Raw genomic sequence first — 56650 nt, 5'->3', positions numbered from 1 at the left:
CGGTCCGTACGGCCGGGGTCGGCCGCGTCGGAGATCCCGCGCAGCAGTTTCGCCGCGGAGGGCGGCACCGGAGCCGGGCCCGCGGCCACGGCCGGGGCGGCGGACGGCAGGTGGGGCCGCAGGGCGGGCGACAGAGCCAGCCGGTCCAGCATCCGCCGGACGAACCGTGCCGGCAGCGTCGGGAAGGACGTGATGGCCAGGTCGATCAGCGGCGCCACCGCGGCCGGGCTGCGCAGGGTCAGCACGGTGAGCGGGGCGAAAGCCGCGAGTTGACAGCAGCCGAGGGCGAACAGATCGGCGTCGCGCGGGTCCGTGAGCGTCGGGTCCATGAATCCCGGGGCCCCGAGCGCCGCCGACCGGACGGAGTCGATCGGTGTCGCCAGCTCGAAGTCCACGAGTGCGACCGCTCCGTCGGGCCGGATCAGGATGTTGCGGTGGTGCAGATCGCCGAAGGCGACGCCGGCCTCGTGCAGGGCGGCCACATGCGCCTCGACCTGTTCGAGCCGCTCGACCGCGAGCGCGGCGAACCGTCCGCGGGCCTCCTCCGACGGCCGGTGCCGGGTGAGCGGGTGCTCCCGCCCCAGCCAGGTGTGGAACGGCTCCCCCTCGATGTACTCCATCGCCAGGTAGTGGTGCTCCCAGGCGGTGAAGGAGCCGTAGTGCCGCGGGACGAACGGGAGATGTCCGAGCCGCGCGAGGACCGACTCCTCGACACGCAGCCGGTCCACGGCATCGGCACCGGTCCCGTCGAGGCCGGCGTGCGGCCGGGCCTCCTTGAGCACGACGTCGCGGCCCTGGTCGTCCTTGGCGAGGTACACGCCCCCGCCGTTGGAGAAGTGGAGTGCTTTGCGGACCCGGTGGCCACCGAGCGTCCCGTCGTCGCCGAGGCCGTCGGACGCCGGCCGCTCGGTCAGGAAGTGCGGTACCTCCACCCAGTCGGGTGTGGCGAACACGGGTCGCCGGTGGTCCGGCACCAGGCGCCCTTGCGGATCGCGCAGGGCCGGTACCCGTGTGCCGTCGGCTAGTTCGCACCACATGAGGACGAAGGCTCCGTAGCGCACGGAGACCGGGCCCCGGTTCCACCGCTGGTCGGACAGCACGTACGGCCCGGGGCGTCCGCCCACGGCCCTGTCGAGTTCTTCGAGGGCGGTACGCAGCTCCGCCTCGTCGCGCGGGTAGACGGTCACGGTCTTGCCGCTGGTGGCCCTGTTGGCGTACTTGGTGTTCGTCGCGGTGACGAGGTGCCTGCTCCGCAGGAACTTCCAGGGCAGCGCGAGCCTCCGGCACACCTCCCAGACGGCCGCGACGGTCCCTTCAGCGCTGTCCGCGGTGGCGCTGACGTGGATCTTCCAGCCCTGTTCGGGCAGTTCGCCGGCGTCCACCGGTTCGAGGAACTCCCAGACCCCCTGCCGATGGCGTCGCCAGCCGGCAGGGACGGCGCCGTCGGCCAGGGAGAGGCGGGACGCCTCGTCCGTGCAGCGGTCCAGTGGTTCGTACCAGACGGGATCGGCGAGGGTGAACGCCTCGTACCTGGGATCCATGCGCCCTCCCCTTTCTGACGGCCCACACCTCGGCCTCGGACCACGACAATGCGACTCGGAACAGCACCCGGAGAATCGAAGGCAATTCTTTTCCTTGCCGCCGACTTCCCCGTCGCCGGGATCAACCTTCGCCTCCTCTCTCGTCGATTGACAACGCAAGAAAGCCAGAACTTAAGCGGACGACCGTTCTCCGGTACACGCTTTCCGTGCTCGATCCGAATTCCTTTACCGGAGCAGGCGCAGAGCGTTTCCCTATCCGGACCTCCCCTTGGCGTGTCCGGGCTCTTATGGTCCGGTCGGCCGACGGCACGTCTTCGAGGTCGACCCGCTCACTGCCCCTCCCCTCGACGGCAAGGTGGTAGGGAACCGAGGAATCCGGCAGCTCCACGCTGACGTCCCCCACCTCGGACACGGCGACGACCCGGCGCGGAGGGGCGGCGAAGGACAGGGAGACGGGAGCCTTCGGCGTCCTGGCCAGTACGTCGGCCGACCGGGCCTCGCGCACACGGATGCGCCCGCTCGCCGAACGAAGGCGGAGGGTGCCGAGGGAGCCCTCCACGGTCACGTCGCCCGCCTCGGTGGTGATCAGGAGCTGACAGCACAGCCCCCGCGCGGTCACCGCGCCCGCGGACGTCACGGACACCCCGACCCCCGAGGGGACCTGGACGACGTAGTCACCACGGCAGTTGAGGGAGATGCCCGTGCACCGGACCCCCAGGCGCAGCGTGCTGCCCGTCAGTTGCCAGGAGGAGTGACCGGCCTTCGCGGCCGAGCCGGCGAGTTCCCTGGACACGGTGAGGGCCGAGCCGCGCGTCTGCTGGAGCCGCACCCGGCTGTCTCCGCTCGCGACGACGGTCAGGCGTGTGCCCTCGAAGGCGAACTGTCGACGGCCGTCCCGTGGCGGCACGTCGAGGTCGTCCAGCGCCCGCACGCCCAGGAGCACCAGCGCGGCACACGTCACCAGCAACGCCGCGACAATGTGTCCCCCCGCCCGCCCAGACATGCCGATCACGCTTCCAGGCGGAAGCTCCCGGCGGTATCAGCCGTTCGGCAGATGTCGCGGACCCGGCGCCCCGTGCCCGCCACGGTCCTCGTCGCGGTGCTCGTCGCGGTGCTCGTCGCGGTCCTCGTCGCGGTGCCCGTCACGGTCCTCGCCGCGGTGCTCGTCGCGGTCCTCGTCGCGGTGCCCGTCGCGGTCCTCGTCGCGGTGCCCGTCGCGGTCCTCGCCGCGGTCCTCGTCGCCGCGTCTGTCCTCGCGCCCGTCGTCGTGCTCGTCGCCGACGGGCAACACCAGCACGACCCGCCAGCCGCCGCCCGGCCCCGGCCCCGCGGTCAGTTCGCCGCCCAGTTCCCCGGCACGTTCGGAGAGGCTGCTGATACCGGTCCCGCCGGCCCCGGACGGCCGCTCCACGGCGAGCCCGGACCGGGGGCGGGCCGCGTCGTCGGCGACCGTGAGACGCAGCAACGACCTGCCGTCGGCGGTCTCCCGGCGCAGTGTGATCAGCACCCGGGAGGCGGTGGCCGCATGGCGGCGTACGTTGGTGAGTGCCTCCACGATCACCCGGTACCCCATCTTGCTGGCATCGTCGGGGATCCGGTCCGTTGCCACCCCGTCGGTCTCCAGCACGGCCCTCGGGGAGCCCGTGCGGTTGAACCGCTCCAGCAGGGACGGGAGTTCGCCCAGGTCCCGGCGTGGCACACCGGGCTGCCGGGCAGGCTCACCGGCTGTCGGTCCCGGTCGCCGTACGGCATCGCGGAAACGGTTCCCCTTCGTGGCCTCGGCGGAGTCGGCGAGCAACTGCACCGTGTGGTCCATCGCCTTGAGGGCCTGCGCGCCGGCGGTACCGATCTCGGACAGCAGCTCCAGCGCGCGCCGGGGGTCCTCCTTGGCCAGCACCTGAGCCGCCTCCACCAGCACCACGACAGCGGTGACGTCGTGAGCCGCGTAGTCGTGCAGGTCCCTCGCCAGTTTCATGCGTTCGGCACGCCGCTCGGCCACGAGGGCGGCGCGGGCGCGGGCGTCGAGCCCGCGCAGATAGCTGCCGACGCCTGTCGCCACGATGGCCAGGATCGCCCAGATCAGACAGAGTTGCAGGGTCTCGTCGCTGCTGGCCGGCGGCACCACGGTCAGCGCGATGCGCAGGGGCGACAGGGTGATCGTCGCCGCGAGGAGCACGGTCAGGGCCACAGCGGTCCATGCCTTCGGCCGCCGGATCCCGACGACCACGAGAATCATCAGCGCCAGTGTCTCGGCGGTCCACCAGTTCGCCGCCGCGGACCGCGCCGGCCCCTGGTACGTGAACGTGACGAGCAGCGACAGCACGGCGGCACCGGGCACGGCGAACAGGGCCTTCGGCCGCCGCGGGCCCCATACGGTCAGCGCCACGGCGGCCATGACCGCGAACGCGCCGGACACGCTGATGAGCGGTCCGACGGAATCGGTGGTGCTCACGGCGATCGCCACGGTCGCGGCCATGAGGATCACACAGAGCGACCTGCGTAACCATGCCCGCTTCCGGCTTTCCGCGTGCCTCTGCGTCGTCACGTGGGAAAAGGCTAGCCGCCAAGGTCACGCCGCACGCCGGAAACATCGCTTCGCGGGTCCCGGACGGCGTGAACCGTGCGGTCGGCCGGGCCGGCCTGGCCAGCCGGGCCGGGCGCCGCCTCAGTGGCACACGACGATGCTGACGGTGCTCAGGGGGGCGTCGACGACGACCTCCTCGTCCAGCTCCTGCAGGGCCAGAACGTTCACCATACGGGTCACCTCCCTCCGTGACTCCTCACGCGCGGCACCCGAACGGCAGCCGAGCGGGAACCCGTTTTCCCTCACTGGACCCGATCTTTCACTCCACACCGTTCGACCGGCAATTCCGGAAAGCCCCGCCTTAATCGGAATACATCGGTCCGGTTGAACTCGGCATCCGGACAGCCGGGCCGATGGGCACACTTACGCCAAAAGGAAGCGTTACATGGCTGAAATTATCCACCCAGGCGACTTCTTTCGGACATGGCATCATGAGTCGTATGACCACGCGCGTATTACTGGCCGACGATCAAGCCAATATCAGAATGGGATTCAGGAGCATTCTCGAAGCGCAGCCCGATCTGCAGATCGTCGGGGAGGCGGACAACGGAGTGGCGGCGCTGGAGGCGACCCGCACCCTGCGGCCGGACGTGCTCCTCGCGGACATCCGCATGCCGGAGATGGACGGGCTGGAGCTGACACGTGAGATCACCCGCTCCATGCCGTCCGTGCGCGTCGTGGTGGTCACGACGTTCGACCTCGACGAGTACGTGCACGCCGCGCTGCGCGAGGGGGCCTGCGGCTTCCTCCTCAAACGATCCCGCTCGGCCGTACTCGTCGAAGCCGTACGTGCCGCCGCCGCCGGCGACTCCATGATCAGCCCGGAGATCACCACCCGGTTGCTCAGCCGGTTCAGGCAGGAACGCCGTGTGGTCCGGCGGACCGGCGAACCCCTGACGTCACGCGAACAGGAGGTGGCCCGGCTCGTCGCGGAAGGGCTGACCAACTCCGAGATCGGCGCCGAACTCTTCATCTCGGCGGGCACGGTCAAGACCCATCTGGCCCGGCTGCAGAAGAAGTTGGGGGTCCAGAACCGCGTGGGCATCGCCGCGTGGGTGTGGGAGTCAGGCTTGATGACACAGACCTGACGGCGCCTCGTCAGGTCACGGGCCGTCCGTCTGCGACTGCTCGACGGGCCGGGGAGGGGCTGTCCTCGGATGGTGCACGGGGCGGTCCGCTGCCGGTCGGGCAGCGGACCGTACGGCGACCGATTCACGGCCTGCCGCAGAGCCCGCACACTCCGATCACTCGACGTCCCGCTCCCGCCGAGATCATTCGACGTCCCGCCCCCGCCCAGGGGACGGCCCACGTCCCGCCCCCGCCCAGGGGACGGCCCACGTCCCGCCCCCGCCCAGGGGACGGCCCACGTCCCGCTCCCGCCCAGGGGATGGCCCACGTCCCGCTCCCGCCGAGGAACACCGGTCTGCCGAACGGCCGATACCCCGGGCGGTCACCCCGCGCCACCATGGGTGTCATGCCGAGGCCATCCGGAAGCAGCGCCGCGTACGGGACGACCGGCGCCCGTCACGCGGGGGCCGGCTGCCTCGCGACGGTTCCCACCGTCGACAGCACCTGGCGCGACGCGAGGCCGTTGCCCTGGAGCAGCAGTCGCCCCAGGTGCGTCACCGTGTGGACGGCGTGGCTGCCACTGCGGTGTGTGGAGATCAGCCCGGCCGCCCTCAGGATCGTGGTGTGCTGGCTCACCGCCGCGGTGGTCACTCCGAGCCGGGCGGCGAGTGCGGCGTTGCCGCATCCCTCACGCACCGCACGCAACACGGCCGCCCGCGTTCTGCCCATGAGCACCGCCAGGTTGTCCGCCTCTTCCCGCCGCCCACCCCGCATGGCATCGGTCTCCGCCAGCAGGCCGGAAAGCTCCTCCGGGCGGGGCCGGTCAGGAACCATCAGGAGCGGCGGTCTTTCCGGGGAGTTCCGCCCGGCCCGCATCACATGGCCGGCGCGCCGCAGGAACAGGGCCGGTACGAGCACGAGTCCCCGCCCTCCGGGTTCCAGTTCGCCCGCGCCCACCCCAGCGATCTCCAGCACCGGCGCCTTCCATCGGATGCCGGGCCCGAGGCTGTCCAGCAACGCCCCCACTCCGCCTCGGCACATGGCGTCCCGCAGCGAGTCCCTGGCCCCGTCCAGATGACCGCGGATGCGCTCCCAGTGGGGGGCCACGGCCAGCTCGGAGAAGTCCCGTACCGTGGAGAGGAGTTGGGCCTCGGAAGGGCTCCCGTCGGTGTGGGGCATCGCATGCGGATGCTCCGGATCGACACAGGTGTCCAGGGCATCCACGACCTTGCTCACTCCACGTGTCAATTGCGCGATGCGCGCCGTCCTCGGTGCCGGGTTCCCCAGGTATCTGCGAATGCGGCGGCGCCATTCATGGAAACCGTCCTCGCCGGTCTCACGCAGGGTTTCCATGGCGAAGAGGGCTTCCATGAACTGAGCGTCCCTGTCCCCGACGGTGATGCGTGTCAGGTCATCGGCGGACAGGATGATGCGAAACATGGAGATGCGACTCCCTATGAAGTGGGCATCGAGCCGTCGACGACCGATGCGGAACCGTGGCCTGGATCCTGCAGTGCGACGCGTGCCGGAAAAGGCGACGCGGACCAGCGACGTCACGGGCACGCCGACACCGTGACGCATCCGCGTCCCGTACGCGTCACACCGGTGGGCGAGGGCGCCCGAACACCCGGTGGAAAGGCCGGACGTGCCTGTCGGGTCCCCGGCCCGCACCGCCCCGTCCGGCCGCGGCCTCGGGCATCGCGTGGGAGGGCGTCGATACCGTCCCTCGCGCCATGCCCGCGGAAACCGACACACCACACATCACCAACAACAGCAAAACCATCGCCCCCGTCGTTCAGACATCCGCATCAAGCTGTCAGGAAAGCGCTTCCACCGCTATCGGCCGTTCGGCAGATTGTGCGGCACGGGCCTGGTCGGACGCCGCGCCAGGAGCAGCGGCGCGAGCGGGCGGGGATCTCGGGCAAGGATCTCGGACAGGGATCTCGGGCAAGGATCTCGGACAGGGATCGCGGGCCGGGGACCCGGACGCCACCGAAGGCACCCCGGTCGACGCCTTCCGGCAGGCACACGACGCGGCAGTTCCCCTGCGGCCGGCGCGGAAGCAGAGTCCGCGGCGGGCTCCGTCCGCCGCCGATGTCCGCGGGACTCGGCACCCAAGTCCTCGTCGCCCGGACCGGTTCCCGGGGCCAAGTGTTCCCGGGGCCAAGTCCCCGGCGGTGGTGGGCGAGTGCGTCCAGCCCCCTTCTTCCGGCCGGGGCATGCCGGGGCAGGCGCAGCCCTCGGCGGCGAGGCGTGGGGCGTCGTGCTCGTCGAGGGTCTCGGCGAAGCCGTAGGAGGTGAGACACCCGTGCCGAGAGTGCCGGCGTGGAGCGCCCCGGTTCACCGTGGATGCCGGTCAACATCTGCCCGGCATCCGCCTGAAGCAGAGATGACCTGAAAATTTCTGCCATCTCAAGGCAACCCTTTGCGGGGCCTGTGACAACAAGGAAGCGGATCCGGCCAGTTCACGCGTCCGGATCCGCCTTCTCTCGTGAACGGCTCGCAAGGAGAACCAGCTCCCCATGAACAACCCCACGAACGGCGGGCGCCGCGGGCGTCACCGTCGTCGCTGGACCGCCACCGGCCTGATGGTCGGCGTGCCCGCCATCGTCGTGCCGTACTTCCTGTTCGTACAGGAGGACTCGCAGGCCGCGACGATCGACGCCAACGCCTACTACCGGCTGGTCTCCGTACACAGCGGCAAGGCGCTGGACGTCAACGGCTACTCCACCGCCGACGGCACCCGTATCCAGCAGTGGACCGACCAGAACACGGCCAACCAGCAGTGGAAGCTGAAGTCAGCCGGGGGCCGCTACTACGAGCTGGTGAACCGCAACAGCGGCAAGGTGCTGGGTATAGCCGGGAATTCGACCGCTCGCGGGGCCGCCGCCGTGCAGCAGACCGACAGTTCGGCCACCTCACAGGAGTGGCGGATCGACGACGTGAGCGGTTCCGGCGCCGTCACCCTCACCTCCCGCAGGAGCGGCCAGGTCCTGGACGTGTCCGGCGGCTCCACCGCACAGGGCGCGGCGGTCATCCAGTATCCCGGCAAGGGCAGCACCAACCAGCAGTGGAAGCTGGTGAAGACGGGCGGGACCGGCGGGTCCGGGAGCGACGACGCCCAGAACACCGCCAAGGCCGGACCGTATGTGTGGAAGAACGCCCAGGTGGTGGGCGGCGGTTACGTCACCGGTCTGGTGTTCAACCCCAAGGAGAAGGGCCTGCTGTACGCGCGTACCGACATGGGTGGCGCCTACCGCTGGGACACCGCGGCCGAGCAGTGGATCCCGCTGACCGACTGGGTGGGCGAGAAGGACTGGAACCTGCTGGGCATCGATGCCGTAGCCACCGACCCCGTCGACCCCAAGAGGCTCTACCTCGGGGCCGGCACCTACACCAACGACTGGGCGGGCAACGGCGCGATCCTGCGCTCCACCGACCGGGGCCGTACCTTCAAGCGCACCGATCTGCCGTTCAAGCTCGGCGCCAACGAGGACGGCCGCGGGGCGGGCGAGCGGCTGGTGGTCGACCCCGCGGACAACGGCACCCTGCTCCTGGGCACCCGCAAGAACGGCCTGTGGCGCAGCACCGACCACGGCGGGACGTGGAAGCAGGTCTCCTCGTTCCCCGTCAAGGACGGGGCGAGCAGCGGCGGGGGCATCTCCTTCGTGACGTACGGCCCGGCGGGAAGCAAGACGATCTACGTCGGCGTCAACGACAAGTCCACGTCCCTCTACCGCTCCACCGACGGCGGCAACACCTGGCAGGCCGTCTCCGGGCAGCCCACCGGCCAGATGCCGCAGCACGGCGTGCTCTCCGGCGACGGCTCGCTGTACCTGTCGTACACCAACGCCCTCGGACCCAACGGTGTGACGGCGGGCACGGTGTGGAAGTACACGCCGGCCGGCGGGACGTGGAAGAACATCTCCCCGTCCCAGGGCAACTACGGGTTCTCCGGCTTGGCCGTCGACCCGCAGAAGCCGTCCACGGTGATGGTCACCACCCTCGGCCGCTGGTGGCCCGAGGACGAGATCTACCGGACCACCGACGGCGGCGCCACCTGGAAGGCACTGGCCGACAAGTCGGTGCGCAACGCCTCCGCCGCTCCTTACGTCGGCACGCACACCGGGCACTGGATGACCGCCCTGGCCATCGATCCCTTCAACTCCGGGCACGTGCTGTACGGCACCGGCAACGGCATCCTGCGCAGCGAGAACGCCAACGCCTCCGACAGCGGCGGCACCAGCCGCTGGAGCATGGGCGCCCGAGGGCTGGAGGAGACCTCGCTGATCGACGCGATCGCCCCTCCGGGCGGCGCCGCCGTCATCACCGCCATGGGCGACCAGGGCGGCTTCCGGCACGACTCCCTGACCAAGGTGCCCTCCGGGCGGCTGAGCAACCCGATGATGACCAACAGCACCGATATCGACTTCGCCCAGTCGAAGCCCTCGATGATGGTCCGCGTCGGCCGTGGCGGCGCGCAGGACGGCGCCTACTCCACCGACGGCGGCAGCAGCTGGAACGGCTTCAAGGCTGAGCCGGTGGCGGGCGCCCAGGACGGCCATGTCGCGCTCGCGGCGGACGGCTCCACCATCGTCTGGACCGAGGCCGGTGAGGCCCCGTACCGCTCGACCGACAACGGGGCGAGCTGGTCGCGGGTCGGCGGCCTGGGCACCGGCGCCGTGGTCGTCGCCGACCGTTCCTCGGCCAAGACCTTCTACTCACTGTCCGGTGGCACGCTCTACGCCAGCACCGACGGCGGCGCCACCTTCACCGCCCGCGCCGGCGACCTGCCCTCCGGCCGCCTCACGGCCGTTCCCGGGATCGCCGGGGACCTGTGGATCTCCGGTCACGGCAAGGGGCTGCTGCACTCCACCGACGGCGGGCGCACGTTCACCACGCTCAAGACGGTGCAGTCCGCGTCCGCCCTCGGCCTCGGCAAGGCCGCCCCCGGCGCCGACTACCAGGCGCTGTACCTGATCGGCACCGTCAAGGACGTCACCGGGGTCTTCCGCTCCACCGACCAGGGCGCCACCTGGCTCCGCGTCAACGACGACGCCCACCAGTGGGGCAGCATCGGCGGCACCGGCGTCGTCACCGGCGACCCGGACACCTTCGGCCGGGTCTACATCGGCACCAACGGACGCGGTCTCCAGTACGGCGACCCGTCCTGACCCGTCATGACCCGACCCGTCCTTACCCGCCCCGTCCTGACTGACCCGTCCTGACCCGCCCCTCCCCCGGGGCCCGAGCGGGGCCGCGGCCACCACGGCCCGCGGCCCCGCTCGTCTCACGCCGGGCTCAGCGGACGGACTTCGCCAGTGTGGTGGCGCGGTTGAGGAGGTGTTCCAGTGGGCCCCGGCGGAAGTAGCGGGACCAGGCCGTCGCGAACAGTACGGCTCCGGCGATGAACGACAGCAGCAGCGTGGTGGAGGCGGACTCCGGTGGAGCGGCCGCTTCGCCGGGGAGGGCGAGGATCACCAGGATGTGGCCCACGTAGAGGGTCAGCGACATGGTCCCGACGGCGATGACCGGGGTCGCCGCCCGGCCCAGCCACGGCAGCCGGTCCAGGGCCACCGTCAGGCACAGGAGCACGGTGATCGCGATGCCCAGGCTGCCGATCAGGTCGAACGTGGAACCACTGTGCGGCTCGGCCGCCAGCAGCCCCCACGCGTCGGAGCCCCACAGTCCCCCGCCGACCGGCATGTCGAAGGACGCCGCCGCCGCTGCGCCGGAGTCCTTCATGGCCTCGAAATCCTCCGGGGAAGGCATCCCGGACATGATCTTCCGGTCGCCCCCGGACACCCGCAGCACCAGCCATGAGAGGCCGTACCCGAACGCGATCAGCGCCGGACCGACCACCGCCAGCCGTCGCCGTACCGCGCCGGAGGCCAGATCCAGCCGGCCCAGCGCCATGCCGGTGACGACGAACGTCATCCAGGTGATCGCCGGGTAGAGACCGGTGAGCAACAGGTCGAGCACGCCGACGCCGGAGAGGCGGGCGATCGGGTCGTAGGAGTCGATGGTGCGCACGAGCGACTCGGTGAGCAGCGCCCGCAGGGCGAACGCCATCTGCGGCGTGACGACCGCGAGCGCGACGGCGATGGTCGCGAGCGTCCCGGCCCGCAGCCGCAGCAGGGGCAGGGCCAGCAGGAAGTACACGGCGTAGAAGTTGAGGATGCCGGCGCCGCCGAAGTTCGTCATCGCCAGCGCGACGCCCAGCGCCAGCAGGACCACGGCCCTGATCACGATCCGGGCCCTCGCCTGCCGGCCGGCCAGGCCGGTCTTCGGTTCCAGGCGGCCCGCGATCAGTGTCAGCGAGAACCCGGCGAGGGTGGCGAACAGCGCGGAGGCGCGGCCGCTCGCCAGGCCCAGGAACCAGTCGCCGACGCCGCCCCCAGGCGTCGGGAAGGGGCCCACGTGCACGGCGAACATCCCGAACACGGCCAGTGCGCGGGCCAGGTCCACGGCGACCAGCCGAGCCGTCGGCGCGGCGCGTTCCGCGACCGTGCCGGACCCGCGCGCGGGCGCGGGTAAGGAGGGCGGAGGCGGCTTCTCGGTGCTTTCGATCTCGGTCACCGGGCCTACGTTGCCGAGGCAGGTGGGGGCCGACCACCCCGCATCCCACGGGAGTCGCCCCGCCGGTCGGCTGTCGCGACCCCGCCGGTCGGCGGGGCGGCGGGGCCGGCCGGTTCACCCCGTCAGGCGCAGTTGTATGTGACCGGGACGGAGACCGTCCGCCGGGACGGGGAGAGGATGCGCAGTTCGGCGCGGGCTTCCTGGCGCCCCTTGCCCTGGAACGTCCACAGCAGGTGCAGGCGCGCCTGTCGCTGGTCCCGGACCAGTACTTCGCGCAGGACGCCCGAGGCGGTGCCGTCGCTGCGGATCCAGCGGTAGGAGAGTGTGCCCGGACGGCCGTTCGTCCCGACAAGGCCGACGATGTCCGCGGTGGCGTCGCACCCCAGGACCTTCGGCTCGACCGTGACCGCCACCGTCCTCACCTGGACGGAGGGGCCGAGGCGCTGCCAGGCGAGGAGGGCGAGGACGCAGAGCAGCACCAGGGCGGGCAGGGCGTGCCGGCGCAGCCGTCTTCGCCGGGGTACGTGGACCGGTGGCACCACGGGCAGCGTCCGGTGGGTGCGGTGCACGACCTCGGCGGTCACTCCCGGGCCGAAGCGCAGCAGGGTGCCTTCGACACGATCGGGTGGTGTCGGCCCCGCTCCCGGCTCTGCCCCCGGCCCCGGCCCCGGCTCCGTGAAGAGCATCGTCGGGGGCTCGGCCGCGGGCCGTGTCGGGGACTCTTCGACCAGCGTGTCACCGGACTCGGGCCGCTGGATCCAGTGGCTGGCCAGCACGGTGGCGCTGTACGCGGCGTCGTCGGAGGCGGGACCGCCACTCGGGGGACGGGCGTCGACGGGTTCGAGAAGGACGGTGGCACCGTGCTCGTCGGCGGGGCCGAGATCGACGGTGACGCCATGTTCATCGGCGGATCCGAGATCGACGGTGACGCCATGTTCGTCGGCGGGGCCGAACCGGACGGTCGTGCCCTGCACCCCGGCCGCACCGAGCCGGACCGTGGCGCCGTGCTCGTCGGCGGGGCCGAGACGCACGGTGCCTTGCTCCCTGGCCGCACCGAGCCGGACGGTGGTGCCGTGCTCGTCGACCGGATCGAGATGGACGGTAGCCGCCTGTTCCCCGGCCGAGTCGAACCGGACCGTGGTCCCCTGCTCCCCGGCCGGTCCCAGCACCTCGGTCGGCTCCGCGTCGTCGGAAGCCGCCGGAGGCCAGTCCTGCGGCCCAAGCGGCCCGTTCGGAGGCGCGGTCACCGGATCTCGCACTGTCTGGTCAGCAGCTGCTGCGACGCGCCGCCGTCGGCGGAGGCGGGGCTGGTCGTGCCCTGGACCGCCCAGTAGCAGCCCCCGCGTCCGAAGCTGTGTTCGACGGTGACCGTGTACCGCGTCGCTCCGGCGCGCTGGAAGGTCTGGGCCGCACCGTCCGCGGCGCCGAGCTGTCCGAAGGTGTCGCCCTTGAAGAACGAGACGGTGACGGAGACCGGCCCGGTGCCGTCCGCGGTGATCTCGACGGTCGACGTGGCGGTCGTGAGACCCGTCTGCCGGAAGGCCGACACCGTGACGTCCTTGACGGCCGTGGCGGCGGGCGCGGAGGGGGCCGACGTCGTCGGCGCCGGCGTGCTCTCCGTGTCGCCGGGCGGCGTCGTCCCCGGGTCCCCGGTCGAGGTGGCGGAGGCCGACGGCTCCCCCGTGTCGGTGGCCGTCGGTGCCGAGGGCGACAGACCGGGTGACGCCGACGCGTCGGCCGACTCGGTCGGGGACGAGGACGAGGACGGGGAGGCCGAGGAGGGCTCGGCGGTGGGCCCCGACGTGTCCGTACCGGGTCCGGCGCTGGTGGTGGCCAGGGCCTGGGCCGCCTCCTGCGGGGCCGCTCCCGGGGCGTACTGGATGCCGTAGGTCAGGAGAACGCCCAGGAGCGCGGCGGCCCCGGAGACGAGCATCCCGGGCCGGCCGGGCCGCCAGGACCGCGCCCAGCCCCGGCCCGACCCCTGGCTCAGCACCGTACGCGCGGTGTCCGTGCTGCTCCGGGGGCCACCGCGGGCCGAGGGCAGCAGCAGGGGCAGCAGCGCCACCAGCGCGGCGAGGCGGCCCCGACCGCGTTCCTCCCAGTCGGGCCCGTAGGCACCGCCGGCGACGGCCTCCAGATCCGTGACGAACGCCCCGACCTCCGCGGGCCGCTCGTCCGGGTCCTTGGCCAGCCCCCGCCGCACCATGTCCCGCAGGGGTTCGGGGACCTCACCCGCGGGGACGGGCGCGTCGATGTGCTGCAGGGCGAGTTCGGCGAGGTTGTCCCCCGCGTACGGCTTGTGGCCCGTCAGACACTCGAAGAACGTGGCCGTGGCCGCGTACACGTCGGCGGCGGGCGAGGCGGGCGCGCCCGTCCACTGCTCCGGGGCCATGTAGGACGGCGTTCCCGCCACACCGGCGCTGGTGCCCGCGTCCACCGCGATCCCGAAGTCCACGAGCTTGGACTCCCCGTCGGGGACGACCAGGACGTTCTCCGGCTTGTAGTCGCGGTGGACGACGCCGACGCGGTGCGCGTCGGCGAGGCCGAGCAGCGATCCCTTGAGGATGACGAGCGCGGCCTCGGGATCGAGCGGGCCCTGCCTGGAGAGCAGAGTCCGCAGGGAGACGCCGTCCACCAGCTCCATCACGATCGCGGCGCCGTGCGGGCTCTCCACGTACTCGTACAGGCCGGTCACGTGCGGGCTGTGCAGTCCGCCGAGCAGCCGCGCCTCGGCCCGGAAGTCGCGCACGAAGCCCGGCCGGGTGCGCAGGGGCTCGCTGAGGTACTTCACCGCGACCGGGACACCGGTCTCCTCGTGCACGGCGAGTACGACCCGCCCGCTCGCCCCGGACCCGAGTTCGAGTGACTCGGTGTATCCGGGCACCGCCCATGTGTTCATTCCACCCCCAAGGCCGCCGTGCGCCGCCGTCCCGCCCGCTCCCGTGGGACCGGGCCGCGTGGAGAGTGAGACACATTTTCGGCCATGGCGGTTGCGGTACGCCAGCCATGTGTTCGAAACGGTCCCTGAGGGTCGTTTTCGGACACTTCCGCCGGGGCACTCGCGAGCTGACCCGCAGGAGGTGCCGCATGGCCGGGAAGCGACAGCCGCGCAAGGGCGACCGAGTGGCGTGGAAGAGTCACGGGTCCGAGGCCACGGGCAAGGTCGAGCAGAAGATCACCGAGCGGACCGAGGCGGGCGGACGCACCGTCGACGCCTCCGCCGAGGACCCTCAGTACCTGGTCCGCAGCGACAAGTCCGGCCGCACGGCCGTACACCGGCCGCAGGCGCTGCGCGGCAGGAAGAAGGGGTGACGCCCGCACCGGGCGGTCAGCGGGAGACCGCTTCCCGGTCGGACGCCGGCCACACGTACGGCAGGTCGTCGGGTACGCCGGGGAAGGATCCCGCGTAGAGGTCCGGGTCCTTGCGCAGCAGCGCGGAGCGGTGGCTGCGGTGGAAGGCGTCGTCGCCGAGCCAGGGCGGCAGCTCCCCGGCGGCCGCCAGCCGCGCCTGGTCCCGGGTCGTGGCGCCCGGCCGGAACGCCGTGAGATCGGTGACCAGGGTGGCCGCGCAGGTGTCCCGGTGGCCCTGCTCGCACCACACCGCGCAGATCTCCAGCCCGTACCGGACCAGCGCCTCCTCGTACCCCGCCCACATACGCACCGCCGGATGCCGCCGCCAGCCGTACCCCGGCCGGACCAGCCCGCGCAGCACCTGCAGCGCCTCGACCCGCTGTTTGCCGAGCCGGCGACGGTCCAGGGCCTGTGCCGAGGCCCGGAAATCGGGATAGGGCAGGAAGGTCTGCATGCCGTCGCCCCTCTCTGCGCGCGCCGACCACCGTGGTCCCGGTGATCCGCGGGATCCGGATGATGCGCGGGATCCGGGTGATCCGGGTGATCCGGGTGATCCGGTCGCCGGACCTAGCGGCGGGTACCCGCCCACGGGCACACGAAGGCCGTATATCAGGACATCACGCATACCGCATACCGGTCCACAGGAACGGCGGCGCGGCGGAGCCCTCACTCACCCTTCGGCGAGCGTGTGGGCGACGAGGGCGTTGGCGTGGCCGTGACCCAGGCCGTGCTCGCTCTTGAGCCAGGCGACGAGTTCCATGTGCCTGGTGAGCGGCGAGGCCCGGATCATGTCCTGCCACTCGGCGATGGGACGGCCGTACTTCTTCTCGATCGAGGGGAAGTAGGCGGCAGGGCCCTTCACGGGTGCGGTCATGTCGGTCGCGTCCTTTCGGTCGGTCCGCCGAGCGCCACGTCTGTCGGCGCGCAGCGGCACGTGGCGGCACGTGTCGTCGGTCATGACCGGCGGGGGCGCCGGAAGTGAGCGGCCTCCCTACGTGATCCGGGTCACTCGGCCCCGGTCTACTTGAGCTCCTCCTCCGTGTAGAGGTCGCTCGCGGCCAGGACGTACTCGTAGTTGGACTTGTCGACGCTGATCGGCTGGAGCAGGTACGCGGGCACGGCCTTGACGCCGTTCTTGTACGCCCTTCTGTTGTTCAGCTCCGGCGTCTCCCCGTTGAGGATGTCGTCGGCCATGTTCGCGGCCCTGCCGGCGAGCTGGCGGAGATCCTTGAAGACGGTCTGCGACTGCTCACCCGCGATGATCGACTTCACCGAGGCCAGTTCGGCGTCCTGCCCGGTGATGACCGGCAGGGGCTTGGCGGCGGTGCCGTAACCGGCCGCCTTCAGCGCGGTGATGATGCCGATCGAGATGCCGTCGTACGGCGACAGCACCGCGTCGACCCGCCGGTTCCCGTACGACTGGGAGAGGACCTGGGTCATGCGCTTCTGCGCGGTGGGCCCGTCCCAGCGCAGCGTGGTGATCTTCTCCATGTCGGTCAGGCCGGACCTGACCACCAGCTGCTTGTTGTCCAGATACGGCTGGAGCAGGTGCATCGCGCCGTCGAAGAAGAACTTGGTGTTGTTGTCGTCGGGCGAGCCGGCGAACAGTTCGATGTTGAACGGGCCCTCGCCGTCCTCCAGGCCGAGCTTCTCGATGATGTGGCGGGCCTGGAGCCGGCCGACCTGCTCGTTGTCGAACGAGACGTAGTAGTCGACGTTCCTGGTGCCGAGGATGAGGCGGTCGTAGGAGATCACGGGGATCTTCGCGGCGGCGGCGCGTTCGAGCGCGCCGTTGAGCGACTTGTTGTCGATGGCCGCGATGATCAGCGCGTCGACGCCCTGCTTGATCAGCTTCTCGATCTGCGCGACCTGGGTCTGCGGGTTGTCCTCACCGTAGAGCAGCTCGGTCTTGTACCCCTTGCCCTGAAGGTCCTCGACGACGCTCTTGCCGTCGGTGAGCCAGCGCTCGGAGGCCCGTGTGGGCATGGCGATGCCGATGGTGCCGCGCTCGGAGCTGCTCTGGCTGGTCTCGCCGCCGCAGGCCGACAGGGTGAGCGCGAGCGAGACCGCTCCGGCGAGGGTGGCAAGCGCGGCTCTTCGGTTGGGCATGGTGATCGTTCCCTGTTCCTTGTCGTCGTCGAGACGGACCGAACGTCAGGTGGAGCGGCGCCGGCCGCGGAGGATCCGCCCTGCGTCCTCGCGATTCCGCCTCGGCACCGGTGGGCGGGGGGACGGGACGCGCCGGGTCATCGCGGATCGCGTCGCCCGGCACCTCGGTCGAGCCGGTGCCCGGACGCGTCGGCGCCCCGGGGCCCGTCGGCAGTCGTGGTCCCGCTGCCCGCGTGCACCTGGACAGGGATGGGGCTGTGCCACGGCATCCCGGCCACGTCCGTCCTGACTCCGGTGCTGCGCAGGGCACTTGCCTTTCCCGTCGTTCGAAATCTCGTCACATGGTCGGAAGATTGGCGAGATTGGCGTGACATTAGGAGCGGATGTGCCGGGTGTCAACGGAACGCACACAAACGCTTTCCCGTGGCTGTCCGCCGAAGAGAACCGGGGTGTGGTTCTCGGCGACGTCCAGCATGGGCCACGGCGCCCGCGCCAGGACGTCGCGATCCGGCCGATCTCGACCATGGCGGCGCGTCGGCCAACTGGCCTCCACAGCCGGGACGTTGCCGTGTCACGGCGGTGCCACGGCAACGCCCTCAAGGGAGGACGGGTACGGCTGCGGCACGGAGAAGGCGTCCGGACTCCGGGAAGGCGAAGGGAGTCGGCGGCTCGTTCCGGAACGGCAAGGTCACATGCCTCGCCCCCGGCACGTACCTCGTGTCCGTACCCGGCGAGGACGACCAGCAGCCACGGCATCGCGACCACCCTCCGCGGCGACCACCGAGCGGGAAGATGGGCGTCATGCGCATCCGCATCGACGCAGTCGACCTTCCCGGCCGTACCCGCCCCGCCTCCGCCGACGGCAGAGTCCCCGCGTACGACAACCTCCATGTCGCGGTGCAGCGCCGCGACCGTCCGGCCGAACTCCTCGACCCGCAGCCCGGCGACGCCCCGTCAGCGAGCTGGACCCTGGAGTGCACCCCGGGTGCGTCAGCGGCCGGCGGCGGGATCAGCGGGCCTCATGTGCAGCACCGCCTGGGACGGCGGTTCGTCTACCTGTCATGGGGCACGGTCGACGAGTCGGGCACCTTCACGATGTTCCGCCGCGCCAAGCTCATGCTCGACGTGATCCCCGCCGATGTCCTCGCCGCCGCCGAGCGCGACGGACTGCTGGTCGGGCGCCTCGGCCTGACCGACCCCCAGGGCGGGCCCCTGTGCGCCCGGGTCGAGCCGCCGCTCATCACCTGGACGGCTGAACGGGCGGACTAGCGAAACGGGTCGGCGACGGAGCCGGTGACGGCGGCCGGGGCGGAAACCGCACGCACGCGGGGCAATATCTGTAGCCGCGAGAACAGATAGAGACGGGGCGCGCGACAAGTATTCCTCGGTTCCCGACCGGAACGGAATTCTGGGTCGTTCAGGGCCCGCCGTGCCGTGCTAACGTCGTTGGCAGTTGCAGGTGTGATTACCAGTAGGTTCATTTCCCGACGGGTAGATCAACACGGCGACGCGGAATTGGCACAGGGCGAATTCCGGACTTCGTCTCCGAAGGAGAAATGACATGGCTACTGGCACCGTGAAGTGGTTCAACGCGGAAAAGGGCTTCGGCTTCATCGAGCAGGACGGCGGCGGCCCCGACGTCTTCGCCCACTACTCGAACATCGCCGCCCAGGGCTTCCGCGAGCTGCAGGAAGGCCAGAAGGTGTCGTTCGACATCGCGCAGGGCCAGAAGGGCCCGACGGCCGAGAACATCGCCACCGCCTGACACCCGCGGCAACACGTTCTCCAGCAGCTGGGGCCCGCACCTTGAGGTGCGGGCCCCAGCTCGTCGCGTTTTCCGATCCTCCCGGCCACACCCCTGACAGGCCGAACAATTCCCTGCCAGGCCCAGCAATTCGCTGCCAGGCCCCGCAATTCCCTGCCGGCCCGGGGCACGTCCCCGTCGGGCCGGGCACTTGCCGCCCGGACGGGCACTCTGCCGCCCCACCGGATCACTGATGTGATCCCGCTCGGCGCGACCCGTACGGCATTCGGACCGTTTTCCCGCGCCGCCGCCGTCCCACGCCCCCGCCCCGCCGCCGCGCCCGCTTTCCGTCGCGGCCCCGGGCAGGTGCCGTCGCTGCCCCGGGCAGGCGATCCGGCCCGCACCCCGCCCCCGTCGGCCACTCGGCGCCGCCGTGACGGACCGCAGGCCATCCATCACCCCTGGTCACAGGCAATCTGTGCCGCCGGACGGCTGAAATCTGTCTTCGCCACTGTAGACATTGGCCTTCGATGCGACTAACCTCTGTCTCGTTGAGACGGTCTGGCGACCTGCCGGACACGGAACGGCAAGGTCGCAGTACACGAGCAAGAACGGAGGAGACGCCATCAGGATCGCCCGGCCCGAGGAACACTCGGCCCGGGTACCGCAAGACCCCGGATGGGAAGGTGGTCTCCGGTCAAGCAGCCGCGATCCCCGCACCCCCCTTCGTCAGGGCTGGTAGCGGAAACAGAAGGTCGGCACAGCACGAGAGCCGACAGATGGTGTTGAATTTCCTTCGGGGCCCTGGTGCCGTACGGCGCCAGGGCCCCTCGACGCGTTGCACTACGAGGTGACATGACAGCAGACAACCCCCTCAGCGATCGCCTGGACGACGACGACTACCCCGCGTACACGATGGGGCGGGCCGCCGCGATGCTCGGCAGCACTCCGGCCTTCCTGCGCGCCCTCGGTGAGGCACGGCTGATCACGCCGCTGCGCTCGGAGGGCGGACACCGCCGCTACTCGCGCTACCAGTTGCGCATCGCCGCGCGAGCGCGCGAACTCGTCGACCGGGGCACCCCGATCGAAGCCGCCTGCCGCATCGTCATCCTTGAGGACCAGTTGGAGGAAGCGCAGCGCCTCAACGCCGAGTACCGCCGCCACGCCGGGCACGAAGCACCCGACGGCTCGGTCTCCGGTGCGGCGCCCGGTTCCGGCTGACGGTCACGGCCGGTAGGCGGCACGGTTGTGGTACGTGACCTTTCCGCTGGGCAGCTTGGCCGGAGCGAAGAGCTGATCGACGGTCACGAAGTGGAAGCCGCGGTCCTCGAGGGCTCTGATGATGCCGGGCACGGCGTCGACCGTCGTCCGGTGGATGTCGTGCATGAGGACGATGTCACCGGGCCTGGTCTGCGCGTCGACGTACTTGATGAGCCGGGCGGAGTCGCGGTACTTCCAGTCGAGGGTGTCGACGCTCCAGTGCACCAGCGGCCGTCCGGCGGCCGAGCGAACCGCCGCGTTGTGAGCGCCGTAGGGGGCACGGAACGTGGTGGGCTTCTTGCCGGTCGCCTGCTTGATCGCCGCGTCCGTACGGGAGAGCTGTGACTTGATCTTGGTGGCGCTGAGCCTGGTCAGATCGGCGTGGTCCCAGCTGTGGTTGCCTATCTGGTGACCGGCGAGCGCGGCGGTGTTCATCGTCGAGGGGTTTCTCTGGACGTTCACGCCGACGGCGTAGAAGGTCGCTTTGACGTCCCGCTCCTTCAGGAGGCGCAGCAGTCGCTGGGTGTCGGCGACCGGCCCGTCGTCGAAGGTGAGGGCGACGCACTTGACCTTGCGGCAGTCGACGGCCCGGGGTGCGGCCGAGGCGGATGTGGCGGTACCGACCAGTGTGGTGCCGCACAGGGCTGTGGTGATGGCCGAGATGACGAGGCGTCGTTGCATCAGGTCCTCCGGTGTCGATGAACTTCCCTTGTGAGCAGGTGACTTGCCTCGTAAGACACACGTGACGCGGCCTTGGATGTACACGGGAAGCGGAAGGGAACAGACCGGAGCGAAGCGGGTCGGAGCGGATCGAAGAGGCCGGCGTCACGGGGGCAGCCGGGCCGGCGCCGGGGACGGCGGCTCCTCCGCTGCCGCCACCGGCGCGGAAGTGGGGCTCGGGGCACCGGAGTCGGTGCCCCGAGCCGCCGGGCGCGGCCAGGCGTGACGTGCCGCGCGCCGACGAACCGCGCGCACCCGGCGGGTGCTCGCCACCTCGCGGCCCCGTCGCCCGGCCTCGGCCCGGTCGGCCCGGTCGGCGCGCGCGGCCGCCCTCGGGCCGGGCTCCCGGCCTCGGGCCGGGAGCCGGACACCCGCCACCTGCGGGACGCATCCCGCGTTCTTCGCCCATCGGGCCGCGCCCCCTGCCCCCACGGCCCACCCGTGCACGCGGGACACGCAGCGCGCCCTCCCGAGGACCCCGGACCGCACTGGACCGCGACCGCGGCTTGACTACGCTGAATGAAAGGCATCCATAGCGGGTTAAGATCGGGCAAATATCCCTAAGGAACCGAACATGGGTCTCGGTATCGGCCGGTCGGCCGTGCAGCGAAGGTCCCTCAGCCGGACGGCGGCGGCGGCCGTGGTCGCCGTCGGCCTCGTCCTGACCGGGGCGTGCGGCGGGGACGAGGGCAGCGGGAGCGGGAGCGGGGGTGACGACCTCACCGTCGGCGTGCTGCTCCCGGGCGGCGGAGCCTCTCGCTTCGGACAGTTCGACAGACCCCTGATCGAGAAGAGGCTGAAGGAGCTGTGCCCGGGCTGCCCGGCGGCCTCCGTCGCCGCCACGGCCGAGCCGGCGGTCCAGCGGCAGCAGCTGGACGCCATGATCACCCGGGGGGTCGACGTGCTGATCGTCGCCGCCGTCGACCCCAAGGCGCTGCGTTCCTCGGTCGAGGCCGCGGACCGGGCCGGCATCCCGGTCGTCGCCTACGACCGGCTCGCCCAGGGGCCCATCTCCGGCTACGTCACCTTCGACGGGGAGACCGTCGGCAGGCTCCAGGGCGAAGCCCTCCTCAAGGCCATGGGCCCCGAGGCGGACGGCGGGCAGATCGTCATGATGAACGGCGCCACCACCGACCCCAACGCCGGCTGGTACAAGCGCGGCGCGCTCTCCGTCCTGGAGGGCAAGGTGAAGATCGGCAAGTCGTACGACACCGTCGGATGGCGACCGGAGAACGCCTACGTCAACATGAGCGGCGCCATCTCCGCCCTGGGCGCGAACAACATCGACGGTGTCCTGGCCGCCAACGACAGCCTCGCCGGCGCCGTGGTCTCCGCCTTCGGCGCCAGCGGGGTCAGCCCGCCACCGCCCGTCACCGGACAGGACGCGGACCTCGCGGCCGCGCGGCGCATCGTCGCGGGCGACCAGTACATGACCGTCTACAAGCCGTTCAAGCCGGCGGCCGACGCCGCCGCCGAGATGGCGGTCGCGCTGGGGCGCGGCGAGAGCGTCGACCCCATCGCCACCGGAACCGTCGACAGCCCCACCGACCAGGACATCCCGGCGGTCCTGCTCCCGTCGGTCCCGGTGACGGCCGGGAACATCGAGGACACTCTGGTCAAGGACGGTATGTACACCATCGCCCAGATCTGCACCCCGAAGCTCCGGCCCGCCTGCGACAAGGCCGGACTCAGCCCGTGAGCCGCACCCAGGAGGTGGCCCGGTGGTTCAGCCCTTGCTGGCCCTGCGTGGCGTGTCCAAGCGCTTCGCCGCCGTCCAGGCGCTGGTGGACGTCGAACTGGAGATCAGGGCCGGGGAGGTGGTCGCCCTGGTGGGCGACAACGCGGCCGGGAAGTCCACCCTGGTCAAGGTGATCTCCGGGGTCGGGCCCGCCGACCGGGGCGTCATCGAGTGGGAGGGCACCGCCGTCCAGATCCGCCGCCCCCAGGACGCCCAGCTCCTCGGCATCGCGGCCGTCTACCAGGACCTCGCGATGTGCGGGAACCTCGACGTCGTCGGCAACCTCTTCCTCGGCCGGGAGATCCACCGGTACGGCGTCCTCGACGAGGTGGAGATGGAGCGCCGGACCCGTGAGCTGCTGCGCACCCTCTCCATCCGCATCCCCGATGTGCGGGTGCCGCTCGCCACGCTGTCCGGCGGACAGCGCCAGGTCGTCGCGATCACCCGCTCGTTCATCAGCGCGCCCCGTCTGCTGCTGCTCGACGAACCCACCGCCTCCCTGGGCCTCGAACAGACCAACCAGCTCCTCGACCTCATCGAGGAGCTGCGCGACCGGGGCACCGGGGTGCTCCTCATCAGCCACAACATGGGGGACATCAAGGCCGTCGCCGACCGGATCGCCGTCCTGCGCCTCGGCCGCAACAACGGTCTGTTCAACGTGAGCACGACCTCCCAGGAGCAGATCATCTCCTCCATCACCGGCGCGGTGGACAACACCGCCGACCATCGGACCACCGACCCGGAGGAGACATGGCCGTGAGGGGGAGCGGCCGGGACGACGACGGGGAGACGGAGAGCCGGCGGGAGAGCGGACGCCGGTGGTACGGCGACCGCCCCCGCGCGTACGCCCGTGCCGTGCGCCGCAGGGTGCACGCGGGCGGGCTGGGCCCGGCGCCGGCCCTGCTCGCTCTCGCCGTGACCTGGACCGTCTTCCAGAGCCTCAACGAGAACTTCCTCTCGCCGCGCAACCTGTCCGTCCTCAGCGTGGAGATCGTCGGCACCGGCATGGTCGCCGTCGGCGTCGTCTTCGTGCTGCTGATCGGCGAACTCGATCTCTCGGTGGGCTCGTTGGCCGGGCTCTCCGGTGCCATGTTCGCGGCACTGAACGTGAACCACGGCATGCCGGAAGGGCTCGCCGTGCTCGTCGCGGTGGGCTGCGGGGCCGCTGCCGGGGCCCTCCACGGGTTCATCTTCACCCGGATCGGTGTGCCCGCGTTCGTGGTCACCCTGGCGGGTCTGCTGGCCTGGAACGGCCTGATGCTCTACCTGCTGGGACCGGAGAGCTCCATCAGCTTCAGCGACGACGGGCTGGTCGCCGAGCTGACCACCCGGTCCTTCGGCTCCCCGGCCGTCACCTACGGCCTGGCGGCGCTCGGCCCGGCCGTGTACCTCCTGCTGTGCCACCGCGACCGGCGGCGCCGCGCCGCCGCCGGGATGCCCTGCCGGGCGAGGGGCGAGATCTGGATGCGTGCGGCGCTGCTCGCGGCGGTCTCGTTCGCCACGGTCTTCGTGCTGGACCGGTTCGAGGGGCTGCCGCTCGCGCTGCTGATCTTCCTCGGGGTCATCGTCGCCTCGGACCTCCTGCTGCGCCGCACGGTGTACGGCCGGCAGGTCCTCGCGCTGGGCAGCGGCGTGGAGGCGGCGCGGCGGTCCGGCGTCGACGTCTCGCGCGTACGGATCTCGGTGTTCCTGGTGTCGGGGACCCTGGCCGCGGTCGGCGGTCTGTTCGTCGCCTCCCGGCTCACCTCGGCGACCCAGGTCCCGGGCTCCGGCATGCTGCTGATCAACGCCATCGCCGCCGCCGTCATCGGCGGCACCAGTCTCTTCGGAGGGCGCGGCTCGACCTGGTCGGCGCTGCTGGGGGTGCTCATCATCCAGTCGATCGCCTCGGGCATGGCCCTGCTGGGGGTCCAGCCGGCGGTGCAGTTCATGATCACCGGCGGGGTGCTGCTCATCGCGGTGGTCTTCGACTCGCTGGCCCGCCGCGCGGCGGAGTCCCGGGGGCGGGCCTGACGGCACCCGGGGCCGCCGGCCGCGACGCGTTCCGGCCGGAGCGGGAGCGGCCTCGCACCGGGACCGGTGATCAGGTGATCACCGCTCACCCGGCGGTGGCCGTCCCGTCCATCCGCAGGACCAGTCGCAGGGTCTCGGTCAGGACGGCGGTGGGTACGGTCGGGTCGGCGACGCGCTGGACGCCGAGGCCGATGCCCAGGCTGAGCAGGGCCGCCGCGGCCCGGTCCGCGGGCATGGCCGGAGTGACGCCCAGCTCCGCGGCGAGCGCGTCGAGCAGCTGGGCGAGCGCCTCGCGGATCACGCCGACGCGCGCGGTGATCTCGCCCCGCAGCTCGGCGTCGTGCCGCGCGCTGGTGAGGAACTCGACCTCCAGCGTCGTCCATGCCTCGTCGCCGATGTGCGCCTCGGCCCACCCGGCGAAGGCCGCCAGGCGCTCGTCGATCCCGGCCTCGCCCAGGACGGCGTCCGTGAGCAGCGCCAGCTGCTCGGCCCGGATGTCGTCGAGGGCGGCGAGGCACAGATGGCCCTTGCCGCGGAAGTTGGAGTAGACGGCGCCCTTGGAGTAGCCGGCCGTCTCCGCGACGTCGCTGAGCGAGGTGGCGGCGTAACCGTGGGAGAGGAACAGCTGCCGCGCCGTGGCGACGAGCCGCTCCCGCGTGCGTTCCTGGCTCTCGACGCGGCTGAGGCGGGCCATGTCTCGCTCCCTCTCCCGTCCTGCGCGGTTCTGAAGAACCCGGCGCGGTCGCGCACTTTCCCAGCCCCCGGATCCTATCTCCGGCACGGACTGTCCACCGCTTTCGGATACCGCTAGTATCCGGATCTCGTCGGTATCCCGAATGGGCGGAGAGACCTCAGTGACCGCGACGAGCACACGAACGACCCCGGCCCGGACGACCCCCTCCCGGGGCCTGGTGCTGGGCTGCGGAGGAACACTCGGCGCGGCCTGGACGACCGCCGCCCTGCACTCGCTCCAGCGGGCCACCGGCTGGGACCCGCGCGACGCCGAGGTCCTGGTGGGGACCTCCGCCGGGGCCGAGGTGGCCGCGCTGCTCGGTGCCGGTGTCGGCGTGGAGGAGCTGCTGGCCGCGCAGCTGGGCCTGGAGGACGCCCGTCCGGAACTCCTCCGGCATGTCGCCGCCCCGCCCCGGGCGCTGCCGCCCCGGCCGGCGGCCTTCCTCGGATCGCCCGGCCTGGCCCGCCACGCGCTGGGGCGCACCGCTCCCGTACTGGCCGGGCTGTCCGGTCTGCTGCCCCAGGGCCGCGGCGACGCCCGCCGGCTGGTGGCCCTCGCCGACGCGCTGGTCCCGCCCGGCCAGTGGGTGCGGCATCCGGCGACCTGGCTGGTGGCCACCGACTTCGACACCGGACGCCGTACCGTCTTCGGCCACCCCGACACCCCGCCGGCCGCCCTGCGGGACGCGCTCCGGGCGTCCTGGGCGGTGCCGGGCTGGTTCCCGCCCGTGCGTGTCGGGGGCCGGCGGTACGCCGACGGCGGCATCCTCTCCACCGCCTCCGCCGACCTGCTGGTCCCGAGCGGGCTCGACGAGGTGTACGTCGTCGCGCCGATGAGCTCGCGCTCCCCCGGACCGCGCCGGGGGCTCGGCCGGGTGGAGGCACTGCTGCGCCGGGTCATGACCCGCACGCTCGACGCGGAGTGCACCGCGCTGCGGGCTGCGGGCACCCGGGTCGTCCGCATCGAACCCACCGCCGCGGACCTGGAGGTGATGGGCGGCAACTTCATGGACCCCCGCCGCCGCCCGGCGGTCCTGGAGACCGCCCTGCGCACCACACGCGCCCTCGTCCGTGCCGCCGTGGGCCATGCCGACGCCACCGACGCCGGCCCCGCCCGGACAGGAGCCTGAGATGACCCGGCCCGAAACCCCCTACAGCCCCGACAGCCCCGAGCGTCCCGCGCCCCCCGAAAATCCCGGCAGTCCGGCCACCACCGCCACCGTCACCCGCGAGACCCACCACGTCGAGGCGCTGATCATCGGCAGTGGTCTCTCCGGCATCGGCGCCGCCGTGAGACTCCGCGAGGCGGGAGTGCGCGATCTGGTCCTCGTCGAGAAGGCGGACGACCTGGGCGGCACCTGGCGCGACAACACCTACCCGGGCTGCGCCTGCGACGTGCCCTCCGCCCTGTACTCGTACTCCTTCGCGCCCAACCCCGAGTGGACGCGGGCCTTCGCCGGCCAGCCCGAGATCCGCGCCTACCTCCGCGACACGGCGGACGCGTACGGCATCACCCCGCTCATCCGCTACGGCACCGAGGTCACCCGGGCGCAGTGGAACCGGGCCGACGCCCGCTGGCACGTCGAGACCAGCCGCGACCGCTACACCGCCCGGTTCCTGATAGCCGCGGCCGGACCCTGGCACGAACCCCGGCTCCCCGACCTGCCCGGCCTCGCCGGCTTCCCCGGCGAGGTCTTCCACTCCTCGCGCTGGCGCCACGACCACGATCTCACCGGCGCCCGGGTGGCCGTCGTCGGCAGCGGCGCCTCCGCCGTGCAGTTCGTGCCCGCGATCCAGCCCCGCGTCGGGCGGCTGCACCTGTTCCAGCGCACCGCCCAGTGGGTACTGCCCAAGCCCGACCACCCGGTGCCGCGCGCCGAACGATGGCTGCTGCGGAACCTCCCCGCGGCCCAACGGGCCCTGCGCCGGGCCGAGTACGCGGCGCTGGAGACCCTCGGCGTCGGCTTCCGCCACCCGGCCCTCCTGCGGGCCGTGCAGAAGGCCGGCACGCTCCACCTCCGGGCCACCGTCAGGGACCCGGCACTGCGTCGGGCGCTGACCCCCGACTACACCCTGGGCTGCAAGCGTCTGCTGTTCTCCAACACCTACTATCCGGCGCTGACCAGGCCCGGCGTCACCGTGCACGCCACGGCGGTGCGGGCCGTCGAGGGCAGCCGGGTCCTCGGCGCCGACGGCAGCAGCGCGGAGGTCGACACGATCATCCTCGGCACCGGCTTCCACATCCTCGACATGCCCATCGCCCACCGCGTGTTCGACGCGGACGGGGCCGACCTCGACGACCACTGGAAAGGCAGCCCGGACGCCTACCTCGGCACCACCGTCACCGGCTTCCCCAACGCGTTCGTCCTCCTCGGCCCGCATCTCGGCACCGGCCACTCCTCCGCGTACGCGGTCCTCGAAGCCCAGCTCGACTATGTGGCGGGCGCGGTGCGCCACTTCCGCTCGGCGGGCCTGACCAGCATGGACGTACGGCCCGAGGTACAGGCCGCCTTCAACGCCGAGGTGCGGCAGGCGCTGCCGTCCACCGTCTACGACGCGGGCGGCTGCTCCAGCTACTACCACGACGACAACGGCGTCAACAGCTTCAGCTGGCCGTGGTCCACGGGCCGGATGCGGCGGCGGCTGGCACGGTTCGACCCCGAGGCCTACGCCGTGACGGGCACCGGCGGCTGAGGCCGCCGCCAGAGGGCCGCGACCAGGAAGGACAGGCCCGTGGTCACGGCGGCGGTCCCCACCGTCACCATCATGACGCCGATGACGAAGAGGCCGCTGGCGTCGTCCGACCAGTCGTAGAAGGAGGCCACGGCCAGACCGGCCGTGGTGCCGACGACGGCGCTCGCGATGTGCCGCCGGGACGCCGCCCAGACCACCGGGACCAGCAGGGTCAGCACCAGGCCGATCACCTGCCACGCCTCGTACGGGCCGGTCGACGAACCGTCGGGGTGCACATCACGCAGCTGGTCCCAGCCCAGCCAGGCGGCCCACGTCGTCAGGGAGGCCACGGTCGTCACCAGGGCCGGCAGCAGGGGGGAGACGGATCTCAGGAGTCGCTGGTTCATGACCCCAGCCTCCCGTCGCGCCCCTCGGCCGGACAGAGCACACGTACTCATCCGCACCCGAGTACCTGAGCGGACGAGGGCCGGAGGCGGGCCGGACGGGTGCCGGGCGGGGCCTGCCCCCTAAGCGGGTGAAGCCTGGGCCCTGGTCCGTGGCGCGGGGCATGGATGAAGCCCCCGGCCGTATCCGGCCGAGTCGGCGGACACGACACGCTGGAGTTGAGCGATGAACGCGATGAGACAGAGCCCGGACCGGAACGGTCCCACCGGTACCGCGACCCACGAGGTCCCGGTCCTGATCGTCGGGGGGTCCCTCGTCGGCCTGTCGGCCTCGGTGTTCCTGGGCAGGCTCGGGGTGCCGCACATGCTGGTGGAGCGGCACGCCGGCACCTCCATCCACCCGCGCGGCCGGGGCAACAACGTCCGCACGATGGAGGTGTTCCGGACCGCCGGCGTCGAGAAGGGCATCCGGCGGGCCGCCGCCACGCTCGCCGGCAACCACGGCATCCTGCAGACGCCCACCCTGGTCGGCGACGCGGGCGAGTGGCTGTTCAAGGAGATCGACGCGGGCGGCGGGCTCGCCCGGTTCAGCCCCAGTTCCTGGTGCCTGTGCAGCCAGAACGACCTGGAGCCGGTGCTGTTCGAGCACGCCGAGCGGCTCGGCGGCGATCTGCGGTACTCCACCGAGATGATGTCGTTCGACAGCGACCGCTCCGGTGTCACCGCGGTCGTCAAGAGCCGGGAGACGGGCGAGCACACCACCGTCCGCGCGCAGTACCTCATCGCCGCCGACGGCCCCCGCAGCCCCGTCCGCGAACAGCTCGGCATCGGCCAGAGCGGCCCCGGCGACCTCTTCCACAACGTCAGCGTCACCTTCCGCTCCCGCGACCTCGCCGAGGTCGTGGGCGAGCGCCGCTTCATCGTCTGCTACCTGACGAACCCCGAGGCCGACGGGGCGCTGCTGCCCGTGGACAACCGGGAGAACTGGGTCTTCCACCTGCCCTGGCACCCCGAACACGGCGAAACCCTGGAGGAGTTCACCGAGGAACGGTGCGTCGAGCACATCCGCCGCGCGGTCGGGGTCGCCGACCTCGACGTCCGGATCACCGGCAAGGCCCCCTGGCACGCGGCCCAGCGCGTCGCCCGCGGCTACCGGTCGGGACGCGTCTTCCTGGCCGGCGACTCCGCCCACGAGATGTCCCCCACAGGGGCCTTCGGCTCCAACACCGGTATCCAGGACGCGCACAACCTCGCCTGGAAGCTCGCGGCGGTGCTCGGCGGCTGGGCCGGCGAGGCTCTGCTGGACTCGTACGACGCCGAGCGCCGCCCGGTCGCGCAGGCCACCAGCGCCCGTGCCGCCGCCCGCTCGGTCGAGCACAGCCACCCCGGTTTCGCCCCGGCCCCGGGCGTCGGCGGGGGCGGGGGTCCGCAGCGCGGCATCCTCGACGTGGCCCTCGGCTACCGCTACCCCCAGGGAGCCGTCCTCGGCACCGACCCCATGGCGCCGGTCGTCCCGGAACGCCTCGACCTGACCGGCGAACCCGGCAGCCGGGCCCCCCATCTGGCGGTACGGCACCGGGGCGACAGCATCTCCACCCTGGACCTGTACGAGCGCTCCCTCGTCCTGCTCAGCGACGGGGACACCGGCGCTGCGGGTGGCTGGCACGCGGCCGCGCTCCGCCTCGCCGAGAGCATGTCCGTCCCCCTGACCTCGTACCGGTTCGGCACGGGGCCGGACGCCGAGCTGGCCCCGGAGGGCGAGACGGACTGGGCGGCCGCCCACGGGACGACGCCCTCGGGCGCGGTCCTCGTACGGCCCGACGGGTTCGTGGCATGGCGGTCGCCGGGGGCGGTCCCGGACCCCGAGTCCACACTGAGCGAGGTCCTGACCAGCTTGTTGGCGACGGACTGATCCCATCTCACACGGCCGGCCGGCCCCGGGGGCGCTCCGGGTCCGGCCGGCCGCTTCGTGTGCGCGTACGGAGAACTGACTGCACATCACACCGGTTGCGTTGCAGAGCATTTGACGCTGCGTCGAATCCGCAGGGCCGCGCCGCCGAGGCTGGGCAACGGGGACGCACACGGAGATCGGGCGAACCGGACCCGCCCCACCACCGACGGCCCGACGGCTACCGCCGACGCCGACCGCCGACCGCCGACGCCGACCGGTGACACAGACCGCCCGCCCGCGCGCCCGCCCGTCGGCCGTATCCGGCCCGTTCGCCACCGCCACGGCGGAGCAGCCGCAGCTCCGGCCCGAAGCACCACCCGACCCGCGCCGCCCCCGACACCACCGCCGCCGGAGCCCCGCGCGGCGGTCCCGGAGAGGCGGTCACCCGGGCGGCGCACCGGTCACCCGCGCAGTGCATACGAGTCGCGCGCCGGAAGGGGCGGGCCCAGGATCGAGGCACGCCGACGTCACGCCGAACCGGCCGACGTTCGTCCGTCCCCGCCCCCCACCGAGGAGATGTGCGCAGGATGACCACCACGTCCGAACGTCTTACGGAGACGCTGAAGCGACAGGTGTCGCAGCGGGTCTCCCAGTCCGTCTTCGACGGCTCCCGGCTCCGTGTCGTCCTCCTCGTGGACGTCTACGACGGCGCCCAGCAGCAGTTCCTGGAGGCGTACGAGCAGCTGTGCAACCAGGTCGCGTCGGTCCCCGGGCATGTCAGCGACCAACTGTGCCAGTCCATCGAGAACCCCTCCCAGTGGCTGATCACCAGTGAGTGGGAGAGCGCCCCGCCGTTCCTCACCTGGGTGAACAGCGAGGAGCACGTGGAGATGGTGAAGCCGCTGCACAACTGCGTCCGGGACACCCGCTCGCTGCGCTTCCACATCGTCCGCGAGACCGGCGGCCCGGCCGTGGAGGCCGAGACCGGCAAGCGCCGGCTGCAGACCTCGCCCCGCATCGGTGACGGACTGATCCGGCACGCGCTCACCTTCACGGTCAAGCCGGGCAGCGAGGAGAAGGTCGCCCGGATCCTCGCCGACTACGCCGCGCCGGACCCGAAGGTCGACGACACCACCCGCCTGTGCCGCACCTCCCTGTTCATGCACGGCAACCGGGTGGTCCGCGCCGTCGAGGTGCGGGGCGACCTGCTCGCCGCGCTGCGGCACGTCGCCCGGCAGCCCGAGGTGCGGGCCGTCGAGGAGGCCATCAACCCCTATCTGGAGCAGGACCGGGACCTGGACGACCCCGACTCCGCCCGGGTCTTCTTCACCCGCGCGGCGCTGCCCGCCGTCCACCATGTGACGGCCGGCCAGGAGAGCCCGGACGCCGTACGGCACGCGCTGTACTACCCGGCCCGCGAGGGCTGCGGTCTGCGGCTGGCCGAACTGCTCGCCCGGCAGGACGAGGCCGCGGCGGACGACCCGCAGGGGCCGGTGCTGCGCAGCACGATCTTCCAGCGCGACGACATCGTGGTGCGGCTGGTCGACGTGCGCGGCGGCATCGACAACGACCCCGGCCCCGTGCTCGGTCTCACCGACCGCGCCCGCGCGGCCGAACTGACGGCGCTGCTGGACGGCGGCGCACTCGGCGCGGACGGCTCGCCGAGGGAGGGCGCCCCCGCCCGCCTGCTCACGGTCGCCCGCATGGAACTCGTCACCGACCGCCGGGCGCCCGACGCCTGATCCCCGGCCCGGGGGGCCGTGCCCGCCCACCGCGCACGGCCCCGACTCCCGCATCCGCCCGACCCAGCTCATGTTCGGAGGAACGTCGTGATCAATCGCCATCCCGGCATCGTGGATGTCAGCGAGGTCGAGCCCAACACCCGGCGCGGCGGCGATCTGCGCGCCATGCTGACCCCCTCCACCGTCGGCTCCACCAGCGGTTTCATGGGCGTGGCCATCGTGGCGCCCGGCGACCGCATCGCCGAGCACTACCACCCGTACTCCGAGGAGTTCATCTACGTCATCTGCGGGCAGCTGGAGGTGGACCTCGACGGCGAGGCCCACCCGCTCCAGCCCGAGCAGGGGCTGTTGATCCCCGCCCACATGCGGCACCGCTTCCGCAACGTCGGCAACGTGGAGGCCCGCATGGTCTTCCACCTCGGCCCGCTGGCCCCGAGCCCGCCGCTCGGCCACGTCGACACCGAGGACGCGAACGGCGTACCGATCCCGGTGGAGGCGGCCCACGCCGGACGGGCCGAGCGGCCTCAGGTCCGCTCATGACCAGGCGCGTGGCGGTCACCGGCATAGGCATCGTCGCTCCGGGCGGCATCGGTGTCCCGGCGTTCTGGGACCTGCTGGCCGACGGTCGCACGGCGACACGCGGCATCACCTTCTTCGACCCGTCCGGGCTGCGTTCGCGGATCGCCGCCGAATGCGACTTCGACCCGGCGGCCCACGGACTGGACGCCGGGCAGATCGCCCGGTGCGACCGGTACATCCAGTTCGCCCTGGTGGCCGGTGAGGAGGCGGTACGGGACTCCGGCCTCGACCTCGCCTCGGAGAACCCCTGGCGGGTCGGGGTGTCCCTGGGCACCGCGGTCGGCGGCACCACCCGGCTGGAGCACGACTACGTGCTGGTCAGCCATGGCGGGCAGCGCTGGGACGTGGACCACCGGGAGGCCGGTCCGCATCTGCACCGGGCGTTCGCGCCGAGCACCCTGGCCTCGACGGTCGCGGAACGCTTCGAGGCACGCGGGCCGGTGCAGACCGTCTCCACCGGCTGCACCTCGGGGCTCGACGCCGTCGGGTACGCCTTCCACACCATCGAGGAGGGCCGGGCCGACATCTGCATAGCCGGCGCGTCGGACTCACCGATCTCCCCGATCACCATGGCCTGCTTCGACGCGATCAAGGCCACCTCCCCCGACAACGACGACCCGGCCCACGCCTCGCGCCCCTTCGACGCCGACCGCAACGGCTTCGTCATGGGCGAGGGCGGCGCCGTACTCGTCCTGGAGGAGCTGGAACACGCGAAGGCCAGGGGCGCACGGATCTACTGCGAGATCGGGGGCTACGCCACCTTCGGCAACGCCTACCACATGACCGGTCTGACCAGTGAGGGCCTGGAGATGGCGCGGGCCATCGAGGACGCCCTCGACCACGCCCGGCTCGACCGCACGGCCGTCGACTACGTCAACGCGCACGGCTCGGGCACCAAGCAGAACGACCGGCACGAGACGGCCGCCGTCAAACGGACGCTCGGCGCGCACGCCTACGACACGCCCATGAGTTCCATCAAGTCCATGGTGGGCCACTCCCTGGGCGCGATCGGCGCGATCGAGGTCGTCGCCTGTGCCCTGGCCCTGGCCCACCAGGTCGTCCCGCCCACCGCGAACTACGAGACCCCGGACCCCGAGTGCGACCTGGACTACGTCCCGCGCGTCGCCCGCGAGCGGAAGCTGACCAACGTGCTCTCCGTGGGCAGCGGGTTCGGCGGGTTCCAGTCCGCGGTGGTCATGAGCCTGCCGAGGGAGAAGACACGATGAGCGAACGGCGTCCTCGGCGCGCGGCCGTCACCGGAATCGGCGTGGTCGCGCCCAACGGAACGAGCACCGAGACGTTCTGGAAGTCGACCCGGGAAGGCATCAGCGTCCTGGACCGGGTCACCCGCGAGGGCTGCGAGCACCTGCCGCTCAAGGTGGCGGGCGAGGTCCGCAACTTCGATCCGCCGTCGGCGGTCGAGGAGCGCTACCTCGTCCAGACCGACCGGTTCACGCACTTCGCGATGGCCGCCGCCGACCAGGCGCTCGACGACGCCCGTCTGGACCGGCCCGAGACCGACGCGGCCCCGTTCTCGGTGGGCGTGGTCACCGCGGCCGGCTCCGGCGGCGGCGAGTTCGGGCAGCGGGAGCTGCAGCAGCTGTGGTCCAAGGGAAGCCGCTTCGTCGGGCCGTACCAGTCCATCGCCTGGTTCTACGCGGCGAGCACCGGCCAGATCTCCATCCGCCGCGGCTTCAAGGGCCCCTGCGGGGTCATCGCCTCCGACGAGGCGGGCGGTCTGGACGCCGTGGCGCACGCGGCGCGGGCCGTGCGGCGCGGCACCGACGTGATGGTGACCGGCGCGACCGAGGCGCCGCTCGCCCCCTACTCGGTGGTCTGCCAGCTCGGCTACCCGGAGCTGAGCACCGTGGCCGACCCGGACCGCGCCTACCGGCCGTTCACTGCCGCGGCCTGCGGGTTCGTCCCCGCCGAGGGCGGCGCGATGCTCGTCGTGGAGGCCGAGGGCACGGCCCGGGAGCGGGGCGCGCCCCTGCGGGCCCTCCTCGCGGGCCACGCGGCCACCTTCACCGGCGCCTCCCGCTGGGAGGAGTCCCGGGAGGGCCTCGCCGAGGCGATACGGGTCGCCCTGGACGAGGCCGGCTGCGCCCCGGAGGAGATCGACGTGGTCTTCGCCGATGCCCTCGGCGTACCGGCGGCGGACCGTGCGGAGGCGCTGGCGATCACGGACGCCCTCGGCGCGCACGGCACCCGCGTCCCCGTCACGGCGCCGAAGACCGCCATCGGCCGGGGCAACGGCGCGGCGGCCGTACTGGACGTCGCGGCGGCCGTGCTCGCGATGGAGCACCGCGTGATCCCGCCCACCCCCAACGTCTTCGACGTCTGCCACGACCTCGACCTCGTCACCGGCACCGCCCGCGCCGCCGAGCCGCGCACGGCGCTGGTCCTCAGCCGGGGCCTCATGGGCTCGAACGCGGCGCTGGTGCTGCGGCTCGGCCCCGGCGACGCCTCCTGACCACCCCTCACCACGCACCACCGACGCACCACCGACGCACCACCAAGGAGAACCGCATGAGTGACCGCATCACCGTGGAAGAGCTGTCCGAGCTGATGAAGAAGGCCGCCGGGGTCACCGTCACCCCGGAGGAGCTCCAGCGGCGCCTGGAGTCGGGCTTCGACGTCATCGGCATCGACTCGCTCGGTCTGCTCGGCATCGTGGGCGAGCTGGAGAACCGGTACGGCACACCGATGCCGCCGGACGCGGAGAAGAGCCGGAGCCCCCGGCAGTTCCTCGACCAGGTCAACACCGCGCTGATGGCGGGTGCCTGACATGGCCGGACACACGCAGAACGAGATCACCATCGCCGCCCCCGTCGACCTGGTCTGGGACATGACCAACGACGTCGCGAACTGGCCCCGGCTGTTCAGCGAGTACGCCACCGCCGAGATCCTCTCCCGGGAGGGGGACCGGGTGACGTTCCGGCTGACGATGCACCCGGACGAGAACGGCAAGGTGTGGAGCTGGGTCTCGGAGCGCGAGGCGGACCGGGACACCCTCAGCGTGGAGGCCCGCCGCGTCGAGACCGGGCCCTTCGCCTACATGAACATCCTGTGGGAGTACGAGAAGGTCCCCACCGGCACCCGGATGACGTGGACCCAGGACTTCGCGATGAAGCCCGACGCGCCGGTCGACGACGACTGGATGACGGACAACATCAACCGGAACTCCAAGGTCCAGATGGCCCTGATCCGGGACCGCATCGAGAAGGCCGCCGCCGAACAGGGCGCCGCGCCGGGCCTGACCGACTGAGCGCCGAGCGATCGCGCGCCGACCGACCGAGCCGGACGGAGAACACCGTATGCACCAGTCCCTGATCGTCGCCCGGATGGCCCCGGGGTCGGCCCCGGACATCGCCAAGATCTTCGAGGAGTCCGACCGGGGTGAACTGCCGCACCTCATCGGGGTCTCCCGGCGCAGCCTCTTCCAGTTCGACGACATCTACATCCACCTCGTCGAGTCCGAGCGGGACCCCACGCCCGTCATCACGAAGATGGCCGGACACCCCGAGTTCAAGGCCATCAGCGAACGGCTGTCGTCGTACGTCACCGCGTACGACCCGGCGACCTGGCGTTCGCCGAAGGACGCGATGGCGAACCGTTTCTACCGGTGGGAGCGGGACGGCCGCTCCTGAATGCCCCGTCGGGCCGCCGGGCACGCGCGAGACGCGTGGCCGGCGGCCCGTACGGTCATCCGGGCACGTGACAGTCGAACGCGTGCAGATAGGCGTTGACCGGGCGTACGTCGTCGATCACCAGTCCCGCGTCCCTCAGTCTGCGGGTCATGCTCTCGGTGGTGTGCTTGGCCCCGCCGACGTTGAGGAGCAGCAGCAGGTCCATGGCGGTGCTGAAGCGCATCGAGGGCGAGTCGTCGACGAGGTTCTCGATGACCACGACCCGGGTCCCCGGGCCGCCGGTCGCGATGACGTTGCGCAGCAGCCGGACCGTGCTGTCGTCGTCCCACTCCAGGATGTTCTTGATGACGTACACGTCGGCCCGGACCGGGACCGCCTCGCGGCAGTCGCCGGGGACGACGCGCGTGCGGTCCGCGAGCGCGCCGCCCGGACGCAGCCGGGGGTCGGCGTTCTCCACTACGCGCGGCAGGTCGAGCAGGGTGCCGTGCAGCGCCGGGTGCTTCTCCAGCAGGCTCGCCACCACATGCCCCTGTCCCCCGCCGATGTCGGCGACGGACGAACTCCCCGTCAGGTCCAGGAAGTCGGCGACGTCCCGCGCGGACTGCACGCTGGAGGTCGTCATGGCGCGGTTGAAGACGTCGGCCGACTCCGGGGCGTCCTCGTTGAGGTAGACGAAGAACTCCTTGCCGTACAGCTCCTCGACGACGTTGTGGCCGGAGCGCACCGCCTCGTCCAGTTTCGGCCAGGCGTCCCAGGTCCACGGCTCGGTGCACCACAGGGCGATGGCGCGCAGGCTGTGCGGATCGTCCTCGCGCAGCAGCCGGGACATGTCGGTGTGCGCGAACGTCCCGTCCGGCCGTTCGGTGAACACTCCGTAGCAGGACAGGGCCCGCAACAGCCGTCGCAGCGGCTTCGGTTCGGCCTTCACCGCGGCGGCGAGGTCCTCCGCGGACAGCGGGGTGTCGCCGAGGGCGTCGGCGACCCCCAGCCGGGCGGCGGCACGGAGGGCGGCGGCACAGGCGGCGCCGAACACCAGCTCCCTGAACCGCATGGGGGGCGGGGGCGCCGGGGTGTCCTGCGCCGGGTGCGGGGCCTTGGCCGGGGACACCGGCGCGGTGGTGGCCCGTCTGGTCTGAGCGGTCGTCATGCGACGCCCTCCTTCTTCGCGTTCATGGGACGACCGGGGCCGGTCAGCACAGGCCCGTCGGCCTGGACGCCGTGCAGGTGTTGCCCGTGAAGGTGTTGCCCTTGCCGGCGGTGTCCGTGTTGACGATGTCCGCCGGGGCGTTGCCCTCCAGCACGTTGTCGGTGATCCGGTTCCGCTCGCTGGTGGTGCCCACGAAGCTCTTCCAGACGACGATGCCGCCCGACAGCGGGGAGGCGCCGGCGTTCTCCGTGATCCGGTTGCGGGTCACCAGGGTGTCCTCGGCGCCGGTCAGCACGATGCCGGTGCCCTGCAGCGCGTCGAGCCGCGCGGTCTTCGGGCAGGACTTGTTGTTCCGCTCGATGAGGTTGTCGCGCACGGTGAGCGCGCCGGCCCTCGGCATGTTCTCGTCGCCCACGACGAAGACGCCCGCGCAGTTGCCGGTGAGGTGGTTGTCCGCGACGGTGAGGTTGCGCAGGCGCCGGACGGTGAGCCCGATCCGGTTGCCCTCCAGGCGGTTGTGGGCGACGACGGCGCCGCCGCTGTCCGTGGCGCCCTGCTCGGCCTTGACGGTGTTCGCGAGGAACAGGCCGGCGTCGCCGTTGTCCCGCGCGGTGTTCTTGCGGAACACCCCGCGCACCGAACGCTCCTGGGCGATGCCCCACACGCCGTTCTTCTCGGCGGTCACGTGCCGTACGGTCAGCCGGTCGGTGTCCTGGGCGAACACCCCGGACCCGGTGAAGCCGGCCACGGTCAGGGCGGCGACGGTCACGTCCTTGACCTTGCGGTCCTTGGTCCCGGTCACGCAGATGCCGTTGCCGTCCGCGCAGCCCGCGGCGGGCTTGGTCGCGGCAGGCACGACGACGGTGCCGCGGCCCATGCCGCGCAGGGTGATCCCGTCCGTGCTCACCCTGACGCTCTCCCGGTACGTGCCGGAGGCCACGAGGACGGTGTCGCCCGCCGCCGCCGCGTCCACCGTCTCCTGGATCGACTCGCCGGGGAAGACCACGTGGGTCCGGTGATGGTCGGCGACGGCCGACGGGGCGGCCCCGAGCCCCACCCCGATGACCGCCGCGATGCTCGCCACAAAGGCAATATGCCATTTCGTCATATTCCGCAAGATATGACCAGGTTCGCCCCAAGACCCTCGATAGCCCATCCGACGGCGTGTCCCGCGCCCCACGGCACGAGGACGGGTGCGAGGGCGGGGGCGGATGAAGTGGGGGCCGGTCGCGCAGTTCCCCGCGCTGCGGCGGGCGATGAGGCGGGGCAGGAGCTGGGCGGTGCCGGACTGCCTGGTCCGCCGCAGGTCACGGTGATCTCGGTAGGGGCTCTGCCGCAGTGAATCCGTTACGTGCCGCTGCGGGCCGGTTGATCGTTTCGCGCCCGGCCGGTCCGGGTTCGTGCTTGCTTGCGGTATCCATCCATAATGTCCTGGCGGAGCAGGAAATTGAAGCCGACAGACGACAGGCGTATCGCCAACTGATAGGCCTCGATGCCAAGTTCGCGTGCGGTGTTCTCCAGGTGCCAGTCGTTGGCGGCAAGCCTGCTGAGAAGGTGACCGCGACGGACCTGGGTCTCCGACAGACGAAACGTCTTGAGGTAGGCGATCCTGCCCTCGTGGTCGGTGATGGCCTCACCGATGTGGTTCTCCTGCTGAGGACGGAACTGCGGCAGGAAGCGGGAGAGCGTGAAGCTCCGCATCCGGTAGACCTCCTGCCAGGTATACGCGTGCTCCAGCAGGCCGGCCGCCATGGTTGTGTCGTGAAAACATGTCCACTCATGTTCCTGCTCGGCAACCGCCGTGCGCAGGTGGGCCAGGGAGCGGATCCGCGAGTCGGAGATGCGGGCCCGAAAATCCTGTACCGGTGGCATCAGCATGGCGTAGGTGTAGATCAGGTCGCCGTACATGTCCTGCAGGAGTGTGGGGTGGAGGGCGCGGTAGTCGTCGGGATGCGGGACCACGAAGGCGGACGCGAGTGCGTCGGCGACGTAGACCATCACACCGCATTGATCGGGGTGGATCTCGAAGATGCTCAGCGCGTCGGCGAGACCGCTCACTTCGGCACCCACATAGGCTTCCTCGACGCGCGGGGAGAGCCCTCGGCTGATCGCACGCTGCGACCACTCCTCCCATGCGATGGAGGGGCCGCCGAAGTGCAGTGCCAGGTAGCCTTCCAGCGCCAGGTGCATGGGGAGGAACCGCAGCCGGTCTCTGGCCTGGCGGCGGGCCATCCTGCGGTGGATGTGCAGGCCCATGGTGGCGGCGGGCGCCGCGTTGCCGTCAGCGGAAAGCTGGGTGCCGTAGGCGGCTGCCGGCGTGCCGTCGTCAGTCCATGTAGCGACGAATCCATGGGGGATGTAGGAGGTATAGACAGCGCGTGGGCCGACCTCGACGAGACCGGCCGCACCGCCGTAGAGCTGAGGGCGCAGGCGGAGGTCGACGACAGGTTCGTCACGTACGAGCGGCACCAGACGGACGGCACCCCAGACCTGTGAGGGGCGGGCGGTCAGGCCGGTCAGGTCCAGTGTGGTCATCGCGCCTGCTCCTGCTGGTGTCGGCTCAGCATGCGAGCGGCACGGGTGTTCATGTACGTCACCAGTTCGGCCAGGCCGGTCCGGCCTTCCGCGAACTGGGCGAGTTCCACCAGGGCGGGAAGGTCCTCGGCGTCACGGATACCCGCGGTGGGCACCGTCGGGGACAGCCGACGTACGTCGAAATCGGCCGCGTCGTAGACGGGGTTGAGATGGACGACGCTGGTGCGGCGCTCGGGGTCGAGCCGAGTGCGCCAGATGCGCAGCACCTCGCCGGCCAGGCCAGGAGGTGCGTTGTCCCACCCGTCGGAAACGATCACCAGCCTGGATGGTGTGGTGTCCAGCGCGTCGAGGATCCGCCGGCCCAGCGGCGTCGGCCCGTACGGGCGGGTCAGCAGTGCGTCGGTCCGCCCGGACGTCCACAGCCCGGTGTAGGTGCCGGCAAGAGCCGCGAGCAGATAGTGGCAGGCCAGTGCCACGGCCAGCGGTCGACGACGCTTGTGAACCGAACCGAAGGCGGAAAAGCTGTCGTCCAGGACGGCGGTGACCTTGCCCCAGCTCCCCCGGTGGGAGCCGGCCACCCGGTCGGCGGCCGATTCCAGGGCGCGGGTCAGCTCGGCACGTCGGCGCACGCGGTCCTCGAACGGCAGCGAAAGCACATAGGTTGCCAACCGGGTCAGCGGCATCCGGGACAGGTCTGCCTGTACTCCTGTGATCCCGGTCTTGCGCGCGGACTCCTGCAACCGCAAGGTCTCCAGGCGGGTCATCCGCGGGGCTATGCGCTCCAGGAAAACCTTCCGGGGGATCTTGTGCTTGGCGGCGAAGCCCTCGGCAGCCGTATAGGGCAGCTCATACAGGGCGGCCTGCTCGTAGTGCGCGCGGCGCCACGTCTCCAAGAGAGGTGTCGCGTAGTGCTTGCGGGTCAGCGGCGCAAAGACGAACGCCCCCAGCTCTTCGTTGGCAGGGACCAGGTGTGCGTGGCGAAGGGCTCGGTTGAGGCCGCTGCGGTACTTCACGGCATCGAACGCCAGGTCCGGGCGGGCGGCCAGCCAGTCACGCATGATCGCGCGAGTGCGACGGTTGTTCACCCCGGCCCGGCGTAAGGCGTTGAACAGCCCGTACACGCGTTGTGGCGGCAGCGTCGCCAGACGGCACGCGATCAGTCGGCCCTCGCTGCGACGCTGGTCGGCAGTGGCCTCACGGGTGGTTTCCAGCAACTGTCTGATGACGAGGACCGCGTTGTGGTCGTTGATGCCGAGCGCAAGTACTCCGGCGTACAGGTCACGGTAGTTACCCAGCATGTATGCATGGAGGAAGTCCAAGGACAGTCGCTGCTCGCCCGCGTCACTGTGGAATTCACGTTGGCCGGTGGAGGTGGTCGCCGCGTTGACGAAGAGCAGTACATCGTCGGCTGCGATGAGGTCCCCGTACGAATCCATCCCGTTCTTTCCTCACAAGTGCGGATGCCGACCGGGGAATGGGGGCACGAACTGCGAAACATACTGACATGGCATTTTCCGGAAGTCGCACCGAAGTCCCGCGGCCGGCCCCAGGACCGTAACAGAGCAGCCCACACGCCCTCTACTGCTTTCCTTCACCTCGCCTCCACGCGGGCATCTCAGGAGGCCGACGATGTGCGAGGACTGGGTACCACAACCGCAGGCAAGTGGGGTGCTTGGGACACCGGGGCCTGAAAAGCAGGGGCTACGCCCACGCTTTCCAGGCCCGCAGACCGTTGGTTTTCAGGCCGCAGGGGCCTGATGCTTACAGGGGCGCGGGGAACTGCGCGAGAAGCCCCACCGAACCCGCACCCGCCCCGGACCGCAACCCGGTCGGCCCCTCGACCCGGGCCGCCCCGCAGAGGCTGACGCAGAGGCTGACCGTCAACCCGGCCACGCCCCGGTCAGGCGACGCGTGGCGACGGCGCCGCCCCGGTCGACCACGGCCTTGACGCCGGCGAAGATCGCACCCTGCAGGACGGCCGCCGACACGACCTCGTGCCACGCACGGTCCTCGTCGGTGGCGTCGGGCGCGTCCTCGTCGTGGCCGAGCTTCTTCCACACCTGCTTGAACAACCCCCCGGCCAGGGCCCCGCTCACGGCGCCCAGCGCGAGGCCGACGGGCTTGTAGATGACCTTGGAAACCTTCATCACCAGCTCCTCAGGACCCGGTCCCGGAGCCGGAGCCGGAGCCGAGGCGGCGCCGGTCCTCCTCGTCCCACGCGCGGGTGTCACGCGGCTGGACGTACGGCTCCTCGTGCGGGGGATGGCCGCCCTCGACGGCACGCCGACGGGCCAGCTCCGCGTCGAACTCCAGGCCCAGCAGGATCGCCAGGTTCGTGATCCACAGCCAGACCAGGAAGATGATCACACCCGCGAGGGCGCCGTACGTCTTGTTGTACGAGCCGAAGTTCGCCACGTAGACCGCGAACCCGGCCGACGCGGCTATCCAGATCAGCAGGGCGAGCAGACTGCCCGGGGTGATCCAGCGGAAGCCGCGGACCTTCGCGTTGGGGGTGGCCCAGTAGAGGACCGCGATCATGATGGTGACCAGCAGGATCAGCACCGGCCACTTCGCGATCGACCACACGGTGAGCGCCGTGTCGCCGACCCCGAGCGCCGTGCCCACCTCGCGCGCGAGGCCGCCCGTGAACACCACGATCAGCGCGCTGATCACGGCCATGACCATCAGCACCACCGTGACGCCGACCCGGACCGGCAGCACCTTCCACACCGGACGCCCCTCGGGGACGTCGTACACCGCGTTCGCGCTCCTGATGAACGCCGCGACGTAGCCGGAGGCCGACCACACCGCGAGCACCAGGCCCACGATCGCCATGACCGAGCCGAGCCCGGCGTTGTTCTGCATCTGCTGGACGGCGTTGGTCAGGACGTCCCGGGCCGCGCCGGGCGCCAGCTTCTGGATGTTGTCCAGCACCTGCCGCGTCGCCGACTCCCCGACGATCCCCAGCAGGGACACGAGGGCCAGCAGCGCCGGGAACAGGGCCAGGATGCCGTAGTAGGTGAGAGCCGCCGCCCGGTCGGTCAGCTCGTCCCTCTTGAACTCCTTCAGGGTGCCTTTCAGCACCGACCGCCAGGAGCGCCCGGACAACTGCGTGGGGCTGTCCGGCGCCCGCTGTTCCACCCGCTCGTCAGGCCCGACGTCCCGTTCGACGTCCCGCTCGGCGCCCTGGTCGGCGCCCCGCTCGACGTCCCGTTCGGCGCCCTGGTCGGCGCCCCGCTCGACGTCCCGTTCGGCGCCCTGGTCGGCGCCCCGTTCGACGTCGGGCCGCTTGTCATGTCGTTTCAGAGTCCGCATCATGGCGGCCGGGTATCCGACCCGCTCCGGCCTATGCGCACATATGCCGCAAATCGGTCAGCGCGGAGGCGCGGGACGGTCGTAGACGTTGTCCGGGGTCACGATCTCGGTGATCGCGCGGGCGAGGAGCGAGGACGGCTCCTGGCCGTCGTGGGTGATGTCGGTGTTGAGCATCAGCACCAGGGTCGCCTTGCGCGACGGCAGATAGACGGTGACGGTCTGGTAGCCCGGGATGGAGCCGTTGTGCCCGATCCAGCCGTCGGACTCGAAGATGCCGAGGCCGTAGCTCGTGCCGGGGAAACCGGTCGGCAGCATCGTCAGCCGCTCGCGCTGGGTCTGCGGGCTGAGCAGGGTCCCGGTGGCGACGATCCTGGCCCAGCGGCGCAGGTCGTGCAGGTCCGAGATCATCGCCCCGGCCGCCCAGGCCCAGCTCGGGTTCCAGTCCGTGGCGTCCTCGACCTCACCGCTCAGCGTCTGGTCGGTGTAGCCGCGCGGGTGCGGCTCGGGGTACTCGCGCCCCTCGGGGAACAGTGTGTGCCGCAGCCGGGCCGGGCCGAGCACCCGCTCGCGGATGAACTCGGCGAGGGGCCGCCCACCGACCTTCTCGACCACCAGACCGAGCAGGACGAGGTTGGTGTTGGAGTACTGGAACTGCGCACCCGGATCAAAGGTGTTCCGGTGGCGGAAGCCGTACGCGAGCACCTCGCGCGGGGTGAAGTAACGGGTCGGGCCGCTCAACAGGGCCCGCACGAAGTCCGAGTCGGCGCTGTACGGGAACAGGCCGCTGCGCATCTGTGCGAGATGGCGCAGCGTGATCCGGTCACCGTTCGGCACCCCGCGCACATAGCGCGAGATGGGGGTGTCGAGCCGGATCCGGCGGTCGTCGACGAGTTCGAGCAGCGCGGTGACCGTGAAGGTCTTGGTCTCGCTGCCGATCCGGAGGTACTGGTCGGTGGTCATCGGCCTGCCGGTGGCGGTGTCCGCGACGCCGGTCGCGCGGACGTAGCACCCCCGGCCGGGCATCCACAGTCCGACCGCGACGCCGGGGATGTTCGCCTCGCGGCGGACCTTCGCGACCGCCTTGTCCAGCCGGGCGGTCAGCGTGCGACCGAGACCGCCCTGCCGGCACCCGTCCTTCTCGTGACGGTCGACGGTGCCGTGGCGGCTGGCCTTGCCCTGGCGGTCGACGGTGTCGTGGCGGCCGACGGCCGCCGCGTGCACGGTCACGGCGGGTGTCACCGCCATCGGGGTCAGTACGGACACCGCCAGCGCGGCGGCGGCCAGCAGACGGCGGGAGGGGGTACGTCGCACGGAGGGGCGCCTCTTCCGGAGCGGGAACAGAGGGGCCTACGTCACCATCCGGCCTCCGGGCCGAGAGCCCCGCCCAGGACGCGTCGAGACGAGTCCACTCGTTCGGAGCCACGCGCACCGGCACCATTTCAACAACCGTCGATCACGATTCGAAACTCGCGAAAACCCCCGGCGCTCGCTATTCTCCCGAATGCCCAAAATCAGGTATCGACTCCTCTCGTACCGGTCGGAAAAGCGGATCCCGAATGGACTGGATACAAAATGAGAACCGATTACGACGCGGTGGATCATCACTTCGACGGGCCCCAGCCGTTCGAGACGCAGCCCATCTGGCTCCCCGGCCCGAGGGCCGCGTCGGGCGTGTGGGACCCGAACGACGAGCTGATCCACATGCCGTACATGGCGCACACCAGGGACGTCCCCGCCCCTCCGCTGCCGGACCTGCGCGACCGCCCGCGCCGTCCTGTCAGCCGGCGGCGGCCACGCCCGGGCTCCCACTTCCTTTCGAAAAACCCTAGGATCGTCCCTGTCTTTTTCTTAATTACGACAATCGCCGTGTGCGCACTGACGATGCTTTATTGGTCCGTCTCTTATTCGTACGGTCAGCTTCGCGGCATCGCACTGCTGGTCGTGGCGGAGCATCTGGCGCGCTGGTGGCCCCTGACCGTGTACGGGCCGTGGCTCCTGGCGGGCCTGTCCATCCTGCGGGCGTCCGTCCAGCAGCGGACGGCCCGGAAGTCCTGGGCGGTGATGCTGCTGTGCTCCGGCACGGCGGTGGCCCTGTGCATCGGCCAGTCGACGAGTTCCGTGCTGGCCATGGTGATCGTCGGGATCCCGCCGATCACCGCCCTCGTCTGCTTCCGTGAACTCGTCGGCCAGTTCTCCGCCGGGCAGGGCCCCCGGCACGCCGCCGACCCCCTGAACGGCGGCCCCAAGCAGGGCAGGCCGTAGGCCACAGGCCGCCCCGGGACCGCCCGGGGTGCGCAAGGGTCAGTCGAGGGCCTGCTCCGTCCAGATCGTCTTGCCCGTGGGGGTGGGGCGGGTGCCCCAGCGCCGGGTCAGCTGGGCGACCAGGAGCAGGCCCCGACCCCCTTCGTCGAAGCTGCGGGCGCGGCGCATGTGGGGTGCCGTGCTGCTGGCGTCCGAGACCTCGCAGATCAGACTCCGGTCGTGGATCAGGCGCAACCGCACGGGCGGTTCGGCGTGCCGGATGGCGTTGGTGACTAGTTCGCTGACGACCAGCTCGGTGACGAAGGCCGCGTCGTTCAGTCCCCAGCTCTCCAGTCGGCACAGGGCGTTCTTGCGTGCCTCCGCGACGGCGGACGGGTCCGGGGACACCTCCCAGGTGGCGACCCGTGCGGGGTCGAGTGCGCGGGGCCGGGCGAGGAGCAGGGCCACGTCGTCGGTGGGCCGCCGCGGCAGCACGGCGCCGAGGACCCGGTCGCACAGCGCGTCCAGCGAGGCGTCGGGGGCGGCGAGCGCCTGCCACAGCCGGGCGATGCCGTCGTCGACGTCGGTGCCGGTGCCGGTGATCCCGCCGCCGTTCGCGCCGTCTCCGTTCCCGCCGCTGTTCGTGCCGCCGCGGGATGCGATCAGTCCGTCGGTGTAGAGGGCGAGCAGACCGCCCTGCGGCAGTTCCGTCTCCCGTGACTCGAAGGGCAGTCCGCCCAGGCCCAGCGGGGGCCCCGCCGGCAGGTCGAGCAGTCCGGCGGTCCCGTCCGGGCTCACCACGACCGGCAGCGGATGCCCCGCCCGGGCGAGCGTGCACCGGCGCGAGACGGGGTCGTACACGGCGTACAGGCAGGTCGCCCCGACGACGCCCGCGTCGCCCGCCGCCGCCCCGCCCTCGGCCGCCCGCTCCGCGCCGGCCTCCGCCTCGGTGGCCAGCCGGGCCACGAGGTCGTCGAGGTGGGTGAGCAGTTCGTCGGGGGGCAGTTCGATGTCGGCGAGGGTGCGTACGGCGGTCCGCAGCCGGCCCATGGTCGCTGAGGCGTGGATGCCGTGGCCCACGACGTCGCCGACGACCAGCGCCACCCTGGCCCCGGAGAGCGGGATGACGTCGAACCAGTCGCCGCCGACCCCGGCGCGGGCGCCGGCCGGGAGGTAGCGGGAGGCGACCTCCATCGCGTCCTGCTCGGGCAGGCTCTGCGGCAGCAGGCTGCGCTGCAGCGTGACGGCCGTGCCGCGCTCGCGGGTGTAGCGCAGCGCGTTGTCGATGCTGACCCCCGCGCGGGCCGCCAGTTCCTCGGCCAGGACGAGATCGTCGTCCTGGAAGGAGTCGGGGTGCCGGTGGCGGGCGAAGACGACGACGCCCAGGGTGGTCCCGCGGGCCGACAGCGGCACGGTCATCGCCGAGTGGAACCCGAAGTCACGGATACGGGCGGTCCGCACCGGGTCCCGCGCCACCCAGTCGGCGATCGCGGGCTCGGTCACCTGGTACAGCACGGCCTGCCCCGAACGCAGACTCTCCACCGGCGGCGAGCCGTCCGGATACTCGTCCACCTCGCCCGGCGCGACGACCGCCTCCGGGCTCCCGGGCAGCACGGACTGGTGGGCGATGCGCCGCAGCCCGAGGGCACGGCCCGCCCCCGGCACCCGCTCGGGCGGTTCGTGCTGGTCGTCGAGGGACGCCAGCAGATCGACGCTGACGAAGTCGGCGAGGTCCGGGACCGCGACGTCCGCCAGCTCCTGTGCCGTCCGCGTCACGTCCAGGGTGCTGCCGATGCGCCGACCGGCCTCCGCGATCAGCTGGAGGCGGGTGCGGGCCCAGTGCTGCTCCGACGTGTCGTGCCCGGTGGTGGCCACGCCGAGGACCCGGCCGTCGCCGTCCTCCAGCCGGTAGCAGTGGACCGACCAGGCGTGTTCGCGACTCTCGTGGGGGGCGCGCGCGTGGTTCTCCACGTACTGCGGCTCGCCGGTCTCCAGGGCCCGCCGCATCAGCCGCTCGACCTCGCCGACGGCGGGGTCGTCCACCGCCTCCGTCATCCGCAGCCCGCGCAGGTCGTCGTCGTCCAGCCCCAGGGCGCCGACCGAGGCCCGGTTGGACCGGCGGAAGCGCAGTTCCGTGTCGTGCACCGAGGTCGAGCAGCACGGGGAGTCGAGGAAGCCGTGGAGCGCGAGCGCGTCGTCGCCGGGGCGGGGCCGTGTGCCCGTGAGGGCGGAGACGAGGGACCAGTCGCGGGTCCCGCAGTACGACGTGCGGTGGTGCGCCAGGACCCTGACCTCCACGCGTCGCCCGTCCCGGTGCCGCAGGACGAGCGCGCCGTGCCACCTCGACAGCTCGGAGAACGGGGGCAGGGCACCCGGCGCGGGCTCCTCGGCGAGCAGGGCGGCCGCCGGCCGGTTCAGGATCTGCGTCGGCGTGTAGCCGAGCAGCCGTTCGGCGCCGGCGCTCCAGCCGGTCACCGTGCCGTGTTCGTCGACGGTGGCCCGCGCGGTGGGCGCCGCCCCGACCGGCTCCGGGCCCGGGTCCGCTCCCGTTCCGCCGACGACATGCCGCTCCATGACCGCTCATCTCACTCTCGCCCGAGACATCCCGCGCCGAGGCTCGCACCACTACCTTTGATATGTCCGATTGCAACCTTTTCACTCTATTTCGAGACCACCAACCGGGCACCGGTGCACCGGCGGCGGCCCCGGAGGGCGGGCGCACACGGAACGTCGTAAGCACCCGAACAATCTGTGGCCCTACACGTGTCACTCCCTTGCCAGGCAGGCCTGTTGGGGCAAACATGGGGCAACTCGTTTGAGCCGAAACCACATCCCTCCCTTTCGCCCGACAGGTGAAACATGTCTACAAGTGCGTCCAGAATGCGGCACGCCGCCGGCGACGGTTACGCGTCCACAGGCTCCCTCAAACAGAACGCGCTCGGCGTCCTGGGCATCCTCTTCTTCGTGCTCTCCGCGCAGGCGCCGCTCACCGGCGTGGCCGGAGCGGCACCGGTGGCGATAGCCATCGGCAACGGCCCGGGCGTCCCCGCGATGTACGTCGTGGCCGGTGTGGTCGTCCTGCTCTTCTCCGTCGGGTACGTCGCGATGGGCCGCCATGTGGTGGACGCGGGCGCCTTCTACTCGTACGTCGGCAAAGGACTCGGCGGTACGGCCGCCGCGGGCAGCGCGGGTGTGGCCCTGCTCGCCTACCACGCCATCCAGGCGGCGGTGTACGGCCTGTTCGGCGCGGTGATGAACGGGCTGGCCGTGCAGTACCTGGAGACGGACGTGCCCTGGTGGCTGTTCGCGCTCGGCACGATGGCGATCGTGCAGGGGCTCGGCGCGACCGGCGTCGACGTGGGCGCCAAGGTCCTCGCGGTGTTCGTGCTGGCCGAGGTCAGTCTGCTGCTGGTCTTCGGTGTGGTGGTGCTCCTCAAGGGCGGCGGCCCCGAAGGACTGGCCCCGGGCTCCTCCTTCTCCCTGTCGGCGGCGCTGGAGGGCGCGCCCGGGGTGGCGCTGATGTTCGCGGTGGCGTCGATGTTCGGCTTCGAGGCGACCGCGATCTACGGCGAGGAGGCGCGCGAGCCGCACAAGACGATCCCCCGCGCCACCTATCTCGCGGTCGTCCTCGTCACCGCGTTCTTCGCCTTCACGTCCTGGATGCTGATCTCGGTGTGGGGCCCCTCCGCCAGCACGGCCGCCGCGGGTCAGGCCCTGGAGGCCGGGGACGGGGCGGCCTTCGTCGCCGCTCCGGTCGCCTTGGAGCTGGGCGCGTGGGCGGGGGACGTACTGCCGCTCCTGCTGGCCACCTCGCTCTTCGCCAGCATCCTGGCCTTCCACAACTCCGCCAACCGCTATCTGTTCTCCCTGGGCCGGGAGGGCCTGCTGCCGCGCTCGCTGAGCACGCTCAACGGCCGCCAGTCGCCGTGGCGCGCGGGCCTCGCGCAGACCGGGGTCGCCGCGCTGCTGGTCTTTCCCTTCGCCCTGGCGGGCAAGGACCCCGTGCTCACCCTCTTCTCCTGGCTCAGCGGTCTCGCCGTGCTGGCGATCATGCTGCTGTACTTGCTGACCTCCGTGTCGGTCATCGTGTACTTCCGCCACGAGCAGTCCGGTGACACCCGGCTGTGGAACACCCTGATCGCCCCGGCCCTGGGCGCCGGCGGCATCGCCGGTGCCATCTGGCTGATCGTCGCCAACTTCCCCACCCTCATCGGCGGCGACACCACCACGGCCGTCTGGCTCGGCCTGGCCGTGCCGGGTGCGCTGCTGGCGGGCATGGCGATGCCGTTGCTCGCGGGGTCGCCGAGCAGGCGGTAGCCTCCGGCGGTCGGCCGGGGGGGGCGTGGGGGCGGGTTCGGGGCCTTGTCGGGTGCGGGTGCGTGGGGGCTGGTCGCGCCGTTCCCCGCACCCGACAACGCAACGCGCCCACCCGGCACGAACGTCAGCTCATCGCCCGCTGCTGCCACGCACCGAACGTCGCCACGGGGTCGTCACTCTCCAGGGCCCACGGATACGGCATCACCAGCCCCCCGATCGCCCGGAAGACCTCCCCCGCCTCCCCGGCCCGCTTCGCCTGCACCAGCGCGTACGCCAGCAGGTTGAGATCGGCGACGGCCGCCGCGTGGGTCAGATAGCCGGGGCGGGGCCAGTCGGCCAGTGCCCGGCCCAGGGCCGCCACCGCGTTGGGCCGGCTCCACAGATGCACGGCGGTGAGCGCTTCGAGGCCGCCCTGGTCGAGGGTGCCCTGGTAGAGGTCGATGAGGGCCGCTATCTCCAGGCCCGCCGTCGGCGCCGTGGGCGCCGCGCCCGCGCGCACCCGGTCCAGGAAGTCGACGGTCTGCGCGTGCGAACCGCACTCCCACGGCGACAGATAGCCCAGCATCTGGAAGTGGGCCTCGCGGTTCCAGGGATCGCGCCGGACGATCTCGTCCCAGAGCGGGAAGACCTCCGCGGCCGGTCGCCGCCACAGCCGCAGCAGTCCGAGCCGCACCACCCATGGGGTGGGGTCCTCGGGCCGCAGCGCGACGGCGCGTTCGCAGGCGTCGAGCGCCTCCCGGGTCTCCCCCGGCACCGGCTGGTCCTCGTACCGCAGGCGCAGCAGGACGCCCCAGGCGAACAGCAGTTGCGCGTCCGGGTCCTGCGGCTGTTCCTCGGCCCAGGAGCGCTGCAGGGGCGGTGACGCCGACTCCGCGAGGACGCTCAGCCGGTGGGCCCGGCGGTCCCAGTCCCGCCCGCTGTCGCGCAGCAACTGCTCGATCATGGCCACCGCGAGGCTGCGACCGCCCGAACTCCCCCTCTCCACGAGGCGCTTGCGTACCTTCCCGAGGTCGGAGTCGTCGAGTTCGGGTGCGAGTCTGGTCGTGCTTCGCCGGCGACCGAGGAGAGCCATGCCCGGAGAGTAACGAATTTTGGTCGCACAGTGATGCTTTGAGATGCAGGTATGCAAATCCGATATCACGACCGGAGAGCGAGGGAGGAGACCCTAGCTCCAACTCCCTTACTTTCGCGGCCACTTCACCTTATGCACACGATCTCCGCTCCCTATCATCGGATGATGACGGAACCGACCCAGTCCGGCCCGTACGCGGGCCAGCCAGCCCCTCAGCACCAACCGACGGCACCCGCACCCGGTTGGCCGGCCCCGCCCCCGCAGCAAGGAGCCCCGTATCCCCACGCGGCCACGCCGCCCGCCGGTCCCGGCAGACCACCCGCGTCGCCGGGAAGCCCGGCGGGGACGACCGATCGCGCGGCCGGCGCGCTGCTGATACTCGGCGCCCTCCTCGCCATCGGCGGCTCGTTCGCCACGCTGGACAAGTCGGTCCAGTACCTCGGCGACGAGGAGAAGGGGGAACCGGTCTACGAGAGCGTCGCGAAGGCCTGGTCCTATTCCAACTCGGGAGTGGACGGGTCGACCTCGGTCACACAGTTCTCCGGCGTCCCCCTGCTCCTCGGCGGCCTGCTGGCCGTCGCCGCCGCCGTGGTCCTCCTGACCGGCCGCGGCCGCCGGTTCCCGCTGGGGCCCGCGCTCGGCATCGCCGGCGCCGTGCTGCTGTCCGGCACGACGCTCACCGTGCTGACGGACGCCTTCAACGACAGCCAGTGGGACGGGGACGGCCGGACCACGACCTTCGGCACCGGCTTCTATCTGCTGACCGTCGCCCTGCTGCTCGCCCTCGGCGCGACCGTGACCAGCGTCCTCGCCCTGCGGGGCCCCGCCGGAGCCCTCCCCGGCCGCCCTGCCCCTCACCCGTTCGCGGCCCCGCAGGCCGCACCGGCCCCGCAGGCCCCGCAGCACTGGCAGGCCCTCCCTGGGCTGCCGGGCACACCCGCCGCCCCCGGCGCGCCCGCGGCCCAGCCGTACCCGTCGGCACCACCGCCGGCTCCGCCGTCGCACGCGCACCCGCAGTCGCAGTCGCAGTCGCAGTCGCACCAGCCGCCGCCGACCGCCACCGACTGACGCCGGGCGGGCCTCGGAAATCTCGCTGGGGGGTGTCGTGTCGCGTGTCTCACAGCGGTCGCCCCCAGCCTGTGCTACCTTGCCATGAAGTGGCAGTTTTGGTTACCAGAGGCTTCTGAGTGCTCTTCGACCTTCCGTCGACGAGCACTCTTTGTTGTTTCCGGGACTTTCCGGGACTTTTGAATCTTCCCGTCGGGTCGAACCGTGCTGCGACACCGGGTCCGCAAAGTGTGGGCACCGGGCACTGCATCAAGGGAGTTACAGCATGGCATCCGGCACCGTGAAGTGGTTCAACTCGGAAAAGGGCTTCGGCTTCATCGAGCAGGAGGGTGGAGGCCCCGACGTCTTCGCCCACTACTCGAACATCGCCACGTCCGGCTTCCGTGAGCTTCAGGAAGGCCAGAAGGTGACGTTCGACGTCACGCAGGGCCAGAAGGGCCCCCAGGCCGAGAACATCGTTCCCGCCTGACTCTGACGCGTACGCATGAGCCGGGGCCCGCGCCCGAAAGGTGCGGGCCCCGGCTCGTGTGTGACCGGCGTCGCCGTATCGAGGAAGGTCCCCATGAACCGCACGGCTCGTACCAACAGCAGCAGCTCCTCCCGCCCCCGTACGGAGCAGGGCTCTGCCACCCGCTCGGACAAGGGCTCCACCGGTGCGGGCTCCTCCCGGGGCAACCGCACCCGCGCACAGGGAACGGGAGCCGCGGCGGGAACGGGATCGGGGTCGGGGTCCGGGTCCGGGTCCGGCAACCCGGGCGCGCCCTCTCGTGCGGCAAGGAACGGTTCGGCCCGTAACGGTTCGACCCGCAACGGCGCGGCCAAGAAGAGTGCGGCCCAGGCCGGCACGGACCGGAACGGCTCGCCCAAGGGCGGCCGGAGCCGTCGTGGAGGCGGCCGGCCCGCCGCCGTGCCCGTCGGCGGGGAGTTCGCGCTGCCGGTGACCGTCACGCCCGCACTGCCCGCGGTCGACGCCTTCGACGCACTCGGACTTCCCGATCGGCTGCTGGAGACCCTCGGCGCCGAAGGGGTGACCACCCCGTTCCCCATCCAGGCCGCGACGCTGCCGAACTCGCTCGCCGGCCGGGACGTCCTGGGCCGCGGGCGCACCGGGTCGGGCAAGACGCTCGCCTTCGGTCTCGCGCTGCTGGCCCGCACGGCCGGGCAGCGCGCCGAGCCCCGTCAGCCGCTCGCCCTCGTCCTCGTACCCACCCGGGAACTGGCGCAGCAGGTCACCGACGCCCTCACCCCGTACGCCCGCGCGCTGCGGCTGCGGCTCGCCACGGTGGTCGGCGGCATGTCCATCGGGCGTCAGGCCAGCGCGCTGCGCGGCGGCGCCGAGGTGGTCGTCGCGACGCCCGGACGGCTCAAGGACCTCATAGACCGCGCCGACTGCCGGCTGGACCAGGTCGCGATCACCGTCCTGGACGAGGCCGACCAGATGGCCGACATGGGCTTCATGCCGCAGGTGACCGCACTGCTCGACCAGGTGCGTCCGGGCGGCCAGCGGCTGCTGTTCTCGGCCACCCTCGACCGCAACGTCGACCGGCTGGTCCGCGACTACCTGCACGACCCCGTCGTCCACTCGGTCGACCCGTCCGCGGGCGCCGTCACCACGATGGACCACCACGTGCTGCACATCGAGGACGACGACAAGCACGCCACCACGACCGAGATCGCCGCCCGTGAGGGCCGGGTGATCATGTTCCTGGACAGCAAGCACGCGACGGACCGGCTGGTCAAGAAGCTGCTGGCGGTCGGCGTGCGCGCCGCCGCCCTGCACGGCGGCAAGTCGCAGTCGCAGCGCAACCGGGCCCTGAGCCAGTTCAAGGACGGTGACGTGACGGCGCTGGTCGCCACGAACGTCGCCGCGCGCGGCATCCACGTCGACGACCTCGACCTCGTCGTCAACGTCGACCCTCCGGGCGACCACAAGGACTATCTGCACCGGGGCGGCCGTACCGCGCGCGCCGGCGAGTCCGGCACGGTCGTCACCCTCGTCCTGCCGCACCAGCGCCGTGACGTCACCCGGCTGATGGCCGTCGCCGGCATCACCCCGACGACCACCCGGGTCCGCTCCGGCGGCGCCGACCTGAACCGCATCACCGGCGCCCAGGCCCCCTCGGGCGTCCCGGTGGTCCTCGCCCCGCCGGTCACCGAGCAGCCGGCCGCCCGTCCGGCGTCACGCGGTCGCCGCAGCCGCCCGTCCCAGGGCCGCCGCCGCGCCCCCGCGAAGGGCAACGGGCGCTGACGCCGGCGGCACCGGCCCCGGAACTCCGGAGGGGGTGACGGCCGTTCACCGGGTGACGTGCGGAACGCACGCGGACGACCGGAACGACCGGCACGACACGGGCTGAAGCCGAGGTGGCAACGCATGGCGATGTGGGATCGGATCAAGGACCAGGCCAAGGGTCTGCAGCAGCAGGCGCAGGGAGCGCGGGGCGGCACCGGACACGGGCGGCCCGGCGCGGGGCCCCTGGGCTCCACCGGGTCCTCCGGCTCCGGGCGGTCCGGCGGCGGGTCGAAGGCCCAGCTGGTGAGCGCGCTCAAGTCCCAGCTCACCTCCTTGAAGACGGAGTTGAAGAGCGGGGCCTACCGGGACGCCAGCATGGCCATGTGCGCCCTGGTCGCCGCCGCCGACGGGAACGTGGACGAGCACGAGCGGCAGCACGTGGAGTCGCTCATCCTGAACAACGACGTCCTGCAGAACTTCCCGGCGGACCAGCTGCGGCAGCGCTTCAACAAGCACGTCGGCCAGCTGTCGGCCAACTTCCAGCAGGGCAAGGCCGAGGCCATGCAGGAGATCGCCAAGGCCGCGAAGAAGCCGACGGAGGCGCGTGCGGTCGTACAGACCGGCTTCGTGGTGGCGGGCGCGGACGGGTACATCGCCCAGTCCGAGGAGCAGGTCCTGCGCGAGGCGTGCGCGGCGCTCGGCCTGTCCCCGCAGGAGTTCGGTCTCTGACGGCGCCACCGTCGTGACGCCACCACCGTCGTGACGCCACCACCGTTGTGACGGTCCCGCCCCGTCGTGACGGTTCCGCCGTCGTGACGGCGTCGTCGTGCCCCACGGACGCCGGCCGTCCCCACACCCGGCGTCCGTGGAGTTCTGAAGGGGTGGTGCTACACCCAGCAGCCGTTGACCGTGGCCGCGAGGCCGTCCAGGGCGTCCTTGATGTCGGACGGCCCGGCGGTGGAGTCGTTCTCGATGAAGGAGAAGACCTTCCACTCGCCGTCCTGGGCCTTGGTCAGACCGCTCAGGGCCACGGCACCGGTGAGGGTGCCGGTCTTGGCCTTGACCTGGCCCACGGCGCACTTGGAGTCGGCGGTGTCGAAGCGGCCGAACTCCGGGCCCAGCGTGGCGCCCGCCTCGCCGGAGACGGGCAGCCCGTCGATGACGTACTTCAGCGTCTGGGCGTGCCGGGGGTCGGCGGCCAGGTCGACGATGTCGGCGATGGTCCGCGCCGGGATGCGGGTCGCGCGGGACAGCCCGCTGCCGTCGTACATCTCGAAGTTGCCGAGCGAGATGCCGTACCGGGTGAGGACCTCGCGGACGACGGCCGTGCCGTCCTCGAAGGTGGCGGAGCGGCCCGCGCCGATCGCGGTCAGCCGCAGCAGCGACTCGGCGATGTCGTTGTCGCTGACCTTGAGCATCTGCTTGACGACCGTGGACAGCTTGTCGGACGTGTGCGAGGCGACCGGCACGTCACCCTTGCCGACGATGCCGCGCGTGACGCCGCCGTCGACGGTCACGCCCCGCGCGGTGAGCTGCTTGGCGAAGACGCCGCCCGCGTCGAGGGAGGTGTCGTCGACGTTGTGTGAGTCGACGACCAGCGCGCGCACGGGGGCGACGGAGTCGGGGTAGTAGCCGGTGTTCCAGCCGTTGGCCAGGGTCGGCTCGGGGAAGAGGCTGTCGTCGATCCGGACCTTCACCGAGGTGAGCCCGGCGTTCTTCAGCCCGGCGACGGCGGTCTCGGCGAGCGCGTCGAGGTCGGCGGTCGTCAGCGTGCGGTCGCCGCCGCCGACGAGGGTGAGCGTGCCGTCCCCGTACACGACCTTCGTGGTGAACCGGTGGTCCGGGCCGAGCACCGTCAGCGCGGCCGTGGCGGTCGCGAGCTTCGTGTTCGACGCGGCCATCAGCGCGGTGTCCGCGTCGTGACCCCACACCACCTTGTCGGACTTGGCGTCGATGACGACACCGCTGAGCCTGCTGCCGAGGCGTGCGTCCTGGCTGCGCGTGTTCAGGTTGTCCGCGATCTTCTGCTCGGCGGGGTCGAGTTCGGCGGCGCCGGGCTTGGCGGTCGCCTTGTCGGCGGCGAAGGCGGACGTCCCGGCCATGATCGTCCCGGCCATGGGCGCGACCACGGCGATTACGGCCGCCCGTCGCAGCGCCGGGTTCGGGGCCTTGGCCTTGCGGTGCCGGCCGCTCGCGCGGACGCCGGAAGAGGGGAGGGGCATGGGGGGCCTCGTGGGGGGTGCGGGAATCTTGAAAAGGAAAGTAACAGTCGGGACTCCCGGTACCGATGAGTACTTTGTGAAGACTTGACGCTCTGACAGGTGTGTGTGACAGAGGCCACGGCATG

49 protein-coding genes (1 of these 49 only partly in view) are annotated in these 56650 nt (G+C 71.7%); 25 read left to right on the top strand and 24 right to left on the bottom strand.

What is annotated here, in order from left to right; all coding sequences use genetic code 11:
• From lanKC to ACZ6BB_RS19105, 4 genes are all read right to left on the bottom strand, one after another.
• A protein-coding gene (lanKC, locus tag ACZ6BB_RS19120; RefSeq protein WP_471616341.1) for a class III lanthionine synthetase LanKC crosses the window boundary here: on the bottom strand, positions 1-1541 show its 5' portion. 1054 nt of this gene lie to the left of the window's left edge; 1541 of the gene's 2595 nt are visible here — the first part of the coding sequence; its start codon is at positions 1539-1541; its stop codon lies off the left edge, out of view.
• A 121-nt stretch (positions 1542-1662) separates the two neighbouring features.
• A complete protein-coding gene (locus tag ACZ6BB_RS19115; protein WP_471616340.1) occupies positions 1663-2508 on the bottom strand; it encodes a DUF4097 family beta strand repeat-containing protein in 846 nt (281 codons plus the stop codon).
• Positions 2509-2580: 72 nt separating this feature from the next.
• Entirely contained in the window at positions 2581-3993 is a 1413-nt protein-coding gene (locus ACZ6BB_RS19110; protein WP_471616339.1) for a histidine kinase, read from the bottom strand.
• A gap of 213 nt (positions 3994-4206) precedes the next feature.
• Entirely contained in the window at positions 4207-4296 is a 90-nt protein-coding gene (locus tag ACZ6BB_RS19105; RefSeq protein ID WP_199845600.1) for a class III lanthipeptide, read from the bottom strand.
• A gap of 260 nt (positions 4297-4556) precedes the next feature.
• On the opposite strand from ACZ6BB_RS19105, the gene ACZ6BB_RS19100 reads away from it, so the two are divergent.
• The gene (locus ACZ6BB_RS19100) at positions 4557-5213 is read left to right on the top strand and encodes a response regulator (RefSeq protein WP_471616338.1); all 657 of its coding nucleotides are present in this window, start codon (positions 4557-4559) and stop codon (positions 5211-5213) included.
• A 436-nt stretch (positions 5214-5649) separates the two neighbouring features.
• Here ACZ6BB_RS19100 and ACZ6BB_RS19095 read toward each other — a convergent pair whose 3' ends face one another.
• A complete protein-coding gene (locus ACZ6BB_RS19095) occupies positions 5650-6633 on the bottom strand; it encodes an ArsR/SmtB family transcription factor (RefSeq protein WP_471616337.1) in 984 nt (327 codons plus the stop codon).
• Positions 6634-7715: 1082 nt separating this feature from the next.
• On the opposite strand from ACZ6BB_RS19095, the gene ACZ6BB_RS19090 reads away from it, so the two are divergent.
• Entirely contained in the window at positions 7716-10367 is a 2652-nt protein-coding gene (locus tag ACZ6BB_RS19090) for an RICIN domain-containing protein (protein WP_471616336.1), read from the top strand.
• A 127-nt stretch (positions 10368-10494) separates the two neighbouring features.
• Here ACZ6BB_RS19090 and ACZ6BB_RS19085 read toward each other — a convergent pair whose 3' ends face one another.
• The 3 genes from ACZ6BB_RS19085 to ACZ6BB_RS19075 all read right to left on the bottom strand — a co-directional run bounded on the left by ACZ6BB_RS19085 (position 10495) and on the right by ACZ6BB_RS19075 (position 14671).
• The gene (locus ACZ6BB_RS19085) at positions 10495-11772 is read right to left on the bottom strand and encodes a DUF418 domain-containing protein (RefSeq protein WP_471616335.1); all 1278 of its coding nucleotides are present in this window, start codon (positions 11770-11772) and stop codon (positions 10495-10497) included.
• Between the two features lie 122 nt (positions 11773-11894).
• A complete protein-coding gene (locus ACZ6BB_RS19080) occupies positions 11895-13019 on the bottom strand; it encodes a hypothetical protein (protein ID WP_471616334.1) in 1125 nt (374 codons plus the stop codon).
• The gene (locus tag ACZ6BB_RS19075) at positions 13016-14671 is read right to left on the bottom strand and encodes a serine/threonine-protein kinase (protein ID WP_471616333.1); all 1656 of its coding nucleotides are present in this window, start codon (positions 14669-14671) and stop codon (positions 13016-13018) included. The genes ACZ6BB_RS19080 and ACZ6BB_RS19075 overlap by 4 nt, the downstream gene beginning before the upstream one ends.
• A 188-nt stretch (positions 14672-14859) precedes the next feature.
• Between ACZ6BB_RS19075 and ACZ6BB_RS19070 the strand changes: the two genes are divergently transcribed.
• Positions 14860-15084, top strand: a complete 225-nt coding sequence (locus ACZ6BB_RS19070) for a hypervirulence associated TUDOR domain-containing protein (RefSeq protein WP_471616332.1) — start codon at positions 14860-14862, stop codon at positions 15082-15084.
• Between the two features lie 16 nt (positions 15085-15100).
• Here the strand turns inward: ACZ6BB_RS19070 and ACZ6BB_RS19065 are convergent, their stop codons facing one another.
• The 3 genes from ACZ6BB_RS19065 to chvE all read right to left on the bottom strand — a co-directional run bounded on the left by ACZ6BB_RS19065 (position 15101) and on the right by chvE (position 17232).
• Positions 15101-15577, bottom strand: a complete 477-nt coding sequence (locus tag ACZ6BB_RS19065; RefSeq protein WP_471616331.1) for an MSMEG_6728 family protein — start codon at positions 15575-15577, stop codon at positions 15101-15103.
• Positions 15578-15793: 216 nt separating this feature from the next.
• Positions 15794-15997, bottom strand: coding sequence for a DUF4287 domain-containing protein (locus tag ACZ6BB_RS19060; protein WP_471616330.1), 204 nt, complete (start codon positions 15995-15997; stop codon positions 15794-15796).
• Between the two features lie 146 nt (positions 15998-16143).
• On the bottom strand, positions 16144-17232 hold the full coding sequence (chvE, locus tag ACZ6BB_RS19055; RefSeq protein ID WP_471616329.1) for a multiple monosaccharide ABC transporter substrate-binding protein: 1089 nt from the start codon (positions 17230-17232) through the stop codon (positions 16144-16146).
• Positions 17233-18033: 801 nt separating this feature from the next.
• Here chvE and ACZ6BB_RS19050 point away from each other — a divergent pair.
• The 3 genes from ACZ6BB_RS19050 (at position 18034) to ACZ6BB_RS19040 (ending at position 20197) form a co-directional block, all read left to right on the top strand.
• Positions 18034-18501 (top strand): DUF5990 family protein, encoded by a 468-nt coding sequence (locus ACZ6BB_RS19050; RefSeq protein WP_471616328.1) that lies wholly within the window; start codon positions 18034-18036, stop codon positions 18499-18501.
• A gap of 292 nt (positions 18502-18793) precedes the next feature.
• Positions 18794-18997 (top strand): cold-shock protein, encoded by a 204-nt coding sequence (locus tag ACZ6BB_RS19045; RefSeq protein ID WP_471616327.1) that lies wholly within the window; start codon positions 18794-18796, stop codon positions 18995-18997.
• Positions 18998-19831: 834 nt separating this feature from the next.
• Positions 19832-20197: a helix-turn-helix domain-containing protein gene (locus tag ACZ6BB_RS19040; protein WP_471616326.1), complete on the top strand. Its 366-nt coding sequence runs from the start codon at positions 19832-19834 to the stop codon at positions 20195-20197.
• Positions 20198-20200: 3 nt separating this feature from the next.
• On the opposite strand, the gene ACZ6BB_RS19035 is transcribed toward ACZ6BB_RS19040, so the two are convergent.
• Positions 20201-20917, bottom strand: coding sequence for a polysaccharide deacetylase family protein (locus tag ACZ6BB_RS19035; protein ID WP_471616325.1), 717 nt, complete (start codon positions 20915-20917; stop codon positions 20201-20203).
• A gap of 613 nt (positions 20918-21530) precedes the next feature.
• Here ACZ6BB_RS19035 and ACZ6BB_RS19030 point away from each other — a divergent pair.
• Genes ACZ6BB_RS19030 through ACZ6BB_RS19020 form a run of 3 tightly spaced genes read left to right on the top strand, consistent with a single transcriptional unit; the run spans position 21531 to position 24707 of the window.
• Complete coding sequence (locus ACZ6BB_RS19030; RefSeq protein ID WP_471616324.1) at positions 21531-22655, top strand: sugar ABC transporter substrate-binding protein; 1125 nt, start codon at positions 21531-21533, stop codon at positions 22653-22655.
• A 22-nt stretch (positions 22656-22677) separates the two neighbouring features.
• A complete protein-coding gene (locus tag ACZ6BB_RS19025) occupies positions 22678-23454 on the top strand; it encodes an ATP-binding cassette domain-containing protein (protein ID WP_471616323.1) in 777 nt (258 codons plus the stop codon).
• Positions 23445-24707 carry a sugar ABC transporter permease gene (locus ACZ6BB_RS19020; RefSeq protein WP_471616322.1) on the top strand — a complete coding sequence of 421 codons (1263 nt, stop codon included), beginning with the start codon at positions 23445-23447 and terminating at the stop codon, positions 24705-24707. Before ACZ6BB_RS19025 ends, ACZ6BB_RS19020 begins: the two co-directional genes overlap by 10 nt.
• An 85-nt stretch (positions 24708-24792) precedes the next feature.
• On the opposite strand, the gene ACZ6BB_RS19015 is transcribed toward ACZ6BB_RS19020, so the two are convergent.
• Positions 24793-25401 carry a TetR/AcrR family transcriptional regulator gene (locus ACZ6BB_RS19015; protein ID WP_471616321.1) on the bottom strand — a complete coding sequence of 203 codons (609 nt, stop codon included), beginning with the start codon at positions 25399-25401 and terminating at the stop codon, positions 24793-24795.
• Positions 25402-25561: 160 nt separating this feature from the next.
• Here ACZ6BB_RS19015 and ACZ6BB_RS19010 point away from each other — a divergent pair, with 160 nt between their 5' ends.
• Both ACZ6BB_RS19010 and ACZ6BB_RS19005 read left to right on the top strand, forming a co-directional pair.
• Positions 25562-26569, top strand: coding sequence for a patatin-like phospholipase family protein (locus ACZ6BB_RS19010; RefSeq protein WP_471616320.1), 1008 nt, complete (start codon positions 25562-25564; stop codon positions 26567-26569).
• 1 nt (position 26570) lies between these two features.
• Complete coding sequence (locus tag ACZ6BB_RS19005; RefSeq protein ID WP_471616319.1) at positions 26571-28133, top strand: flavin-containing monooxygenase; 1563 nt, start codon at positions 26571-26573, stop codon at positions 28131-28133.
• Here the strand turns inward: ACZ6BB_RS19005 and ACZ6BB_RS19000 are convergent.
• Positions 28106-28519: a hypothetical protein gene (locus ACZ6BB_RS19000; protein ID WP_471616318.1), complete on the bottom strand. Its 414-nt coding sequence runs from the start codon at positions 28517-28519 to the stop codon at positions 28106-28108. The two genes, ACZ6BB_RS19005 and ACZ6BB_RS19000, sit on opposite strands and share 28 nt — an antisense overlap.
• 223 nt (positions 28520-28742) lie before the next feature.
• On the opposite strand from ACZ6BB_RS19000, the gene ACZ6BB_RS18995 reads away from it, so the two are divergent.
• The 8 genes from ACZ6BB_RS18995 to ACZ6BB_RS18960 all read left to right on the top strand — a co-directional run bounded on the left by ACZ6BB_RS18995 (position 28743) and on the right by ACZ6BB_RS18960 (position 36378).
• Complete coding sequence (locus ACZ6BB_RS18995) at positions 28743-30428, top strand: FAD-dependent oxidoreductase (protein ID WP_471616317.1); 1686 nt, start codon at positions 28743-28745, stop codon at positions 30426-30428.
• Positions 30429-30994: 566 nt separating this feature from the next.
• Positions 30995-32149, top strand: coding sequence for a SchA/CurD-like domain-containing protein (locus ACZ6BB_RS18990; RefSeq protein WP_471616316.1), 1155 nt, complete (start codon positions 30995-30997; stop codon positions 32147-32149).
• A gap of 87 nt (positions 32150-32236) precedes the next feature.
• A complete protein-coding gene (locus ACZ6BB_RS18985; RefSeq protein WP_037723184.1) occupies positions 32237-32689 on the top strand; it encodes a cupin domain-containing protein in 453 nt (150 codons plus the stop codon).
• Positions 32686-33954, top strand: coding sequence for a beta-ketoacyl-[acyl-carrier-protein] synthase family protein (locus ACZ6BB_RS18980; RefSeq protein WP_471616315.1), 1269 nt, complete (start codon positions 32686-32688; stop codon positions 33952-33954). Before ACZ6BB_RS18985 ends, ACZ6BB_RS18980 begins: the two co-directional genes overlap by 4 nt.
• Positions 33951-35201 (top strand): beta-ketoacyl synthase N-terminal-like domain-containing protein, encoded by a 1251-nt coding sequence (locus ACZ6BB_RS18975; RefSeq protein WP_471616314.1) that lies wholly within the window; start codon positions 33951-33953, stop codon positions 35199-35201. The genes ACZ6BB_RS18980 and ACZ6BB_RS18975 overlap by 4 nt, the downstream gene beginning before the upstream one ends.
• A 56-nt stretch (positions 35202-35257) precedes the next feature.
• Positions 35258-35515 (top strand): acyl carrier protein, encoded by a 258-nt coding sequence (locus tag ACZ6BB_RS18970; protein ID WP_013002012.1) that lies wholly within the window; start codon positions 35258-35260, stop codon positions 35513-35515.
• Position 35516: 1 nt separating this feature from the next.
• A complete protein-coding gene (locus ACZ6BB_RS18965) occupies positions 35517-35996 on the top strand; it encodes an SRPBCC family protein (RefSeq protein ID WP_013002013.1) in 480 nt (159 codons plus the stop codon).
• 49 nt (positions 35997-36045) lie between these two features.
• Positions 36046-36378, top strand: a complete 333-nt coding sequence (locus tag ACZ6BB_RS18960) for a TcmI family type II polyketide cyclase (RefSeq protein ID WP_450937140.1) — start codon at positions 36046-36048, stop codon at positions 36376-36378.
• A 55-nt stretch (positions 36379-36433) separates the two neighbouring features.
• On the opposite strand, the gene ACZ6BB_RS18955 is transcribed toward ACZ6BB_RS18960, so the two are convergent.
• The 7 genes from ACZ6BB_RS18955 to ACZ6BB_RS18925 all read right to left on the bottom strand — a co-directional run bounded on the left by ACZ6BB_RS18955 (position 36434) and on the right by ACZ6BB_RS18925 (position 44686).
• Positions 36434-37525 carry a methyltransferase gene (locus ACZ6BB_RS18955; RefSeq protein ID WP_471616313.1) on the bottom strand — a complete coding sequence of 364 codons (1092 nt, stop codon included), beginning with the start codon at positions 37523-37525 and terminating at the stop codon, positions 36434-36436.
• 43 nt (positions 37526-37568) lie between these two features.
• Positions 37569-38633, bottom strand: coding sequence for a right-handed parallel beta-helix repeat-containing protein (locus ACZ6BB_RS18950; protein WP_471616312.1), 1065 nt, complete (start codon positions 38631-38633; stop codon positions 37569-37571).
• 239 nt (positions 38634-38872) lie between these two features.
• Positions 38873-40060, bottom strand: coding sequence for an ARPP-2 domain-containing protein (locus tag ACZ6BB_RS18945; protein WP_471616311.1), 1188 nt, complete (start codon positions 40058-40060; stop codon positions 38873-38875).
• Positions 40057-41496 (bottom strand): hypothetical protein, encoded by a 1440-nt coding sequence (locus ACZ6BB_RS18940; protein ID WP_471616310.1) that lies wholly within the window; start codon positions 41494-41496, stop codon positions 40057-40059. The genes ACZ6BB_RS18945 and ACZ6BB_RS18940 overlap by 4 nt, the downstream gene beginning before the upstream one ends.
• Before the next feature lie 444 nt (positions 41497-41940).
• A complete protein-coding gene (locus ACZ6BB_RS18935) occupies positions 41941-42207 on the bottom strand; it encodes a DUF4235 domain-containing protein (protein ID WP_471616309.1) in 267 nt (88 codons plus the stop codon).
• A 10-nt stretch (positions 42208-42217) separates the two neighbouring features.
• Entirely contained in the window at positions 42218-43378 is a 1161-nt protein-coding gene (locus tag ACZ6BB_RS18930) for a YihY/virulence factor BrkB family protein (protein WP_471616308.1), read from the bottom strand.
• Positions 43379-43432: 54 nt separating this feature from the next.
• Positions 43433-44686 carry a serine hydrolase domain-containing protein gene (locus ACZ6BB_RS18925; protein WP_471616307.1) on the bottom strand — a complete coding sequence of 418 codons (1254 nt, stop codon included), beginning with the start codon at positions 44684-44686 and terminating at the stop codon, positions 43433-43435.
• Positions 44687-45241: 555 nt separating this feature from the next.
• On the opposite strand from ACZ6BB_RS18925, the gene ACZ6BB_RS18920 reads away from it, so the two are divergent.
• Positions 45242-45637, top strand: coding sequence for a DUF2637 domain-containing protein (locus ACZ6BB_RS18920; RefSeq protein ID WP_471616306.1), 396 nt, complete (start codon positions 45242-45244; stop codon positions 45635-45637).
• A 39-nt stretch (positions 45638-45676) separates the two neighbouring features.
• Here ACZ6BB_RS18920 and ACZ6BB_RS18915 read toward each other — a convergent pair whose 3' ends face one another.
• Positions 45677-48190, bottom strand: coding sequence for a SpoIIE family protein phosphatase (locus ACZ6BB_RS18915; protein WP_471616305.1), 2514 nt, complete (start codon positions 48188-48190; stop codon positions 45677-45679).
• 306 nt (positions 48191-48496) lie between these two features.
• On the opposite strand from ACZ6BB_RS18915, the gene ACZ6BB_RS18910 reads away from it, so the two are divergent.
• The gene (locus ACZ6BB_RS18910) at positions 48497-49933 is read left to right on the top strand and encodes an APC family permease (protein WP_471616589.1); all 1437 of its coding nucleotides are present in this window, start codon (positions 48497-48499) and stop codon (positions 49931-49933) included.
• A 124-nt stretch (positions 49934-50057) separates the two neighbouring features.
• On the opposite strand, the gene ACZ6BB_RS18905 is transcribed toward ACZ6BB_RS18910, so the two are convergent.
• Positions 50058-51005, bottom strand: a complete 948-nt coding sequence (locus ACZ6BB_RS18905; RefSeq protein WP_471616304.1) for a hypothetical protein — start codon at positions 51003-51005, stop codon at positions 50058-50060.
• A gap of 165 nt (positions 51006-51170) precedes the next feature.
• Here ACZ6BB_RS18905 and ACZ6BB_RS18900 point away from each other — a divergent pair, with 165 nt between their 5' ends.
• The 4 genes from ACZ6BB_RS18900 (at position 51171) to ACZ6BB_RS18885 (ending at position 55032) form a co-directional block, all read left to right on the top strand.
• Positions 51171-52073 (top strand): hypothetical protein, encoded by a 903-nt coding sequence (locus ACZ6BB_RS18900; RefSeq protein ID WP_471616303.1) that lies wholly within the window; start codon positions 51171-51173, stop codon positions 52071-52073.
• A 265-nt stretch (positions 52074-52338) separates the two neighbouring features.
• The gene (locus tag ACZ6BB_RS18895; protein WP_005483357.1) at positions 52339-52542 is read left to right on the top strand and encodes a cold-shock protein; all 204 of its coding nucleotides are present in this window, start codon (positions 52339-52341) and stop codon (positions 52540-52542) included.
• A 93-nt stretch (positions 52543-52635) separates the two neighbouring features.
• Entirely contained in the window at positions 52636-54321 is a 1686-nt protein-coding gene (locus ACZ6BB_RS18890; protein WP_471616302.1) for a DEAD/DEAH box helicase, read from the top strand.
• A gap of 123 nt (positions 54322-54444) precedes the next feature.
• Positions 54445-55032, top strand: coding sequence for a tellurite resistance TerB family protein (locus ACZ6BB_RS18885; protein WP_471616301.1), 588 nt, complete (start codon positions 54445-54447; stop codon positions 55030-55032).
• A 158-nt stretch (positions 55033-55190) separates the two neighbouring features.
• Here the strand turns inward: ACZ6BB_RS18885 and dacB are convergent, their stop codons facing one another.
• Positions 55191-56525, bottom strand: a complete 1335-nt coding sequence (dacB, locus tag ACZ6BB_RS18880; RefSeq protein ID WP_471616300.1) for a D-alanyl-D-alanine carboxypeptidase/D-alanyl-D-alanine endopeptidase — start codon at positions 56523-56525, stop codon at positions 55191-55193.
• Positions 56526-56650: the final 125 nt, after the last annotated feature.

This window comes from Streptomyces sp. NPDC041108, assembly GCF_055592645.1.
This window is presented reverse-complemented; position numbering and strand designations above follow the sequence as displayed.

Coding starts and splice junctions, on each gene's coding strand:
- ACZ6BB_RS19105 (WP_199845600.1), bottom strand. CDS start 4,296: ATGGTGAACGTTCTGGCCCTGCAGGAGCTGGACGAGGAGGTCGTCGTC.
- ACZ6BB_RS19100 (WP_471616338.1), top strand. CDS start 4,557: ATGAGTCGTATGACCACGCGCGTATTACTGGCCGACGATCAAGCCAAT.
- ACZ6BB_RS19095 (WP_471616337.1), bottom strand. CDS start 6,633: ATGTTTCGCATCATCCTGTCCGCCGATGACCTGACACGCATCACCGTC.
- ACZ6BB_RS19090 (WP_471616336.1), top strand. CDS start 7,716: ATGAACAACCCCACGAACGGCGGGCGCCGCGGGCGTCACCGTCGTCGC.
- ACZ6BB_RS19075 (WP_471616333.1), bottom strand. CDS start 14,671: ATGAACACATGGGCGGTGCCCGGATACACCGAGTCACTCGAACTCGGG.
- ACZ6BB_RS19070 (WP_471616332.1), top strand. CDS start 14,860: ATGGCCGGGAAGCGACAGCCGCGCAAGGGCGACCGAGTGGCGTGGAAG.
- ACZ6BB_RS19065 (WP_471616331.1), bottom strand. CDS start 15,577: ATGCAGACCTTCCTGCCCTATCCCGATTTCCGGGCCTCGGCACAGGCC.
- ACZ6BB_RS19060 (WP_471616330.1), bottom strand. CDS start 15,997: ATGACCGCACCCGTGAAGGGCCCTGCCGCCTACTTCCCCTCGATCGAG.
- chvE (WP_471616329.1), bottom strand. CDS start 17,232: ATGCCCAACCGAAGAGCCGCGCTTGCCACCCTCGCCGGAGCGGTCTCG.
- ACZ6BB_RS19050 (WP_471616328.1), top strand. CDS start 18,034: ATGCGCATCCGCATCGACGCAGTCGACCTTCCCGGCCGTACCCGCCCC.
- ACZ6BB_RS19045 (WP_471616327.1), top strand. CDS start 18,794: ATGGCTACTGGCACCGTGAAGTGGTTCAACGCGGAAAAGGGCTTCGGC.
- ACZ6BB_RS19040 (WP_471616326.1), top strand. CDS start 19,832: ATGACAGCAGACAACCCCCTCAGCGATCGCCTGGACGACGACGACTAC.
- ACZ6BB_RS19035 (WP_471616325.1), bottom strand. CDS start 20,917: ATGCAACGACGCCTCGTCATCTCGGCCATCACCACAGCCCTGTGCGGC.
- ACZ6BB_RS19030 (WP_471616324.1), top strand. CDS start 21,531: ATGGGTCTCGGTATCGGCCGGTCGGCCGTGCAGCGAAGGTCCCTCAGC.
- ACZ6BB_RS19020 (WP_471616322.1), top strand. CDS start 23,445: ATGGCCGTGAGGGGGAGCGGCCGGGACGACGACGGGGAGACGGAGAGC.
- ACZ6BB_RS19015 (WP_471616321.1), bottom strand. CDS start 25,401: ATGGCCCGCCTCAGCCGCGTCGAGAGCCAGGAACGCACGCGGGAGCGG.
- ACZ6BB_RS19005 (WP_471616319.1), top strand. CDS start 26,571: ATGACCCGGCCCGAAACCCCCTACAGCCCCGACAGCCCCGAGCGTCCC.
- ACZ6BB_RS19000 (WP_471616318.1), bottom strand. CDS start 28,519: ATGAACCAGCGACTCCTGAGATCCGTCTCCCCCCTGCTGCCGGCCCTG.
- ACZ6BB_RS18995 (WP_471616317.1), top strand. CDS start 28,743: ATGAACGCGATGAGACAGAGCCCGGACCGGAACGGTCCCACCGGTACC.
- ACZ6BB_RS18990 (WP_471616316.1), top strand. CDS start 30,995: ATGACCACCACGTCCGAACGTCTTACGGAGACGCTGAAGCGACAGGTG.
- ACZ6BB_RS18980 (WP_471616315.1), top strand. CDS start 32,686: ATGACCAGGCGCGTGGCGGTCACCGGCATAGGCATCGTCGCTCCGGGC.
- ACZ6BB_RS18975 (WP_471616314.1), top strand. CDS start 33,951: ATGAGCGAACGGCGTCCTCGGCGCGCGGCCGTCACCGGAATCGGCGTG.
- ACZ6BB_RS18970 (WP_013002012.1), top strand. CDS start 35,258: ATGAGTGACCGCATCACCGTGGAAGAGCTGTCCGAGCTGATGAAGAAG.
- ACZ6BB_RS18965 (WP_013002013.1), top strand. CDS start 35,517: ATGGCCGGACACACGCAGAACGAGATCACCATCGCCGCCCCCGTCGAC.
- ACZ6BB_RS18960 (WP_450937140.1), top strand. CDS start 36,046: ATGCACCAGTCCCTGATCGTCGCCCGGATGGCCCCGGGGTCGGCCCCG.
- ACZ6BB_RS18955 (WP_471616313.1), bottom strand. CDS start 37,525: ATGACGACCGCTCAGACCAGACGGGCCACCACCGCGCCGGTGTCCCCG.
- ACZ6BB_RS18950 (WP_471616312.1), bottom strand. CDS start 38,633: ATGACGAAATGGCATATTGCCTTTGTGGCGAGCATCGCGGCGGTCATC.
- ACZ6BB_RS18945 (WP_471616311.1), bottom strand. CDS start 40,060: ATGACCACACTGGACCTGACCGGCCTGACCGCCCGCCCCTCACAGGTC.
- ACZ6BB_RS18940 (WP_471616310.1), bottom strand. CDS start 41,496: ATGGATTCGTACGGGGACCTCATCGCAGCCGACGATGTACTGCTCTTC.
- ACZ6BB_RS18935 (WP_471616309.1), bottom strand. CDS start 42,207: ATGAAGGTTTCCAAGGTCATCTACAAGCCCGTCGGCCTCGCGCTGGGC.
- ACZ6BB_RS18930 (WP_471616308.1), bottom strand. CDS start 43,378: ATGATGCGGACTCTGAAACGACATGACAAGCGGCCCGACGTCGAACGG.
- ACZ6BB_RS18915 (WP_471616305.1), bottom strand. CDS start 48,190: ATGGAGCGGCATGTCGTCGGCGGAACGGGAGCGGACCCGGGCCCGGAG.
- ACZ6BB_RS18910 (WP_471616589.1), top strand. CDS start 48,497: ATGCGGCACGCCGCCGGCGACGGTTACGCGTCCACAGGCTCCCTCAAA.
- ACZ6BB_RS18905 (WP_471616304.1), bottom strand. CDS start 51,005: ATGGCTCTCCTCGGTCGCCGGCGAAGCACGACCAGACTCGCACCCGAA.
- ACZ6BB_RS18900 (WP_471616303.1), top strand. CDS start 51,171: ATGACGGAACCGACCCAGTCCGGCCCGTACGCGGGCCAGCCAGCCCCT.
- ACZ6BB_RS18895 (WP_005483357.1), top strand. CDS start 52,339: ATGGCATCCGGCACCGTGAAGTGGTTCAACTCGGAAAAGGGCTTCGGC.
- ACZ6BB_RS18890 (WP_471616302.1), top strand. CDS start 52,636: ATGAACCGCACGGCTCGTACCAACAGCAGCAGCTCCTCCCGCCCCCGT.
- ACZ6BB_RS18885 (WP_471616301.1), top strand. CDS start 54,445: ATGGCGATGTGGGATCGGATCAAGGACCAGGCCAAGGGTCTGCAGCAG.
- dacB (WP_471616300.1), bottom strand. CDS start 56,525: ATGCCCCTCCCCTCTTCCGGCGTCCGCGCGAGCGGCCGGCACCGCAAG.